Below are 56,324 nucleotides of genomic sequence, written 5' to 3'. Positions count from 1 at the left end.
GCAAATGGGATCAAAGCTGAATGCGCATAAGATATGGTTTCCTTGGCCTGTTCCTTGCAATCGCACCATCGGCCTACTCGTTGGAACTTGGACCGCCACCGGTCCTGTCGCCATTGCAGGAGCAGGCGCAAGCCGCTCTTTTGAGCGCGCAGTTCCTGACGCGATATGCTTACAAGCCTGTTCCGCTCAACGACGCCTTGTCGGCTAAAATCCTCGATCGGTTTATCGAGTCTCTGGATTCCGACCGGAGCTTTTTCCTGCAGGCCGACATCGACAAGTTCATGGCCGACAGCACCGAGATCGACGATGCCATCCTGGGTGAAGACCTGAAGGTTCCGTTTTCGATTTTCAACGCCTATTCGCAGCGAGTTGTGGACCGCATGACATATGCCCGCAGCCTGCTCAAACAGGGCTTCGATTTCAGCGTGCGGGAAGACTATTCCCTGTCGCGCGACAAGGAGCCTTGGCCGAAATCCGAAGAGCAAAGCAATGACCTCTGGCGCAAGCGGGTCAAAGGCGACTGGCTGCGGTTGAAACTGGCAGGCCAGGCCGATGCGACGATTCGCGATACCCTCGACAAACGTTACAGAAATATCCTGGAGCGCGTTTATACCTACAAGAGCGACGACGCGTTCCAGTCATTCATGGGCGCCTACACCACGTCCGTCGATCCGCACACGGACTATTTTGGTGCCGCCGCTTCGGCCAATTTCGACATTTCGATGAAGCTCTCACTGGTGGGTATCGGCGCCGTTTTGCAGGAGCGGGATGGTTACACGACGGTCCGTGAGCTGGTGCCGGGTGGGCCAGCACAATTGTCCGGAATGCTGGCCGTCGGCGACCGCATTGTCGGTGTCGGTCAAGGCGATGATGGCGCCGTGAAGGAAGTCGTGGGCACACGCCTTGATGAAGTCGTGCAAATGATCCGCGGGGCGAAAAATTCCGTTGTGCGCTTGGATGTCTTGCCGGCGGATGCCGGAGAGAATGGAAGCCGCCGCATCATCAGCCTTGTGCGAGACAAGATCAGCCTCGAAAAACAGGCTGCAAAAAAGACCATCCTGCCCTTGGAGGATCGCGGTGTCGTGCGCAGAATTGGCGTAATCACCCTGCCGGCGTTCTATGAGGACTTCGAAGCGCGACGAAAGGGCGAGAAAGACTACAGAAGCGCAAGCCGAGACGTTGCCAAGCTTCTTGGCGAACTGAAACGGGAAAAGGTCGACGGCGTCCTGATCGACTTGCGCAACAACGGTGGCGGCTCGCTGGCCGAAGCGATTGATTTGACAGGCCTGTTCGTGGGCAAGGGCCCGGTGGTTCAGCAACGCGACGCCGAAGGTAAGATCAAGGTCGAAAGCGATGATCTGCCTACGCCTGCGTGGACGGGTTCGCTCGGGGTATTGATCAATCGCGGCTCGGCGTCGGCCTCGGAGATTTTCGCCGCGGCGATACAGGATTACGGTCGCGGCGTGATCGTCGGAGAACCTAGCTTCGGTAAAGGGACCGTGCAAACGGTCGTCGATCTCGATCAGGTTGCCCACAACAGCAAACCAAAATTCGGTCAATTGAAATTGACGATCGCCCAATTTTTCCGGGTCGATGGCGGAACGACACAACTGCGCGGCGTGACACCCGACATCAGCTTGCCGGGTCTCTCGGACCCCAAGACCCTTGGTGAAGCGAGTTATGACAATGCGCTGCCTTGGGGTCAGATCAAGCCTGCGAATTATGCGGCCGCAGGCAACAGGAGCGGATTGCTGCAGCAACTGCAAAGCCGGCATGATGCTCGGGTAAAAGTCGATCGGGATTTTCAACGTTTCGCAGAAGACGCCGCTGAGCTGAAGGCGCAACGTGAAAAACGTGTCATCTCCCTCAATGAAGTCGAACGTCGAAACGAACTCGCTGCTCTTACGACCCGTCTCAAGGCGCGCGAGCAGACAAACGATGGTTTGGTTCCGGATAAGGACGATGGCCTGCAAGCAAATGAGCGGAGCCTCAATGCGGATATCGCCATTGAAAATGCCCGCGAGAATGCCAAGGACGTCTTGAGAAACGAAGCAGCCTCGATTGTTGCCGATCAGGCCGATTTGCTGGAAAATGTCCGAAAGACCGGCACCCGGTAAATGGGGAATGTCGACGGAAAATAGTCCTGTCGGCGATGGCTATGGCGTTTGATGGGGACCAACCCCCGCGAGCCCTTCAAGAGTGGCTTAGAGGTTACGCGCCAGCCGTCCTCTGGATTCGAAGCGAGATCGGATCGAGGTCCGGGGAATAGGTCGGCAGGAAGAGCGGCCATGCATGGCAAAGGTCAAGCGCGCCAATGATCCGCGTTCGTCGAAGCATTCCGGCACAGATCCCGAGATTGAGAAACGGTGACATGGCTGGCGCGACGACGTGAGAGACGGCTGGTCAGATCCTTTTAGGAACGCAGATCAACGTCAGCTTGACCGATCACCCGACGCATTTGAACAGATGGGGCCAAGTCAGCAATAGACCACAGCGCAAAATTAGGCCAGTTTGCTGCTATCAAGCAGGAGTATAACCGCCCCTCATTGGCCGGAGAAGAAGAGGCTCGAAAAGAGCCCGCCCAGCCATCGATCCGCGGCTATCAGCAAGCGCTGGAGGTTGGAATGGCTGGTCGTCTGGACGGTAAGATCGCGCTCATCAGTGGCGGCGCGGGTGGGTGCGGCCTTGCCGCCACCGAGCTTTTTGCGCGAGAGGGGGCGGCGGTGGGGATCGTCGATCTCCCGCATAGCCAGGGGGCGGCTGTCGCCGCCCGCCTGTGCGAGGAAGGCAGGAAGGTCGCATTTGCACCCGCCGACGTTTCCGACGAACTGCAGGTGAATAGGGCGGTAGAGGCGATTTCCGGTGAACTCGGGCCGATAACGGTGCTGTTCAATCATGCCGGAACGCTCATCGTCCGGCCGTTCCTCGAAACCTCGGTGGCGGACTGGGACCGGTTGATGGCCATCAATGTCCGCAGCATGTTCCTGATGACCCGTGCGGTCCTGCCGCAGATGATCGAAGCAGGCGGCGGGTCCATCGTCTGCACGTCGTCGATCTCGGCGGTCGCCGCGACACCGATGGAAGTTCTCTACGATACGACCAAGGGAGCGTGCCACATGTTTGCCCGGGCGATCGCGGTCGAATTTCGCGACCGCAACATCCGCTGCAACGCGGTTTGCCCCGGCTTCATCCAGACGCCACATGGCCAGAAGGAGGTCGAGGAACTGACCCGCTACGGCGTCGATGTCTCGGACGCAGCGATCGCGGCTCAGCAGGGCAGGATGTGCCGGCCGGATGAGGTCGCCAAGGCGGCGCTCTACCTTGCAAGCGACGACGCCAGCTTCGTCAGCGGTACCCATCTGTTTGTCGACAATTGTTTTACAGCGATGTGAGGGGGAAAAACATGGCTCTGGAAAAAGGCGGCCTGTGGCGCAACTGGGTCGGCAATCAATATTGCGTTTCACAATTCAAGGCCTCGCCGGAAACGGAAGCCGAAGTGTCGGAGCTTGTCCACGAAGCCGACAGGCGTGATCTGACCGTCCGCGTTTCCGGCTCGGGACATTCCTTCACACCCGTCGTCGGCACCAACGGGCTGTTGCTGTCGCTCGCAAACCTGCGCGGCGTGCAGAACATCGACCGGGAGCGGAAACAGATCACGGTGGCAGGCGGAACGCGCATCAACGAAGTCGGCAGGACGCTGAAGGACCATGGTCTTTCACTGATCAACCAGGGCGACATTGACAGCCAGGCCGTCGCCGGCGCGTTTACGACCGGAACCCACGGAACCGGCATCAAGCTCGGAAACCTGGCCTCGTCGATTGCCGGCATGCGTATCGTCACAGCCAACGGGGATGTTCTTGACATCGATGGTCGCGACAGGGACAGGCTGCATGCAGCCCAGGTCTCGGTCGGAACGCTCGGGGTCATCTCCTCGCTGACGCTGAACGTCATGGACGCCTATAATCTGCACGAGCGTCTCTGGCGGGACGATTTCGAGACATGCATGGAGCGTCACGACGAGCTGGCTTCGCGGCACCGCCATTTCGGCTTCTTCTGGTGCCCGACGCCGGAAAGCCGTCATCTGTACTGTCTTCCCGACACGTCCGCGGTATCGAGCACGAACAAGCTGGCCGATGTCTGCGAGATGAAGGTGATGGACATCACCGACGCCACTCCGATGGAGAGCGAATTCGAAAAGATCGCCTACAGTTCCGAGGTCTATCCGATCGATTACGTGCCGAATTTCGTCGAACTGGAATATGCTGTTCCCCTCGAACACGGCAAGGCCGCGATAAGGGCCGTCCGGGATCTGATGCTGAACAAGCACACCAACTGCATCTACCCGATCGAATACCGCTTTACCGCCGGCGATCCGGCATGGATGAGCCCCTTTCACCACCAGGACAGCATCACCCTGTCGGTGTCGGGTGGTCCGGGTATCGATTACTGGCCCTTCCTCAAGGATGTCGATCAAATTCTGGGCGGATACAATTCTCGCCCGCATTGGGGAAAGATGCATTTCCTCGACACGGACGACGTCACAAGGCTTTACCCGCGCGCCAGGGAATTTCGAGCGCTGAGACGGGATTTGGATCCGAAGGGCCGCTTCCTGAACGATCATTTGAAGATGTTGTTTGGATAAGCACGAAGTCAGACCTGCCTCGACTTGGCGCTTCAGCTGACCCGCTATCGTGGTTCGCGGCATCTCCATAAAAAGCGACAGGATCAGAATTTGGTCCGGATATTGCCAGGGGTATGGACCGCCGGAGCGATAGGGGTTATCTGGCAAGGCTTGTTGCGATGCTGAAACCGTCGCCGAAACATCACCGCAGACACCCAAGGCCTTTCAAAGTGAAAAAAGTCCAGCGCAGCTTTGCCGTCGAATACAAATCCGGTCGGCGAAAAATCAACTCCAATCCGAATTCCATCTGGGGCGACATGGATCTCAAGTCCGTTGCACAGGATCTGCAGGACGAGGCAATGCCATTGCTTCCGCAAACTTCTCAGGCTGGCAGCACCGGAATGTCTTTCGCCGGAGAACAACAGGCCGCAGCGTTGTTGACACAGCCGATAGAGCAGGAGACAAATGCATCGGCTTTACAGGAGACCACAATGGCCGACGATATTAATACGATGACTGACACCGACACGCCGGCGGTTGCGGCGCCCGCACCAAAGAAGGAGCGCAAACCTCGCGCCAAAAAGGCGGCCGCTGAAACGGCCTCAGCCGAAGTTTCGGCGCAACCGGCAGGGGCTTCGAATGCCGCAGCGGTCAAGCCGAAAAGAGGACGCAAGGCAAAGTCCGACGAAGGCGTGACAAGCGCCAAACGTGCGCCTGTCAAACGTGCGCCGAAGGCCGTGCAGGCACCGGCTGCACCGTCCGTGGCGGCAGTTGACGAGTTTGCGGATCTTCTGCAACTGGAAGACGAAAACCAAAAGCTGCGCAAGCTGCTGGCCGAGAAGCTGCGTGCTGAAAACGCCGATCTGCGAAAGCGGCTCAACCTGGCTTGATCGACAGCCGCCGGTCAAGCACTGGCCGCATTCTCAAGGCTATAATCGAGACGAACATCTTGGCGGCGGTTAGTCCTGCCGCCAACGCTTTTGCTCGCAGCCTGCATGCGGGATAGAATACGAGGTCGAATAAAATGGCGTCTCCATGGAAACTTCTTGCCCGGCTTGTGTCACCGCGACGTCAACAGCGGCAAGAACTGGACTCGACCGACGACGTGAAGCCGGACGTATTGGCCATCGCCAAACCGATTGAAACGGCCACCGACAGCGGGTCGAACACCGCGGATCCTCCGACCGAGGAAAAGCCCGTCGCTTACGATCGATCGGAGGCGGTTTCAGCGGAGCCGGATCATTCCGAAGAAACGGCAACGGGTCTTCACGCCACGGCGGATACCAACGGCGCCAGACCGGCGGAGGCGGCCGATCTGGCCTTGTCCGGTGACGCCAATTCGACCGTGCGCGACGCACCGATCCCCTCGCGGACTGGCGAAGGTGAAGTGCGAAAGCGCAGCCGGCGGGGTAACACAGCGGCAAGGGGTGACGCCGTTCCGCCACCCTCTTCAGGCGTTCCCACCGTTTCTGACGATGCGATCAGCCTTGATGAAGAGATCAGGCTGCTGCGGGCGCAATTGGCGGGCAAGCTTCAGCAGCAAAATGCACAACTGAAGAGAATGCTGGAGCGGTTCGAGCGCTGAACGTGTCATTCTCCATCGCGCCTAATCCGGCCAGTGCAACCCGGCTCGGCATGGGCGTGATTTGCCCCGATCCTGCCGTCAAAGGCATGGTCTTGTGGCATTTCGCCAAAGGCATCAGACGCGCGAGGCGCGGGGCTTTACAGCTTCTCTGGTGCAAGCCGGCACCCAGTCCTCCGACGGCTCGCAGCGCCCGGCTTTGCAGCGACGATATCTCGGCATGACCGGCGACAACCATGAGCAAAACGAAATGCGCCAAGCTTCATGACTGCCCCAAAAATCCTCATGCTCCCCAAAATTGCACTTGATGGCCCCTGTTGGTCCGCTACAAAACGACGAGGATAGCCTCGAAGCACAGAATTTGGGATGTATGGCAAAAAAAGCATATAACGGGACGTCCAAAGTCGATCGCGCGGATGAACCGCGGGACCGCATTGTTGCGGCCGCGCGTGAAGTATTTATCGAGCAGGGGTTCGATCTGGCGACCGTTCGCGACATCACGAGGCGAGCCGATGTGAATGTTGCTGCCGTCAATTATTATTTCGGTTCCAAGGAAGAGCTCGTCAGCGAGGTGCTTAACCTGATGATGGAACCCTATACCCATGCCCGGATAGAGGCTTTGGAAAAATGCGAGGCCTCGGCGAGACCCGGATTCCCGATTTTGGAGGAGGTCGTCGGGGCTCTTGTCCGACCGATGGTACAGTTCAGCCGCGATGCCTCGGGCGCCCGTCCCTTGACGCGGCTGATCCTGCAGGTCCGTTCGCGGCCGCGTGAATCAACCAACCGTTTTTTCATACGCCGCGTCGATCCTGCCGTGTTCCGTTTTATCGACGCCTTCAGTCGCGCACTACCGGATATGCAGCGCCGCGATATTTTCTGGCGTTACAATTTTTCGATTGGCGCCATCATGCAGGTCCTGATCGATTCAGACCCGGCATCGTATCGCCTCAAGCAGTTATCCGGCGGCCTTTGCGATACCGATGACGACGAAGAGATTATCTCTCAGCTCTCACGATTTATCTGTACTGGATTTCAGGCGCCTGCCATCGGGTGAAGATCCTGGATTTCGAACTTACAGCTAAAGTTGCGCAAGATAAGATACATAGCAGTATCTATCTACAATTGGATCCAGGCTGAGCAATAATCTTTTTTATTGCGTTTTGAGAAAAAACGTTGGGACATATAGTCTAAGATTAGACTGTATTCCCAATTGTCACTTCAACCCCATGCTGGTTTTTGCATATTTGCCGATCGCTGCTTGATTCTTGGGCGGTTTGACCGATTAAAGTCATTGACTCTTTCCCGCCTCAAATTATGTTTCAAACATCGTTTAACATTCACGGAGCCGTGCAATGACCGCTGCTGCCCCCAGGATCACCGGATCCTTCGTTGCCTTGATCACCCCGTTCGACAAGTCAGGGGCAGTCGATATGGGCGCGTTCCGCGCATTGCTTTCCTTCCACGAAGCGAACGGCACCTCTGCCGTCTTGATCATGGGCTCGACCGGCGAGGTATCCATGCTGTCGGCTGAGGAGAAGAAGAAAATCATCGTCGAGACGTCGAAGATGAAAACGGCCAAGATGCCGATCTTCTTTGGCTGCACCGGCAACAACACGGACGTTACGATTGAAAATGTGAAGTTCGCCAAGGATAACGGCGCAGACGGTGCCATTCTCGCTGCTCCGGCGTATATCTGCGCCCCGGAAGCCGACATCGAAGGTTATTTCCTGGAAGTCGCCGACGCGACCGACCTGCCTCTCGGGCTGTACAACAACCCGCCGCGGGTCAAGAGCGACCTGCACTGGGATCACCTTCTGCGCATATTCAAGCATCCCAACTACGTCATTCACAAGGAATCCACTGCGCGTGTCGGCCAGGTTGCCCAGGTTCTCGCCGCTCGTCCGGATGTTTCGGTAATGTGCTGCGACAGCCCCAACCTCGGTCTCGTCGTTCCAACAATGAGCCTCGGTGGTCATGGTACTGCCAATATGGGCGGCAATATTGCACCGGCCGAAGTGGCGGTGATGTCGCGTCCGTGGACGAGCTATGTCGAAGCCGAGGGGTTCCGCGACAACTATCTGAAACTTCTGCCGCTGCTGCACTACAATTACTCGGCCATCAACCCGGTGGCCGTGAAATCGCTGATGAAGGCTGTCGGACTGCCGGCTGGCGAACTGCGGCGGCCATTGACCGGCCTTGAAGGCGAAGCGCTCGCAAAGGGCATCCGCATCGTCCAGGATCTCGGCCTCGATAAGAAATATGGCTGGAAGCTGCAGTCCGCTTCGGCCTTGGCCGCTTGAGGCCCGGCCGATGGATCTCGGGATTTCCGGTCGCAATGCCATCGTTACCGGCGCAAGCCGAGGCATGGGCAAGGCCGCCGCAATGGCTCTCGCTCGGGAAAATGTGGATCTGACCATCGTCGCCCGGACGCCCGAGACACTGCAGGCGGCAGCCGCAGAAATTCGAGCGGTTACCGGCGCCCGCGTCACCGCTGTCGTCGGCGATATTACCACGCTTGCCGGTCGTGAAGCCGTTCTGTCTGTCTGCCCAAAACCGGACATCCTGGTCAACAACGCCGATGGTGAACTGCCCGGTGATTTCCGCAACTGGACTCGAGAAGACTGGTTGCGGGGCATCGATCGGATGATGCTGACACCGATCGACATGATGCGCCTGACCGTTGACGGAATGATGGAGCGCGAGTTCGGCCGTATCGTCAACATCGTGTCGCGGAGCGTCAAGATCGCCCAGGCCGAGCTTGGCATGTCGAATGCGGCACGCTCCGGCCTTGTCGGTTTCGTCGCGGGCCTGGCTCGGCAGACGATCGCCCACAATGTAACGATTAACAATATGCTCCCGGGCATTGTCGCTTCGGATGGCCAGCGCCAGCATGTCGAGGTACTTGCTCAGGAAAGCGGTCGTTCTTTCGACGAAATATGGGCCGCCCGCGCGGCACAGAATCCGGCTGGCCGCTACGGACGCCCCGAAGAAGTTGGCGCCTACATCGCCTTCCTCTGCTCAGCGAATGCCGGCTTTGTGACTGCTCAGAACCTGCTGATCGATGGCGGGCAATATCCCGGAACGTTCTGACGGCCGGAGCGGATTGCCTCTCGCCGGTGCGAAGGATCCGCGATGAATACAATGACTTTCGACTGCATACATCCTCTTGGAGCCAGAAGGAATCCATCTATGAACCGCTTCGGAACAGCATTGCTTTTTCTTTCGATGACGCTGCCGGCGGCCGGCCTTGCCAAGGCGGACGATTATCCCAGTCGGCCTGTGTCCATTGTCGTGCCTTATCCGCCGGGCGGTGCAGTCGATGGCGTTGCACGCGTTCTTGCCGCCACGCTTTCGGTCAAGACCGGCAAGACGTTCGTTGTCGATAACCGTGCGGGCGGTGCCGGCGGGGTGGTCGGTTCGTCCGATGTGGTCAAGGCTGCTCCCGATGGCTACACCCTGCTGCTGAATGCGTCGATCCACGTGGTCACGCCGCTGATCAACAAGAATGTGCCTTTCGACGTCGTCAATGACTTCACCCATATCAGCGGCATCGCGGCGGGCCCGCTGCTGATCACCACCAATCCGTCGGACAAGGCCAACACGCTGAAGGAATTCTTCGCCGAGGTGAAGGCGGATCCGGATTCCTACAACTTCGCCACCTCCGGTTATGGATCGGCCGGTCATTTGGCTGTGGAGGTCCTGAAGGGTAAAGCCGGCGTCGATACTGAAGTGGTCACCTACAAGGGGGCCGGTCCGGCGCTTACCGACATGATTGGCGGCCAGGTGCAACTGATCGCCGACCCGATCCTGTCGTCCCTGCCGCATGTCAAGGCAGGCCGGCTGAAGCCGCTTGCGGTGACCAGCCTGACCCGCTCGCCCCTGGCGCCGGATGTGCCGACCGTTGCCGAGAGCGGCATGCCTCCCTTGGAAATGCTCTCCTGGTACGGCGTCTGGGCGCCGAAAAATCTTGACCCAAAGGCGGCGGAATATCTCGGCAAGGTCCTGCAGGAGGTTGTCACCTCTACGGAATTCAAGGACAAACTGACGGTCTTCGGCTTCGAGCCGATGTACAAGAACGGCGCCGATCTGAAGACCTTCGTGGTGGACGAGACGAAGCGTTACGGCGAGATCGTCAAGACAGCCGGCATCAAGGTGGAATGAAGATGATGAAGGCTCCGAAAACCACGCAAGATTCGGAGCCTTTGGAGGGCCAGCGCCATGTCGGAACCCATTGGGGGTTCTACACGCATGATGGATTGCATGGCGCCGTTCGTCCGATGGCGGGCGACCCCAACCCCGTTCCATTCGGTGGAGAGCTTCCAGCCGACAGGCTTGCGCCGTGCCGAATCCTGAAGCCTGCAGTCAGGCGATCCTACCTTGAAAAGGGACCGGGTCATCGTTCCGGCCGGCGGGGAGCCGAGGCATTTGTAGAGGTTTCCTGGGATGACGCAATCGAACTGGTCGCCGGCGAAATCCGCCGCGTCAGGGACGAGCATGGCAGTGGCGCGATTTTTTCCGGCTCCTACGGCTGGTCGAGCGCCGGACGATTTCATCATGCCCAAAGCCAGCTGAAGCGTTTTTTCAACATGAACGGCGGTTCCGTTCGTTCCGTTCAGACCTACAGTTATGCCGCGGGCGAGGTCATCCTGCCGCACGTCATCGGTTCCACCGATGGATTGATTTCCGGCCACAGCCCATGGAGCCAGATCGTCGGCCATGCGGACCTGATCGTGATGTTCGGCGGCACACCGCTTCGCAACGCTCAGGTCAATGCCGGTGGCGTTTGCCGCCATGAAACCCGCAAGTATCTCCTCGACTGCAAGCACGCCGGCGCCCATTTCGTCAACATCGGACCTGTCCGGGATGATGCCGCAAGCGAGCTCGACGCCCAATGGATGGCTCTGAGGCCCGGGACCGACGCCGCCCTGTTGCTCGCCATCGCCCATGTCCTGATCCAGGAGGATCGTCACGACGCGGCTTTCGTCAAGCGCTACACCGTCGGCTTCGAAACATTGCGGGATTATCTGTTCGGTAAGGTGGATGGCGTCGTCAAGGATGTAAGCTGGGCAGCCGGCATTACCGGCCTTGAAGCGCAGGACATCCTCACCCTTGCCCGGACCATGGCCTCGAAAAAAACCTTCATCATGATGGCATGGGCGCTGCAACGCGCCGACCATGGTGAACAGGCCTATTGGGCAGCAATCGCGGTGGCATCGCTGCTGGGGCGCATCGGTCTGCCTGGCGGAGGATTTGGTTTCGGTTATGCATCCATATCGGGCATCGGCCAGCCGGCGCCAGCCGTGAAATGGCCGTCGCTACCGCAGGGACAAAATGCCATTTCCGACTACATTCCGGTTGCGCGGATCGCAGACATGCTGCTTTCACCGGGAGCGGAATACGACTACAACGGCAAGAAACGGATCTATCCGGAAATACGGCTGATCTATTGGGCTGGTGGCAACCCCTTTCACCATCATCAGGACCTTCATCGGCTGGTCGAAGCTTGGCAGAAGCCGGAAACGATCATTGTTCACGAGCACTGGTGGAATGCCAACGCCCGGCATGCCGACATCGTGTTGCCCGCCGCGACATTCCTGGAACGCGACGATCTGGTTGCCAGCGGTCGCGACAGTTTTCTCGGATATTCGACACACACGGCAGCACCACCAGCGGAGGTATTGTCGGATCACGAGATCCTGCGCCGCATCGCGAAGAAGCTGGGCACTGAAGCGGCATTCACCGGCGGATTGAGCGAATCCGAATGGCTGGAGAAGCTTTATGCCGAAGCGCAAGCGAACGCCGCGTCACGCGACATTTCCCTGCCGGATTTTCCCACGTTCCGGAATACGGGACTGATCGAGGTGGAAAGCCAAGACGCGGATCGGCCTTTCCTTTCCGCATTTCGTGCGGACCCGGCTGCTCATCCGCTGCATACGCCGTCCGGTCTGATCGAGCTTTCCTCGGAACTCATTGAGGGCTTCGACTACGTCGATTGCCCCGGCCATCCGGCGTGGATGGAACCGGTCGAATGGTTGGGGGGCAAGCTCGCGGCACTCTATCCACTGCATCTCCTGTCCTGCCAGCCGCATGACAAGCTGCACAGCCAATGGGACCATGCAGCGCCGTCGCGCAAGACCAAAAGCGGCGGTCGTCAGCCGGTGCGCATTCATCCCGACGACGCCTCGGCTCGCGGGCTTGTACAAGGCGAGGTGGTGACCATTTCCAACACCCGCGGTGCTTGCCTTGCGGTGGTTGCCATTACCGATTCCGTCATGCCCGGCGTCGTGCAGCTGGCGACGGGCGCCTGGTTCGATCCGGCGGATCCCACGACGCCGGGTTCGCTGGAGCTGAACGGCAATCCGAACGTCCTGACGCCGGATCACGGGACTTCCCGCCTCGCGCAGGGGCCAAGCCCGAACTCGTGCCTTGTCGAGATTTCCCGCTTCATCGGCACGCCGCCGGAGGTGCGAGCCTACCGCCCGCCGGATCTGGTCCCCGACCCGCGATCAAAAGCGTCCACCGGAAAGGAATGCCCATGACCTCACGTCTCAATCCGCAATTGATTGCAGGGCTCCTGTTCGTATCGATCGGCGTCGCTTTCCTGTTGGGCAGCCTCGATCTCTCCTACGGTACCTGGCGCAAGATCGGTCCCGGTGCATTTCCGGGCCTGGTAGCCTCGGCCTTGATCGCCATGGGCCTTATCGTTGCCCTTACGGCCGAAAAGCATGACACCGGTAAACAGCAGCCGGGCCTTTATTCCTCGAAGGTCACGTTCATCATTGCAGCGATCCTGGTGTTTGGACTGGTCGTTCGCGGCGGCGGATTGCTGCCGGCGGTCTTCGGTTGCTGCTTCATCTCCTCGTTTGCATCACGTCCTTTGCAGCCGGTGAAATCAGCCTTGTACGGGCTCGGACTCGGTGCGGCCTGCAGCCTTGCCTTCATCAAGGGGCTCGGCATGCCGCTTGCCATTATCGGTCCCTGGTTCGGGTATTAAGGAAGATCACATGGAGACGCTCAACGCCCTGCTGCTCGGCTTTGACCAGGCAATCCTGCCGACGAACCTGTTCTGGTGCCTGATCGGCACGCTGCTCGGGACCCTCGTCGGCGTCCTGCCGGGCCTCGGGCCTGCGGCGACCATGGCCATCCTCCTGCCTTTCACCATCGGACTTGAACCGGTGACATCGCTGATCATGATGGCCGGCATCTATTACGGAGCGCAATATGGGGGCTCGACGACGGCCATCCTTCTCAATCTTCCCGGCGAAGCATCGTCTGTGGTGACGGCGATAGACGGCTACAAGATGGCCCGCAACGGACGCGCGGGCGTGGCACTGTCGACGGCGGCGATCGGCTCCTTTTTTGCAGGCACCGTCGCCACGCTGTTGCTGGCATTGTTTGCGCCTTCGCTTGCCGAAATTGGATTGCTGTTCGGTCCCGCGGAGTACTTTTCGCTGATGATCCTGGGGCTTGTCGCCTCGGTCGTGCTTTCGCGCGGATCGCTGCCGAAGGCGCTTGCCATGGTCTTCATCGGCATTCTGGTTGGCCTAGTCGGCCAGGACGTGCAAACGGCCGTGCCCCGTTTCACGCTCGGTTTTGAAGAGATGTCGGGCGGTATCAATTTCGTCGTTGTGGCAATGGGGCTGTTCGGCATCGGCGAGTTGATCAAGGATCTGGAAACCCCGGAAAGCCGCACCGCCATCAACGCACCGTTCTTCTCGATGATACCGTCGCGGGAAGACTGGCGGCGGATGGTTGCGCCTATTCTTCGCGGCACGGGGATCGGTTCCGTGCTGGGACTTCTGCCGGGCGGCGGCGCGCTTCTTGCCGCCTTCGCAGCCTATGCCGTCGAGAAACGCGTCGCCAACCCGCCCGAAGGTTTTGGCGGAGGTGCGATCGAAGGCGTGGCCGCGCCTGAAAGCGCCAACAATGCCGGCGCACAGACATCGTTTGTCCCGCTGCTCACGCTCGGCCTACCGGCCAATGCCGTCATGGCCTTGATGTTCGGCGCCCTGATCATGCAGGGTATCGCACCGGGGCCGACGCTGATTTCCGAACATCCGGATGTGTTCTGGGGCGTCATCGTGTCGATGTGGGTTGGCAATGTCATGCTGCTGGTCTTGAACCTGCCGCTGATCGGCGTCTGGACGCGCTTGTTGACGATGCCCTTCCACTATCTCTTTCCGGCTATCGTGGTGTTCTGCTCGATCGGCGCATTCTCGCTCGGCAACTCGGTCTTCGATATCTGGCTGCTCGGTGCCTTCGGCGTCGCCGGTTACGTCTTCGCCAAGCTCGATTGCGATCCGGCACCGCTGGTGATGGGTCTCATTCTCGGGCCGATGATGGAGGAGAATTTCCGCAGAGCGATGTTCCTCGCCCGCGGCAATCCCAGCGTTTTTGTCGACCGTCCGATTTCGGCAGGTCTGCTTGTCCTGGCTGTGCTCGCCATCGCTGTGGTCGCCCTGCCGAAGATCAAGGCCGTCCGCGAAGAGGCGTTTCAGGAATGAACCGGCTTATTCCCGTCGCGCAGAGTGAAACGCCATGCATGTAGTGGTCATCGGAGCGGGTATCGTCGGTGCATCGACGGCACTCGAGTTGTTGAAGGACGGGCACGAGGTCACCATCATCGAGCCGGAACAGCCCGGGGGGCGCCACGCGGCAAGCTATGGTAACAGCGGCTGGCTGAGCCCTGCCTCGATCATCCCGATGTCGATGCCCGGTCTCTGGAAGAAGGTACCAGGTTATCTTGCCGATCCTTCCGGGCCGCTGACCATCCGCTGGCGGCATCTGGCACGCCTCGCGCCGTGGTTGCTGCGGTTCATGCTGGCCGGTTCGACTGGATCCAAGGTCGAACGGACCGCAAGAATTCTGGCGAGCCTCCTGCACGATGCTCCATCCCGGCATGCGGCACTGGCGGAAAAAATCGGGCGGCCGGATCTAATCCGGCGCAAGGGCCTGCTCTACGTTTACCAGGACCGCAAGGCTTTCGAGGCTGAGGCTTTTGCGTGGCGCCTGCGACGCGACAACGGCGTTTCCTATCGAGAGCTATCCTCGGCCGAACTGCACGAACTCGAGCCGAACCTTTCATCTCGTTATTCCTTTGCTGCCTTCGTCGAGGATGGAGTTCATTGCGTGGATCCGGGAGGCTATGTCGCAGCGATGGTGGATCATGCGGTGGATCTCGGCGCCCGGCGCATCAGCGCGAGGGCGACCGGTTTCAACCTTACCGGCAACCGGCTTTCGAGCGTCCGGACAGAAGCGGGCATCGTGGCGTGCGACAAGGCCGTCATCGCTGCCGGAATACATTCGAAAAAGCTTGCGGCGCTCGCCGGTGACACAATCCCGATGCAGAGCGAGCGCGGTTACCACGTCGTCATTCCCTATCATCTGGCCAAAGGGGAGATGCCGATCATGCCGAGCGACGGCAGAATGGGCAACAATCCGACGCTTGCCGGGCTTCGCATTGCCGGACAGGTCGAACTGGCAAGTGTCGAGGAAAGACCGCACTGGACCCGCGCCGACATTTTGCTGAAACACGCGAAGGGAACCTATCCGGCACTGTCGAATATATCCGAGAGCAAGAGCATCGACCGGTGGATGGGGCATCGCCCCTCAACTGCGGACGGCCTTCCGGTGATCGGATTTTCGAGGTGTTCCGACGATGTCGTTCATGCGTTCGGCCACGGTCATGTCGGCCTTGCGACCGGGCCGGTTAGCGGTGCGCTTGTTGCAGACCTGATCGCTGGGCGCGAATGCGCCATCGATCTATCAGCGCTGTCCGCCACCCGTTTCCGCTGATCTGCAATCTGGATGATCTGTTCGGCAGGCGTCCGCTACCCAGCGGCGGCCGTTGGGGCCTGATCGTCCCGGACGGATTCCGGAACCGAGCCGGTCCATCAAAAGTTCGTCTGACCCCATCGGCAGCCCGATCGTGTTACGCAATGGTACCGTATCACGCGACTTGATCTGCAAAAGCGCGCGACGGCATTCGAAATACCGAGCGCGAATATGGACCTCTCGAAGATCAAGACCCTGATCGACTTTGTCGGTCGATCGAGCATTACCGAACTCGCCGTGACCGAGAAGGACGTGACGGTTCGGATCTTCCGGTCGCAGCCAACGGCGGACAAGGCCTCCGCGAATTTGGCGCGGGGACAACATCCGGTTGCGGGTGCGTCGATCGCCTTGGGACCTGATGAACTGCCGACTATCGGCCAGGCGTCGGCCATTCCCGTAACAGCGCCGGTCTCCGGCGCGCTGCATCGCAGTTCGGCACCGGGCGAGGGGGCGTTCGTCAAGCTTGGAGATGAGGTGACGGATGGGCAGACTCTCTTCATTATCGAAGCGATGAAGGTCTTCAACAAGATCGCCGCGCCGCGGTCTGGGCGCATTGTCAGCCTGACCGAAATCGACGGCGGCGAAGTCGAGACGGGCGATCTGCTCGCGGAGATCGCGTGATGACTCAGACATTCGACAGTCGTCCGCGTTTCGATACGGTTCTTATTGCCAATCGCGGGGAGATCGCGGCCAGGATCCAGAAAGCCTGCCGGCAACTAGGCCTCAAGACCGTTGTTGTCTATTCCGAAGCGGATCGGCAGGCGCCCTATGGCAAGACCGCCGACAGCGCCCTTTGCATCGGCCCTTCGAGCGCGGCAAAAAGCTACCTCAACAAGGATGCTCTTCTTCTGGCGGCGCGCTTGACTGGCGCCGGCGCCATCCATCCCGGTTATGGTTTTCTCTCAGAAAATGCCGCATTCGCCGATGCGGTCGAAAAAGCTGGCCTGGCATTCATCGGTCCGAGCGCGTCCTCGATCGAAACCATGGGCGACAAGATTTCGGCAAAGAGGGCAATGATAGCAGCCGGCGTGCCTTGTGTTCCCGGACCGGATACGGCGCTTGCCGACGATCCGGCGGTCATTGAGCGCGTGGCCGAGGAGATCGGTTATCCCGTTATCATCAAGGCCGCCGGCGGAGGAGGCGGACGGGGCATGCGTCTCGTGCCGGAGGCAGGCCAGCTCCAGGAGGCGGTCGCGCTCACCCGCGAAGAGGCGCGGCAGGCCTTTGGGTCGCCGTCGCTCTACATGGAAAAATTCCTCCAGCATCCGCGTCATATCGAGATCCAGGTGCTTTGCGACACCCATGGCAATGCAGTCTGGCTCGGCCACCGGGATTGTTCCATGCAGCGCCGCCATCAGAAAGTGGTGGAAGAGGCGCCGGCACCTGGGATCGCGCCGGAGGTGATCGGGCCCGTCGGGCAGGCCTGTGTCGAAGCCTGCCGCCAGATCGGCTACCGCGGCGTCGGAACCTTCGAATTCCTCTACGAGGATGGTGCGTTCTATTTCATCGAGATGAACACCCGGCTTCAGGTCGAACATCCGGTCACCGAAATGACAAGCGGGATCGACATCGTCCAGGCGCAGATCAAAGTGGCTCAGGGCGATCTGCTCGAACTGGCCCAGGCTGACGTCAAATGCGCGGGGCACGCTTTCGAGTGCCGCATCAATGCCGAGGATCCCGATACTTTTCTGCCGTCAGCCGGCATCATCACCAGTCTCGCCTTTCCCGAGGGGACCGGTATCCGGGTCGATACCCATATCCATGCGGGGTACAAGGTGCCACCCTATTACGACTCGCTGATCGCCAAACTGATCGTTCATGCGCCGACGCGCGCGGAGGCGATGGCAAGGATGCGCGAGGCGCTTGCCGCGACGCGAGTGGACGGAATTTCCACGAATATTCCGTTCCTGCGTGCGCTCTTCGAGGACAGCGCGTTTGCGCGTGGCGAGACGGATATCCACTATCTCGAGCAATGGCTGAAACAACGGAGAGCGTCATGAGTGGGATCGATTTCAGCGATCCCGCGACGATCGCGTTCCTCACCGATGCTCTGACGGCAGCCGGGGTGAGCGGGCTCGAAATATCCAGGCCCGGCGGACAGTTGCGCATCGTTATTGCGACGGGAAATGAAGCCAGGATCGATGTGTCCGCAACCTCTCAGCCGGCCCCGGCGGCTCAACCGTTGATGACCGTCAAGGCGCCGATGGCCGGTCATTTCTGCCCGGGCAGCCCATTGCGCTCGCCAGCCGCCGGTCGTCTGCCGCGAACCGTTTCCGCCGCAGACATCCTTGGCTTCCTTCGCGTCGGCCCCGTCCTGCTTCCACTTTGTGCCGGCCGCGCGGGCATATTGACCAAGCAGCTTGCCGAACCCGATGCGCTGGTCGGTTTCGGCGATCCGCTGTTCGAGATCGAGCCTCAATCATGATTGCCACATTGAACAACCACATGCCGCTGCGCGAAATCGTACCCGCTGCCCAAGGCCGTGCTCGGATTTCCTCGATCGGAGCCCGGTCCTTCCTGCTCGAAGCGCCGGGAGAATTCGATCTGGCCGCACAACGCCGGATCTGGGCGCTGTCGCAGACGGTCAGGGGTTGGCCGGATATCGCGGAAATCGTTCCGGGAATGACCAACCTGCTGGCGATATTCACGGAGGCGCCGGAGGATCCCGATACTGTCGTGGCACGGTTGCTGGAGGCATGGGACAATGCCCGCGGCATCGATCTGGCGGGCAAGACGATCGAAGTCCCTGTTCACTACGGCGGCGAGCATGCGGTGGACCTGCCCGCGCTTTGCGACCTTGCCCGGCTCAGCGACCGTGAGGTCGTCCGTATTCATCACGAAGCGACCTACCGTGTTTTTGCCTTGGGCAGCGCTCCGGGCTTCGGCTACCTGCACGGCCTCGATCAGCGTATCTACATGCCGCGAAAGACCGTACCGTCGCTGAAGATGGCGAGGGGCTGCGTGACCATCGGCGGCATGCAGACCGGCGTTGCAATGCTCACGGGCCCGAATGGCTGGAATTCCATAGGTTTCGCAGAATTGCAGATGTTCGACCCAACGTCGCCCACGCCGGCGATGATGGCGCCGGGCGATACGGTGCGGTTCGTGCCGGCAAGGATCGAGCTATGATCGAGATTGTAGAAACCGGCCCGTTCAATACGGTTCAGGATCTCGGGCGACCGGGCTATCGCGATATCGGCGTTTCGGCCAGCGGCGCGATGGATCCGCTTGCCGTGAGGATCGGCAATATTCTTGTCGGGAATGAAGAGGGCGCGGCCGCGATAGAGGTGCAGACCTTTCCGTTCAGCCTGCGTTTCGACCGCCGGACCGTCTTCGCAGTTACGGGCGCCGACGGCGATCCCCTACTGGATGCGTTGGAATTGCTTTCCTGGTGCGCCTATACGGCGGAGGCCGGACAGGTGCTTGCGCTGAAGCATCCTCCGACACTTGCGCGCGCCTATGTTTCCATCGGCGGGGGGCTGGATGTCCCATCGGTGATGGGGTCGCGCAGCACATCCCTGCGCGGCAGCTTTGGCGGCAATGCCGGCCGGCCACTGGAAAAGGGCGATCGGATCGCGGTCGGTAACAGCACCGACCTTGCCCCCGTGCCGGCGAACGGCTTGGCCGTCATCGAGCCCGCCGTGGCGCTCCGGGAGGTCTTTCCGGATCTCGTTGACGGCGCCCTGCCGGTCCGTGCCCTGCCTGGTGGTGAACATGCCCTGTTTCCCGATGATGGCGACGCCTTCTGGAGCCAGACCTGGAAGATTTCTTCCCGCAGCGACCGCACCGGCTATCGTCTGTCGGGCGAGCCCATCAAGCCGACGGCGTCGATTGAGATGCGTTCCCATGGGATCATGCCCGGTGTGATCCAGGTCCCGCCCGGTGGGGAGCCTATCGTCCAGATGAGCGATGCGAACACGGCGGGTGGCTATCCGAAGATCGCCGGCGTGATCGAATGCGATCTGTGGCGGCTTGGCCAGGCCCGCATAGGCAGCCGCTTGCGGTTCGTGCGGTCCACCCATGCGGAGGCGCGCGCGGTGGAGCAGGCGGTTGCCCGCTATGTTAAAGACGTCCGGACCACATCAGAGATGGTCAAACGCGCCTTGAGGGCGATGGCCTGAAATACGATCGGTCAAAGGGAGTTGCTGGTGAAAATCGATCTGAATTCCGACATGGGCGAAGGATTCGGTCCCTATAGGCTATGCGACGACGAGGCGATGATGAAGGTCGTGTCGTCGGCCAACATCGCCTGCGGTTTCCACGGCGGCGATCCGGATACGATGGCGCGCATGGTGCGGCTCGCCAAAGCAAACGGTGTGGGCGTCGGCGCACATCCGGGCCTGCCTGACCGACTTGGCTTCGGGCGGCGTGAAATGTCCTTCCAGGCGGATGAGCTGCGCCAGCAGATGCTCTACCAGCTCGGCGCGCTGATGGCGATTGCCGCCAGCGAGCGCGTCGCCGTCGGGCATATCAGCTTTCACGCCGCCATGGGCAATATGGTCAACCGTGATCCGGTGCTCGCCGATCTGATGATGGATGCCATCGCGACGGTAGAGCCGGGGCTTGTCGTGTTCGTGACGCCCGACAGTGAAATAGAACGGGCTGCCAAACGAGCGCGGTTGAAGACACTGGCGCTTTTCCTGGCCGACCGGGCCTACGATGCTGAAGGCAGGCTTGTTGTCCGCGGCCTACCCGGCTCCGTGATCAAGGATGAGGCGTCGGTACGGGCAAGGGTGCGCCGCTTTCTTCTCGACGGAACTGTCGAGACCATCGATGGCGACACCATCGCCATGCCGGCCCGGTCCATCCTCGTGCACAGCGATACCCCAGGCTCCCTTGAACTTGCGCGTATCGTCAGAAGCGAGATCGAAGCCTCGGGCGCAATGCTCGCGCCGGCCGCCGAACTCGCACTTTGACATATCCCGACCGCCAGCCGGCGGTCGTCCGTTTCAATCCGTATCGAAAGATCATGTCGATGTCTTCTACAGCCGACCGCCTGAAAAACGTCTCCATATCCGCTTCCGCCGCCATGACCCAGCGCGCCCGGGAACTGGCCGCAAAAGGTATCAAGGTCGTCAGCCTCTCCTCCGGAGAACCCGATTTCCCGACGCCGCCGCATGCGATCGAGGCGGCGCATGCCGCGGCACTCGGCGGAGATACGAAATACCCGCCGATGGACGGCACGCCGGCGCTCAAGGCGGCGATCGGCAGGAAGTTCAAGCGGGACAATAATCTGGACTATGATGCCAGCCAGATCGTCGTTTCAGCGGGCGGCAAGCAGGTGATCTTCAACACGATGCTCGCGACCTGCAATCCCGGCGACGAGGTCGTCATTCCGACGCCTTCCTGGGTCAGTTATGCCGATATCGTCAAGTTCGCCGGCGGCGTTCCGGTGGCGGTACCCTGCTTCGAGCAGGCCGGCTTCAAGCTGCGCCCGGAGGATCTGGAAGCCGCGATCACGCCGCGCACCAAATGGCTGATCCTGAATTTTCCCAACAATCCGACCGGTGCGGCCTGCTCGCGTGCCGAAATGAAGGCGATCGCCGAGGTCATGCTGCGCTATCCGGATGTCTGGATCCTGACCGACGACATCTACGAACATCTGGTCTATGATGGGTTCGAATTCTGCACCATCGTGGATGCGGAGCCCAGGCTCTATGATCGCGTCCTGACCATGAACGGGGTCTCTAAGGCCTATGCAATGACCGGCTGGCGGCTCGGCTTCTGCGCCAGCGGTTCGAAGGAGCTGATCGCGGCGATCAGCAACGTCAACGGCCAGAACGGCGGCGGCATCACCACGGTCACGCAGGCGGCCGCCATCGCGGCGCTGAATGGGCCTCAGGATCTCCTGAAGGAGCGGGCCGCGATCTACAGGCAGAGGCGCGATTTCGTGCTGGACCGGCTGTCGGAAGTGGAAGGATTGCGTTGCCACAAGCCCGAGGGCGCGTTCTACCTCTATCCCAATATGTCCGGTTTGATCGGCAAGACCAGCAAGGGCGGGCGAAAGATCGAGACCGACGTCGATTTCGTCATGGCCCTGGTGGACGAACATCATGTGGCGACGGTGCAGGGCGCAGCGTACGGCATGAGCCCCTATTTCCGGATTTCATACGCGACCAGCATGGAAATGCTGGATGAGGGATGCGCGCGGATCGCCCAGTTCTGCCGGGATATGCGCTGACGCGTGATCCGATGACCTGTCCGGCGCGATTGCGATCGTGCCGGAGCCCGCCTTACACCCTCAGCCGCGCGGTCAGCTCGAGAAGGATATCCTTGACCGCCAGGGCCGGTTCCGACAGCGAATTCTGGTCGGAAATGCAGAGCGACAGCGTTTCCTCGATCCGCGGGGAGACGAGGCGGCAGATCAGCGGCTCGCTCGATTCTGTCACGATACGATCGGCGATTGCTTTGGGCATGATGGTCGCTCCGAGACCACCGCCCACGGCGCGCGCCAATGTCCTGACGATTTCAACTTCAGCCACGACCTTCAGGTTGATCCGGCTGCGCGTGAACGCCATATCGACCGCACGGCGGACGAAGTTATAGGCCGGCGGCATCAGAAGCGGCAAACCGTCGAGAGCCCCGACCGGAATGGGCTTGCTGTCCGCTTCGATCGCAAAATCGCGGTGCGCGACGAGATAGAATTCCTCGCTGAGGATCGGCTCGAACCGCACGCCCTTGATCGGCCCGGCCCCGTGGATCAGCGCCATTTCCAGACGACCGTTCATGATCATCTGACTGTAGGTCTGGCCGACGCTTTCCGTGAGATGGAGCAGGATGCCGGGATGGCGCCTGCGCGTTTCGGCCAGCAGGTCGACGGATAGGGTGGCGGCGCTGCTGAACGGCACGAGCCCCACGGAAACGCGCCCGGCCAGTGAGTTGCCGGCAGCGGAAGCGTCCGCCTGCGCCTGTTCCATCTGGCGAAGAATGATCTGCGCATGGCGGTACACCGCATGCCCCGCATCGGTCATGCTGACCCCCTGCTGGCTGCGGATCAGAAGCTTCTGACCGAAATGCTCCTCCAGCCCCGCCAGCTGCTGGCTGAGCGCGGGCTGCGCGATATGCAGCAGGTCGGCGGCGCGCGTGATGCTGCCGCTGTCGACAATCACGATGAAGGATTTGAGGCGTCTGATGTCCATTCGGATTTTTGTCTTTTGTCCTGAGCAGACGTATGTTTGCAGACGCGATCTTCTTTTGCAACGCCGCTGACTGCGATCTCGCCCGGTGACCGTCACCTGCCGACATTGGGGAGCCAGGCCTCCATAGCCGTTGCTTATTGCTCCACAAATAATCGGTCTTAGGCAAGAGATTAAAGGTTCGCTACTGTTGGCGGCAACAACAAGGGGATCCGAATGCCATTCTCCGATTACAAAACCGCACTGGTTACCGGCGCTTCCTCCGGTATCGGCGCCGCTGTGGTGGAGCGGCTTCGCCGTGAGAATATCGAGGTCCACGCGATCGCCCGCAGCGGCGATGCTCTGCAGGATCTGGCCAAACGCACCGGCTGCATCGCTCATGTCATCGATGTCACCGACCGCCCCGCGCTCGCCGAACTCACCGGTCGAGTCGAGTTCGATATCCTCGTCAACAATGCCGGCGTCGATCGGCCGAAGAAATTCCTGGAAGCAGACGAGGGCGATATCGACCTCCTCGTTGATGTCAATCTCCGTGCGGTCCTGCACCTCTGCCGTCTGATCGTGCCGGGAATGGTCGCTCGCGATCGGGGCCATGTCATCAACATTTCCTCGATCGCCGGCAACTACAATTTCGGCGGCAACTCCACCTATCACGCAGTGAAAGCCGGGGTCGCCATGCTGTCAAACCAGCTGCGCATCGACGCGTTCGGCAAGCGCGTGCGGGTGACGGAAATCTGCCCCGGGCGGGTCGCGACGGACATTTTCAACCATGTGCATGGCGACGATCCCAGCATCCGGGAGCGGTTCATCGACGGTTTCGAGCTGCCGCAGGCGGCCGACATCGCCGAAGCGATAGCGTTTGCGATCGCTGCGCCGGTCGCGGTCAATATCGGGCACATGGAGATCACGCCGACGTTGCAGGTCATGGGTGGCCTGCAGACGGCCCGGCCGCAGCCGGCTCCGGCAGGTCCGGACATTTCCAGGGAGCCGGGGCGGTGAACGGGTTCGATCTCTCGGCTATCCTGAGGAATCCCGAATATACCGCGATGCTTCTGCACGGCATCGAGATGACCTTTGTCATCTATATCGGGTCGTGGCTGCTGGCCATGACGCTCGCGCTCCTGCTTTTGTGCATCCGGTTTTCGCCGCTCCGCTTCGGTGACAGGGCGGTGGCTGCCTATGTCTCCTACCATCGCAACGTGCCGACCCTCGTGCAGCTGATGCTGTGGTATTTCGGCATATTCACGCTCTTCCCGGCAGGCTTGACATCCTGGCTCGCGGCTCACAATGCCGAAACGATCTTCGCCGTCATCGGCCTCGGCCTGTGCCAGGCGGCCTATTTCAGCGAGGACCTGCGGTCCGGCCTTCGCTCCGTAAGCCCGGGCCAGATGGAAGCCGCCAAGGCTCTCGGGCACAGCTATATCTCCGCGATGCGTTTCGTGATCATGCCGCAGGGCGTGCGTAATGCGCTTCCTCCGCTGATCAACCATAGTGTTTCCCTGTTCAAGAACAGCAGCCTCGCCATCGTCATCGGTGCGTCCGAGCTGACGCATGCTGTGAAGGAGGTCGAGAACCTGAGCTTCCGCACCTTCGAAATCTACCTGATCGGCACGGTTCTTTACCTGTTCTTCTCGCTCCTGATCATGGGCGCCGGCGCCTATCTCTCGATGCGCGCCGATCCGGCCCGGAGTGCACGCGCATGATCAACGATGTCATCGCCATCATCCAGGACTACTGGCTTCTGTTGCTGATCGGTCAATATCCGAACGGCCCGCTCGGCGGACTTGCAAATACGCTGATCCTGTCGGCGCTCAGCATCGCGCTCGCTTTTCCCGTCAGCATCCTGCTTGCCTTGGCGCGGCTGTCGAAATGGCGGCTGCTGCGGTGGCCGGTCACGGGGCTTGTCTACGTAACCCGCGGTGTGCCGCTGCTGATGCTCATCCTCTGGAGTTACTTCCTCGTCCCTCTTTGGACCGGGGCAGACGTTCCGAGCTTCGTGACGATGCTGACGACGCTCGTCGTCTACCAGGGCGCATTCCTGAGCGAGGTCGTGCGCGCCGGAATTGTCGCACTCGGCAGCGGCCAGATGGATGCCGCCCGTGCACTCGGACACAGTTCTCTTGGGGCGATGCGCTTCATCATCCTTCCGCAGGCGCTCTACAACATGATCCCGAGCATCATCTCGACCTTCGTCTCGACAATAAAAGATACGACGCTCGGATATGTCATCAATGTCCCGGACCTGACTTTTGCGGCAAGCCAGGTCAACAACCAGCTTCTGACGCAGCCCTTCCAGGTCTTCTTCATCCTTGCGGTCGTCTATTACGCGATCTGCTGGAGCCTGACGCATGTCGCCAACATCGTCGAGCGCCGCATCACGCGTCGCCGCGCGGGCCTTTCCGGCGACGCGGCGCCGGTTGAACTCGTACCGGCCAAAATCATATCGGAGCAGCTATGAGCACCTCAGCAGCGCAGATCCAGCAGGTTCAGACGATCCGCCTTTCGGACGTTTGCAAAAGCTATGGCGACTATCCGGTCCTCAAGAATATCGAGGCCGAAGTCGCCCGGGGCGAGGTCGTGGTGATCTGCGGGCCTTCCGGTTCGGGGAAGTCCACCCTGATCCGTACGATCAACCGTCTCGAGGAGATCAACAGCGGATCGATCACCCTCGACGGTCAGAACATTCATGCGGCAATGCGCACGAGGGAACTCAATCTGCTGCGCAGCCGGATCGGTTTCGTGTTCCAGAACTTCAACCTGTTTCCGCATCTCTCCGTCGTCGAAAATGTGTCGATGTCGCCGATCCGCGTGAAGGGCGTGGCCGCGGCTGTCGCCCATGACAAGGCGCTCAAGCTTCTCGATCGCGTTGGGCTCGCCGACAAGGCGCGGGCCTATCCCGGCCAGCTGTCCGGCGGCCAGCAGCAGCGGGTGGCGATAGCCCGCGCGCTCGCCATGGAACCGCCGGTCATGCTGTTCGACGAGCCGACCAGCGCGCTCGATCCGGAAATGGTGGGCGAGGTGCTGGCGGTCATGAAGAGCCTGGCATCCGAAGGCATGACCATGATCTGCGTGACCCATGAAATGGGCTTCGCCCGCGATGTCGCAGACCGCATCTGGTTCATCGATGCAGGGCAGATCCTCGAGACGGCCCCGCCCGAGGAGTTTTTCAAGACCCCCCGCCATCCCCGGGCTCAGCGGTTCCTCGCCGATCTGCGCCATTGATACTCACGACCAACGACTAACAACAAAGGAGAACAGCAATGAACTGGAAATTCGTAACTCTTACCGCCGTCTTGGCAGGTGCCGCGACGGCCTTGCCGGCAAAGGCGGATCAACTCGACACGATCATGTCGGCCAAGACGCTTCGCTGCGCGACGTTTGCCGACGTGGTGCCTTTCGCGGCACCCGATCCGAAGACCCGCGAAATGGCCGGCTTCGACGTCGATCTCTGCAATGCGATCGCCAAGGAACTGGGCGTCAAGGCCGAAATCAAGCCGGTCTCGGTCGAAGCGCGCGTGCCGGAAGTCAAGCTCGGCCGCGTGGACATCACGGTCGCCAATCTTGCCTATACGCTGAGCCGCGCGGAGCAGATCCAGTTCAGCGATCCCTACTATCTTGCCAAGGAAATGCTGATCGTCCCGGCCGATGACCCCGGCAAGAAGAAGGCCGATTATGAAGGCCAGCGCATCGCCTCGACCAAGGGCTCGACCTCGGAAATGTCGATCAAGCTCAACAAGTCCGATCCGCTGACCTTCCAGGATACCGCATCGGCCTATCTCGCCGTCCAGCAGGGCAAGGCGCGCGGCATGGTGGCGAACACCATGACGACGACCAAGTTCGTCAACGAATCCAAGACCAAGGGCAAGGAAATGCGGATGATCGAGGATCCGATGCTGTTCCAGCCGATCGGCATCGGCATGGCCAAGGACAATCCGGCCCTGACCGCCAAGATCAACGAGGTGCTCCGCAAGCTCGATACGTCCGGCGAACTCAACAAGATCTGGGACAAGTGGCTTGGTCCGAATACCGAATACAAGATGACGCGTAACGACAAGGTCGTACCGCTTTCCGAACTGAAGTTCGACCCGATCCCCTGAGGTTTCTGGCCCCAGGTACTCCATCCAATTGCAAATCATCGAAGACTGCAGGCGGCGGGACGTGCCCGCCGTCCGCCTAACCGTGGGAGGTTTCCATGATCCACATAAAAGACATCGCCGAACGGCCAAGCAAGGCCGACATCGAGGCACTTTCCAGATTTTCGCCGGCAACCATCCACGAAGCGCAGGGACGCCGCGGAGCACTCTCCTCCCGCCTCAAGCCCGTGGATTACCGCATGAAGCTGTGCGGCCCGGCGTTCACGGTCAAATGCGCGCCACGTGACAACATCATGCTTCAGCTCGCGATCAACTATGCAAAGCCGGGTGACATCATCGTCGTGTCTGCCGGCGAATACGAAGAGGCCGGCTCGTTCGGTGACGTTCTCGCCAATGCCTGCCTGGCAAAGGGCATCGGCGGCCTGGTCACCGATACGGGCGTGCGCGACACGCTGCAGCTGAGGGACCTCGGCTTTCCGGTCTTCTCGCTCAGCGTCTGCATCAAGGGTACCGTCAAGGAAACCATTGCGGCGGTGAACGACACGATCATCGTCGGCGGCGAAACGATCAATCCGGGCGACATCATCGTCGGCGATGCCGATGGGCTGGTCGTTGTCCGCCGCGCGGAAGCACAGGAGGCCGCAAGGCTTTCCCAGGCACGCGAGGATGCCGAAGCCGGCTATATCGCAGCCTACAAGCAGGGCAAGTCGGTAATCGAGGTCAGCAATCTGGAGCCGGTGCTGAAAGCCAAGGGCCTGGTCGTCGATATCTGAGCCCGCCCGCAATCGTCGCACCAAGCGACGGTCTTTCTTTTCGGAAAGAGGATTACATGACCTACCCCTTATTTGACCTTTCGGGTTTGCGTGCGCTGGTGACGGGATCGTCGCAGGGTATCGGCTTTGCGCTTGCGCGAGGCTTGGCGGAACACGGAGCTTCGGTCGTGCTGAACGGGCGCGACCCTGCGAAACTTCGGGCGGCTGCCGATGGCCTTGAGAATGAAGGTTACGAGGCAAGGGTATCCGAGTTCGACGTCACCGATCCGGATGCGGTCAAACGTGGCGTCGATGCGATCGAGGCCGAGGTCGGTCCGATCGATATCCTGGTCAACAATGCCGGAATGCAGTTCCGCACGCCGCTCGAGGATTTCCCCATCGATCGCTGGGAGCAGCTCATGAAGACCAACGTCTCCAGTGTCTTCTACGTTGGGCAGGCGGTGGCGCGTCACATGATCGGCCGCGGGCAGGGGAAGATCATCAACGTCGCTTCGGTGCAGAGCGAACTCGCGCGCCCCGGCATCGCGCCCTATACGGCGACGAAAGGGGCTGTGAAGAACCTGACGCGCGGCATGTGCGCCGACTGGGCAAAACACGGCCTGCAGATCAACGCGATCGCGCCTGGCTACTTCAAGACCCCGTTGAACCAGGCACTGGTCGATAGCCAGGAATTCTCATCCTGGCTTGAGAAACGCACGCCGGCAGCCCGCTGGGGCAATGTCGAGGAACTGGTCGGGGCGGCCGTCTTCCTGTCAAGCAAGGCCTCCTCCTTCGTCAACGGACACACGCTCTATGTCGATGGCGGCATCACGACCTCTCTCTAGGGGAGCCCGCGTTGCGTCCATGGCGGTCCGCCATGGCGCCGGACCGTCATGAGACCGTCGGAAACAACATGAACATCCCAATGGAGGAAACAATGGCGGAGGAAACAATGGCCAAGCCCGACATTCTTCTGATCGGCCCTTATCCCGAATGGGACCTCGTCGAGCTGGAGGCGCAGTACAATGTGCGCAAGCTCTACGAGGCTGAAGACCGCGATGCATTCGTTCAGGATCATGCGGACGGCATTCGCGCCATCGCCACGCGGGGAGAACTCGGCGCCTCTGCCGAACTGATCGCCAGGCTGCCGAAGCTGGAGATCGTCTCGGTCTATGGTGTCGGTTACGACGCCGTCAATCTCGACGCCTGCCGGGCGCGGGGCGTCCGCGTCACCAACACGCCCGACGTGCTGACCAATGACGTTGCCGACCTGGGCGTCGCGATGATGCTCGTCCAGTCCCGCGGCATGATCGGCGCGGAAACCTGGGTGAAGGACGGCAGCTGGGGGACAAAGGGTCTTTATCCGCTGAAGCGCCGCGTCTGGGGGAGAAGAGCGGGCGTGCTCGGCCTCGGCCGCATCGGCTTCGAAGTCGCCAAGCGCCTCAAGGGCTTCGACATGGATATCGCCTATAGCGACGTGTCGGAAAAACCCTATGCCCAAGGCATGACCTTCATCGCCGATCCGGTCGAACTTGCCCGGCACGCGGACTTCCTGTTCGTGACGCTGGCGGCTTCGACGGTGACCCGCCATATCGTCTCGAAGAACGTCATCGAAGCGCTCGGGCCGGACGGCATGCTGATCAACATCTCGCGCGCCTCCAATATCGATGAGGAGGCGCTGCTCGATGCGCTGGAAAGCGGCGCGCTGGGTTCGGCGGCACTCGATGTCTTCGAAGCCGAGCCGAAGCTCAACCCGCGTTTCCTGAAACTCGACAATGTTCTCGTCCAGCCGCACCATGCGTCCGGCACGATCGAGACTCGCAAGGCGATGGGCAAGCTGGTGCGCGACAATCTCGCCGCCCATTTTGCCGGCGCCGCCCTGCCCACTCCCGTCATCTGAGGACAAGCCCATGAAAGCCGTCGTCATCCATGCCGCCAAGGACCTGCGCATCGAGGAACGGGAGGTCGAGGCGCTCGGCCCCGGGCAGGTGGAGGTGGCCATCGAGGTCGGCGGCATCTGCGGCTCCGACCTGCATTATTACAATCACGGCGGCTTCGGCACGGTGCGCATTCGCGAGCCGATGATCCTCGGCCACGAGGTTGCAGGAACGATCAAGGCGCTGGGGGAGGGCGTCTCCAGCCTTGCGATCGGTGACCGGGTGGCGGTGTCGCCGAGCCGGCCCTGCAATGCCTGCGACTACTGCCTGAAGGGGCAGCAGAACCATTGCCTCAACATGCGCTTTTACGGCAGCGCCATGCCGATGCCGCATATCCAGGGCGCCTTCCGTCAGCGGCTGGTCGCCGAACAATGGCAGTGCCACAGGGTAGCGGACGGCGTGTCGATCAACGAAGCGGCGATGGCCGAACCGTTTGCGGTCACGCTGCATGCGGTGGCCCGCGCCGGCTCGCTCACCGACAAGCGCGTTCTCGTCACCGGCTGCGGTCCGATCGGGGCGCTGGCGATCATTGCCGCCCGTGCCCATGGTGCCCGCGAGATCGTCGCCACCGACGTCATGGCCGCGGTCCTCGCCAAGGCGCTGGCGGTCGGCGCCGACCGGGTCATCGACGTCGCCAGCAATCCGGAAGAGCTTTCCGCCTATTCCGCCAACAAGGGCTATTTCGACGTCCAGTTCGAGGCGTCCGGCAACGAGCGCGCCCTGCGCTCCGGCCTGGACGTGCTCCGGCCCCGCTCCACGGTGGTCCAGCTCGGGCTCGGCGGTGATGTCTCCATCCCGCAAAACCTGGTGGTCGCCAAGGAAATCGAGATGAAGGGCACCTTCCGCTTCCACGAGGAATTCAGTCTTGCCGTGGACCTCATCGGCACGCGCCGCGTCGATCTGAAACCGCTGCTCACCGGCATCTTCCCGGTCGAGAATGCCGTGGACGCTTTCGAGGCTGCCGGCGACAGGACAAGGTCCATGAAGGTCCAACTGGCTTTTTAGCAGTCGAACCAGGATCGACAAGATTGGCATCACAGGAATTGAATCCGCGCCTGCGACAGTATTGAACGCGCGGTGGGCAACAAGAACAAGAGGCGGCTCGTGAAGGCCGCCTCTTGCAGTCTCGGGTCCAATACCTGCAGAATTGGCTGCCTGTGACCTGCCGAGGCCCAGGCGAGAGCTCAAACAGTCTTTTTCTTGTAGAGCAGCGTAGCCAGAGCCGGAACGCAACCCGCATTGCGGCCGGCATTCACCACTGAGCGGCAGCCGTGCTGCCGCTCTCGTTGTCGCTCGACGCCGCGTTGATCGTGTCAGACGGCAATCTTGCCGCCACCTACCTTGGTGATCGCAACGACTGCAGGTCGTACTGGCATGTCGGGCTTGAAGTCCGGCCAGCGAGTGGAAAGGTCCTCGTAGTAGGACGGACGGCCATGGCCCGGCCAGTCCTCGCCGCCATCGGCCGGATGCTGGACGGCCACGAAAGCCGTCTGGTCATCCGGGGTGAAGAGCGGGCCGCACATCTCAGCACCGACGGGGACGCGGAAGAAGAGCTTTGACGTGGCGCGGGCTTCACCTTCCGTATCGACGGCCCAGAGGCCGTCCGTTCGGCCGGTCGCCTTGTTGTTGTTGCCGTCGGTCGAGACCCAGAGTCGACCGGCGGAATCAACGGCGCAGTTATCCGGCATGCCGAACCAGCCGTTCTTGGTGGTTTCGGTGGAGAAGGTGGCGCCGACCGCCGCTACGGAAGGATCACCGCACTTCAGAAGCACTTCCCACTTGCCGGAGGTGGCGGTGAAATCGCCGTCGTTTTCGGCAATCTCGATGATGTGGCCAAAGGCGTTTTCTGCACGCGGATTGGCAGCATTTATCTGGTCGGCCTTGCGGCGGGTGTTGTTGGTCAGCATGACGTAGACCTTGCCATTGACGCCGTTCGGCTGGACGTCTTCCGGCCGGTCCATTTTTGTGGCACCGAGCACGTCTCCCGCGCGCCGACATTCGATCAACACGTCCGCCTGGCTGTTAAATCCGTTGGCGGCGGTCAACTGGCCCTGGCCGTGGATCATCGGCAGCCACTGCATGGTGCCGTCCTCGTTGAACTTGGCGACGTATAGCGTTCCCTTGTCGAGCAGGTTCATGTTGGCCGCGCGGTCGTTCGGATTGAACGTGCCTTCAGTCACGAACTTGTAGACATAGTCGAACCGTTCGTCGTCACCGAGATAGAAGACGACCTTGCCGTTCTTGGCGACGATCGATTCGGCGCCCTCGTGTTTCGTGCGGCCGAGCGCGGTGCGCTTTTTCGGCGTGGAGGCCGGGTCCATAACGTCAACCTCGACGATCCAGCCGAAGCGGTTCGGCTCGTTGGGTTCCTTGGCGAGATCATAGCGGTCGTAGAAATTGGCCCACTCGTAGCCACCTTCCGGAACGCCGTATCGCTTGTAGTTGGCGGCCTCCCTATGGCCTTCCGGCAGCTTGCCGGAGAAATAGCCATGGAAATTCTCTTCCGCCATGATGTAAGTGCCCCAGGGCGTGACGCCCCCGGCGCAGTTGTTGATCGTGCCGATGGCGCGCATGCCAGTCGGATCGACATTGGTCTTCAGGCGATCGTTGCCGGCCGCCGGGCCGGTAATTTCCATCGGTGTGTTGGCAGTGATACGGCGATTGTATTTGCCGTCGGTGACGACCTGCCACTTGCCGCCGGCCTTGCGGATTTCGACGATGGTGCCGCCATGGGCCGCCATTTCGACATCCACCTGCTCCTTGCTGAGCGCGCCTTGCTGGATCTTGCCATCCACGACCTTGACGAGGCCCGGGAACATCAGGTGCGGATTGGTGTATTCGTGATTGACGACGAGCAGGCCGTGCTCGCTCGAACCTTCGAGCGGAATGTAGCCGACATAGTCGTTGTTATAGCCGAACTGCTTGCTCTGCGCATCAGCCGTCTGCTTGGTGGGATCGAATTTCGGCGCGCCGGGCAGGACGGCATCGCCCCAGCGCAGAAGGATATCGGCGTTATAACCGTCGGCCACGTGGTGGTCGGCATCAACGCCGGCTTCCACTTCGGTGAACCTAAAGGCGGACCCGCTCCGGTTCTGGGCACGCGCCTCGTCGGCGCTCATCAGGGCGACGGGGCTGACCGTGGCCGCAATAGCCGAGACGGCGAGCGAGCCCTGCAGAAAATTCCGGCGCGAGAAACGCTTGCCGATGATTTCACCCATGGTCGGGTTGACGCTCGTGTTGTGGCCATCGCCATCCGCGTCTTCAAGCTGGGTTGTCGGGAATATCTTCCGGGAAGTGTGCTCGTTCATTGGCTCGCCTCTAAGTTAGGATTTGCCCCAAGCCTGGAGCCATTCTAACCTAAGGTTACACTATTACAGGTATGCGACAGCACCACCGCGCCGTCCATCTCCTGTCTCGGGACTCCAGATCTCTCTGGTTGGCAGTCGGAATGGTTGCTGGGCGATCCCGAAGGCCATATCGAGCCTGGCGAGACCACGAGTGTTACCGCAGCGCGCGGCCTTCCAGGAAGCGACTTTCAGGAGAGGGCGGAGCCTGCCGTGAGGCAAGCTAGTTCCTTGATACAGAAGCCTATGCCGAAAGCGCTCCAGCCCCGGCAGTCCGATATTCCGGCAGCCTGGCTGGCGCTTTCAGCAACAGACGCTTGACCTGCAAACCCTCAGCCACACCATCCTCCAAATCCTGTCCATTTCGATCAAGGCCCGAGATCGACCGGCATAGATCACAGCGCTACCGCCTCCCGGCAAATCGACGGGCCGTCCCGGGCGTTGACGCGCCTTTTGCTTTCGCATCTCGTGCAGAACGCGTCGCGGATCGGTCCGACTGGCGTCGCCTCGGCCCGGGCAGTCGGCAAAGCTGAAGCCAGGCTGCGGCGGTCTTCACCCGAAGGGCTTCCATCCCTGACGCAGCATTGCCGGATCTTGGCCAAACGGGAAGCGTCGCCGGTCTAAGAGACTGTGGGACATGGTGGGAAGGCGGTAGAGGAAAAGGAGGGACGGGAAAGCTGTGACGGATTGAGAGGGTTGGAGAGAGGCTTCGCCCGGTCCGTCATGGAGAAACCGACATGGCCCAGGCCATTCAGAAAATCACCCTTAGTACAGCCCGCGACATCCCCTTCAGCAAGCTGGTCCTCAGCCAGGAGAACGTCCGCAAGATCAAGGCGGGCGTGTCGATCGAGGATCTCGCCGAAGACATCGCCCACCGTGGTCTGCTGACCAGCCTCAGTGTCCGCCCCGAGCTCGACGCTGATGGGAACGAGACTGGCATCTACCGCATCCCCGCCGGCGGCCGTCGCTATCGTGCCCTCGAACGGCTTGTTTCGCAGAAACGGCTTTCCAAGACCGCCGGGGTCCCGTGCATCGTCAGCCTTGGTGAGACGCCGGAAGTCGAGGATTCGCTGGCTGAAAACGTTCAGCGCGTCGGCCTGCATCCGCTCGATCAGTTCCGCGCCTTTCAGATCCTGCGCGAACGGGGGCTCGGCGAGGAAGAGATCGCAGCCCGGTTTTTTGTCACGGTCGTGACGGTGAAGCAGCGCCTGCGCCTGGCGTCCGTATCCCCGCGCCTTCTCGACGTCTATGCCGAAGACGCGATGACGCTCGAGCAGGTCATGGCGTTCTCGATCACCAATGACCACGTCCGCCAGGAACAGGTCTGGGACACGATCTCGCGCTCGCATAGCCGTGAGCCCTACTACATCCGGCGCCTGCTGACGGAGACCGCAATCCGGGCCAGCGACCGGCGAGCCGTCTATGTCGGCGTCGAGTTCTACGAATCCGCCGGCGGTGTCGTGATGCGCGATCTGTTCGAGCAGGATAGTGGCGGGTGGCTGCAGGATCCGGCCCTGCTGGAGCAACTCGTCCTTGAAAAGCTGAAAGGCGACGCCGCGGCAATCCAGTCGGCCGAGGGCTGGAAATGGGTCGAGACGGCGTTCGACTTTCCCTATGGCCATACATCGGGCTTCCGCCGGTTCTACGGCAAACAGGAGGAGATGACCGAAGAGGAACTGGTGCGTTACGATGATCTTCGCGCCGCGTACGACAAGCTTGATGCTGACTATGCCGAGGCGAACGAGTATTCCGAAGACACCGAACAGAAGCTCGAACAGCTTGGTGTCGAACTCGATCGGCTCAATGACAGGCCGTTCGTCTTCGATCCCGAGGACGTTGCCCGCGGGGGCGTTTTCGTTTCGCTCGGCGCCGGCGGCGAGCTCAAGATCGAGCGCGGGTTCGTAAGGCCGGAAGACGAACCACAGGCCGAAGCCGGCCCGTCAGATGATGCAGGGGACGACACCGCCGATCATGGCGGTGAACTGTCCTCGCCTACCGTCGCCGACGGCGAGGCCGCCCAATCGGAGGAGGACGATGACACGGTCAAGCCGCTTCCAGACCGCCTGGCTCTCGACCTGACAGCCACAAGAACGGTTGCGATGCGCAATGCGTTGGCGAACAATCCCGTGATGGCGTTCATCGCGGTGTTGCACGTCTTCGTGCTCAAGACCTTTTACCTCTACGCTTCCGACTCATGCCTGGAGGTGACGCTGCAGAGCGCCCGCTTCCGCCAGACGCCCGGTCTCGGCGACACGGTCTGGGCGAAGGAGATCGATCAGCGGCATGACGCCTGGGGCCAGGATCTCCCCAACGACCCGAACGATCTCTGGGATTTCCTGATCAAGCTCGACGATGTCAGCCGGCAGGCGCTGTTTGCCTATTGCGCCGCGTCGTCGGTCAATGCCGTGATCGAACCCTGGAACAAACGGACCCGGGCGATCGCCCATGCCGGGCAGCTGGCCCGCTCGATCGGTTTCGATATGGTTGAAGCCGGGTGGACGCCGACGGCCGACAACTATCTCGGCCGTGTCACCAAGGCACACATCCTGCAGGCAGTTCGAGAAGCCAAGGGTGACCAAGCCGCGGAACGCATCGGCCATCTCAAGAAAGCCGACATGGCCCGCGAGGCCGAGCGGCTCATGGCGGACAGCGGCTGGTTGCCGGAACCGCTTCGCATGGCGGATGCTGTCAATTTCGTCGAAAGCTCAGATGTCGGTGACGGATCGGCTGCCGCTGAAGGCGGCTTCGGCGCCGAGACGCCGGAACTGCCGGAGTTCCTGACCGAAGATTCGGCGTCGTCACGCGAGACCCACGGCGACATTGACGACGTCATCGACGACGAGGATCTGGCCGCTGCCGAATAGGTCCTCTCATCCTCCTTTTCATGGCCCGACCGCCTTTGTGGTCGGGTCTCATTTCCAAACAGCCCGGCCATCGCGCCGGGCTTTCCTGTTCGAGGAGGCACCTATGCCCGACTTCACCATCGAGACCACTTATCACTTGCCGGTCTTCCGACATCGCACCTACGCAGCTGACACGCTGGACGAGGCGTGCCGAACTGCCGTTGCGGATGACAATTGGGATGTCGCCGAGAAGGATTTCGCATCCTCGGGCGCAATCCATGTCACCGGCATCTGGGAGGGCGCGCACGCGGCCAATGCCGGTCCGCCGGTGCAGATTCCACCCCAGTTCGACGAACCTGTCCAGCGCCGGGCGCGTCATTTCGAGATCCTGCTCGGCCTGTTGAAGATCTTCTTCGACGACGTGCGTGCAGCTCGGCCGCCCTCCCTCGACTGGCTGGCGCGGTCCGCCTGGGGGATTGCCCGAGGAGAAGCCATTCTCGCCGGAGACCCGGATCCCGAAAAGCCTGTCGATCCACCCAGGACTGGTCACGTGCTCGCCCAACTGCAGGAGGGACAGGTCCGCAATGCGGTCGCGGCCGTGCTGGATATCGACCGCAGTTTCGAGCCGCTCCCCCTGGAAGCGGTAACCGACGACGACATCCACACGGCATGCATCGCCACCGTGACGGAAATCGATGCATCGGACCTCATTGGCAGCGCCGAATTCCAGGCGGCGCTTACAGCGATCCGGGCAGCACATCAGCGCCTGCATCCAGCTTGATCAGCCACCATTCACCACAGTCCCAAACCAGCCCGGCCACCGCGCGGGGCGATTTCATTTCAGGAGACATTGCAATGAAAATTCCAAACACAAAGGACCGTCCGGCATCCTCCGGTTTCAAGGTCGATATTTCCCGCGGCGAACGCATCGGCCGGGTCTCGTCCGAATGGTTCTCACGTCCCGACGACGAGCGGTTCCTGTCGCTGACCGAACTCCACGATACCGTCCGTTCCCGGGCCGACCGCGCACACGCGCGAACCATCGAAAGCGCTGCGATCCGCGTCGAGGCGACACGCGACAATGCCGAACGGCTCGAACTCCTCGTCCCCGGTCAGCGGCAGCCGATTGCACCGACCCATTGGAGTTACGGTCAGCTCTGCAGCCTCGTTGGCGCACCCGCCACCTATATGCGCCAGCTACCGGCGCCACTCGCTGCCATCAACCTGCAGCATGGCCTGCTCAATCACCGCGCCGAACTGGTGAAGACGTTGGAAATGGACGATGGCCGGCTTGAACTGCGGGCCGTCACCGGCCCGGAATACGGCCGTATCTGGGACCACGAACTGGTCTCGGCGGTGATGAAGATCGCCGGAAACGGGACCGGCGACACGATCTGGAAAGTCCCGGGGGTACTCGATTGGGCGACGATGACCCACAACCCCTTCGTCGACATTACCAAGGATACGACGACGCTTTACGCCAGTGACCGCGACGTGTTCCTGTTCCTGGTCGATGACACCCATCCGATCGAAGCAGGGCGACTGCCGAACGGCGAGCCTGATCTCTACTTCCGTGGCTTTTACGCCTGGAATTCCGAGGTCGGGTCGAAGACGCTGGGCATCGCTTCGTTCTATCTCCGCGCCGTCTGCGCCAATCGCAACCTGTGGGGCACGGAGAATTTCGAGGAGATCACCATCCGGCATTCGAAGTTTGCCGCCCAGCGGTTCGCGCACGAGGCAGCACCCGCGCTGACCAGCTTCGCCAATTCGTCGCCAGCGCCCTTCATTGCCGGCATCAAGGCGGCACGAGAGCGGGTCGTCGCGCGCAAGGATGACGACCGCGCGGCTTTCCTGCGGCGGCGCGGCTTCTCAAAAGTCGAAACCGGCAAAATCATCGAGATAGTGCTGTCGGAAGAGGGACGGCCACCGGAATCGATCTTCGATTTCGTGCAGGGCATCACCGCGCTGGCGCGCACCAAGACCAATCAGGACACGCGTCTTGAGCTTGAAGGCAAAGCGAAGAGGCTCCTCGAAAGCGCTGCCTGACATGTTCAATCACGCCTGGCTCAGACCCGGCCGCGTCTGCGAACCCAATCGTCGTCATCCCAGAACCCGGTCAAGTGCCGGGCCTCTTTTTGTCTGGAGCACCCCAATGGCTATCCCTGATTATGCTTGCACAAATTTCGACACATTGCTGCGGGTCTCGTCCGACGGCAATCTGCGCTCCGCCGGGTGCGTGTGATGAACGAATACCGCGTCGAGCTCATCGGCTTCACCGACGGCATGCGCGACTGGTTGCAGTCGGTCGGCCTGTTCTCCGAGATGATCATTTGGAAGCTGCGGTTCTTCGTGCCGGTGACAGATGAGGGACCTAACATGCTGTCGAAGCTGATGCAGCGCCACAGCCTCATCGACATCGCGCGCCGGTCGTGACGGAGGCCTACCATGCTTTCCGCCTCGGAACTGGCGGGCCGTCTCGCGCAAGATGCCGAGGCGGTTTGCCGCCATTACCTCTCCGCCGGCCGCCGGGCCGGGCTGGCTCGTCGGCGACGTAGCCAACAGCAAGGGCCGGTCCCTCTACGTGCATCTGATCGGGCCGCGGGCCGGCCGATGGACGGATGCGGCGACCGGCCAGTTCGGTGATCTGCTCGATCTCGTGCGCGAGACCTGTGGCCTCGTGGACTTCCCCGACGTTGCCGAGGAAGCGCGTCATTTTCTCAGCCTGCCCCAGCCTGAACCGGTGTCGGCCCGCAGAGGCGACGTCGGTGATGCCTCAGCGGTCGAGCGGCCGGCAGCTGAGCGGGCACGACGCCTGTTTCGGATGACGCAGCCGTTGGCTGGCACGCTCGCCGACATCTATCTGCGCGAGCGTGGTATTCTGCGGGCATCCGCCCACGCGGCGCTCGGTTTCCATCCCTCCTGCTACTATCGCGATCTCCTGACGGGCCAGACGAGCAGCCATCCGGCCCTGATCGCGGCCGTTACTGATGCCTTCGGAGCGATTACCGGCGTCCACCGCACCTATTTATCCTCGGGGCTCGAGCCGGACGGAGTGGGCAAGGCGAAGTTGGACGATCCCCGCCGCGCGCTCGGCGGGCTGCTCGGCAATGGCGTCCGCTTCCGCTTTCCGGTGGATGTGCCTGTGCCGGTCCTGGCGGCAGGCGAGGGCCTCGAAACCATGCTGTCGCTGTCGCATGTGTTACCCGGCATGCCGATGGTGGCGGCGCTCACGGCCAATCACCTTGCCGCCTTCCGCTTCCCGCCCGGATGCATGCGCATTTATATCGCCGCGGACGCGGATGCGGCGGGTCGGCATGGGATCGAGGGATTGAGCAGACGGGCTCAGGAGTGCGGGGTCCTGCCGCTGGTGCTGTCGCCCGAGCTCGGCGACTTCAACGAGGATCTGCGCTGGCTGGGTCACTCCCGGCTGACTGCCAGCCTGCGGGCTCAGCTGGTCCTCGACGACGCGATGGCCTACCTGCCCGCATGAGGCCGGCCGGGAGGGCAGGCGGGCGGGGCCGGTGACTTTGGTGAAGCACGGTCCGAGCCCGCCTTCTGGATGGGCGCGCCCGCGGGCCTGCCGGGAGGCGACCCTTACCACGCGGGCCTCCGGCCTTCAGCGGGTCAGTCGGGTTTCTTCCCCTGCCGGGCCATTTCCGCGCATCGGCTCCTCCGAAAACCGGTTCCCACTTTTCGGGCCGATGCGATGGCCCGTCATTCCTCGCGAACCAAGAAGCCCTCCCTCAGCCGCCCGGCGCTTCGCTGGGCCGCTGCGCTTCGCTTGCGGTTCCGGCCTCGGCCCTCGTGACCGGGTTCGCCGTCAGGCCGCGAGAGGCGCGGCCCACCCAACGGAGACCAGCATGAACCTTATCCTTCCGCCCGACGACGGCCGCGAGCCCCATCACCCTTCCTCTCCGACCGACCGCTTCATCTACGAGATGCAGGTCTTCGGCTATCGCCCCTTCCAGGATGAGCCCGACCCGCGGCCATTGCCGGAGGAACCGCAGGTCCAGTCATCGATCACCGCGATCTTCGACGCCCTCGCCGAGATGCTCGGCGACACCCGGCTGGAGCCCGATCTCGACGACCTGTTCTGGTCGGTCCCCAATCTCTTCCATCGCGCCGGCGAGCGCATCCAGCGCGAACTCGACCGCAACGAGGAAGCGCAGCGCACCGGCCAGCGCGAGCAGGACGGCTCGGAGGTGAAAAGTGTCGAACTCGAACGGCTCGTGGCCGAAGGCATCACGCTCCTGGAGCGCAGAAATAGCTTCGAGTTCATGCGCGATTATGCAGCCGATCTCTTCGAGGCGCAGACCGGTTCGTCCTGGCGACCGCGCACCGGCTCGAAAGTCAACCACGCCAACATGACGGCGGCGATGATCGACAGCCGCGACTTCCTCTCCGCGCGGCGGCGCGCCGAGACCGAGGTGTTGATCCCCGCCGGCACCAAGATCGCCTTCTCCGGCGGCATGGACTATAACGACCACGAACTGATCTGGGCGAAGCTCGATCAGGCCCATGCCAAACATCCCGACATGGTGCTGCTGCACGGCGGTTCTCCGAAGGGCGCCGAGCGCATCGCCGCCTGCTGGGCAGAAGCGCGTCAGGTGACGCAGATCACCTTCAAGCCGAATTGGACGAAACACGCCAAGGCCGCACCGTTTCGGCGCAATGACGATATGCTGTCGGTCATGCCCGCCGGATTGATCGTCTTCCCCGGAAACGGCATCACCGGCAATCTCGCCGACAAGGCGCGTCGGCTCGGCATCCCGGTCTGGCAGGCTTCAGGAGATGGCGCGTGAGCGCCGTTTTTCCTGGAAACATGGAAAGGATGGAAAACATGGAGAAAGTGGTTTATATAGAAACGGTACTTTGGAGACTATGGCCATGAAGCAGTTCACGACGGGCGACCTCAACAAGCAGATCGGCGACGTGACCGATGCGGCAAGCCGCGAGCCGGTTGTTCTGACTCGCCACAAGAAGCCTCGCTTCGTGCTGATGAGCTACGATCACTATGAGCGCATGCGCACCGGTGGCGACCCCCGCCGCGCCTTTCGTATCTCGGAAATGCCCGCCGAGCATGCGGAACTGTTCGACGAGGCGCTTGATCGGCTGGCGCGCGGCGAAGGCTACGACGATGAGCCGTGAATTCCGACCCGGCGAGGTCATCTCCTATCCCTACCTCTGGGCCTGGCAGCAGCAGCGTGGTGAGACCGAAGGCCGAAAGCAGCGTCCCGTCTGCGTCGTCATCGCCATCCGCAATGCCGCCGATGGAAATACCCATCTGGCGCTTCTCGCCATCACCACGCAACCGCCGCAAACGGGTCGCGCCTCATTGGAGATCCCGGACATCGAGCGCAAGCGCGCGGGCTTAAGCGATCTGAAGCAGTGCTGGATCATGGCCGACGAATACAATTACGATGTTGTCGAACGCTCCTGGTACATCGAGCCCGGTCAGGACATCCTCGGCCGCTTCAGCAAATTCTTCATGGTGAAGATCGCCAGACTGTTTGCCGAGGCCCGCGGCGGAACCGGCCGGGTCAACCGCCTCGACTGAGACTTCCCGCATCCCCGCCGCCCTCCGAAGCGACATCCCTTGAAATCACGTCTGTCACTCGATTGCGCTCCGCAGAACTGCAGCCGCGTCAGGGACCGAGGATTCGGGCCTCCCGCCACCGAAGCCATCTTTGACGATGAGGATGGGATCAGAACTGTGCCGATCTCTCGCGATGGGTCCGACTGGTTGACGGCCAGCGTCCGTTGACCCGAACACCACCGACGCATGCCACGAGCGCGGACTCCGCGCGGCAGCAAACGGCCGCCTCGGCGAGGTCTCCTGCCGACGTCGCAATCAAAGACCATTCCCGTTCTTCATGTCGCCTTTCTAAGGGACCGGCCGCGATCAGCGTCAACCCGCAAGGGGTTTCCCTTCGCTACGCTGCGGTGACGCCTGCGGCGCGGCCCCTTCTTCGGGCGCCATCGGGAATGGTCCCGATGCAACGAAGGAGACCCTACCATGGCTACCACGATCGCAACCCTCACCGAAAAGACCGACGGCACTCTCGAAGGCGTCTTCGCCACCATCCGCGTCAATGCCCCCATCGCCCTCGTCCCGAACGCCAACAAGGCGAGCGAAGAAGCCCCGGACTACCGCATCATCCACCGCAAGACAGGCTTCGAGATCGGCGCAGGCTGGAACCGCATCTCCCGGCAGACCGGCGAGGAATACATCTCCACGAAGCTCGAGGCACCCGAGATCGGCGTGATCTTCGGCAACGTCGCCCCGGCCCCCGGTGGCGAGCCCGGCAAGAAAGTAATCCTCTGGAACAGCCCGGCCTGAACCGGACCGCCGGCCCCGCAAGCGGGGCCGGCACAACCATTCGAGCCGAGGAATTGCCATGATCACCATCGATCGTATCCATGCTGTCTGCGATGACAAAACGGCCGTTGGTGAGCGGAGCTTTGTCGATAGCCTGCTGCTGCTCCCGCTGACCGATAGGGAGTGCCACGATCGTTTTGCGCCGAACCACCTCGTCCGCAGCCGTGCCGGCGACGCCGTCGTCCACGGCTGGAGCCATGCACCGCCGACGCGACGACGGACATCGCCCTGCTGATCGACGGCCCCGCCGGTCGTCGCACCCATGCCTATGACGGCCGTTTCGTGTCGACGAGTCCGGAGTGGCTGCTCGTGGTCGGTCGTATGGCGGCGGTCAGCACCGCCGCTTGACGTGTGAGCGGCAGGCGCGGCCTGCCGCTTTCGGGTGCCCTACGGAGAGGAAATGTCTGCTCAGTCCGTCCGAGGATGTCATGGCGCCATGCCGGCCTCAAGGACGAGCGGTGCCCCCAATTTTGCCTCCGCTCCGGTTCCCTCCGCTCTGACAATCGGCTCCCCCACTCGCCGGCTCCGCCGGTCGCTGGCGCGATCCTTGACCCCATCATGCCCCCATGACCGCCCGCGTCGTCTTTCACATCAACAAGGAGATGATGACGATGCTGCTGGAACAACACATCGAAGAGCTTCGGCTGGAACTGCGCGAAGCAATCGACCCGGTCGAGCGCCGGGAGATCGAAATCGAACTGGAACTGGCACGTGCCGAGCTTGCTGTGATCATCGCCGAGCAGGATGGCTGGTTCACCAGCGAGCCTCCTTTCTGAAGAGGCTCTTGCCATGTCGCCGAGCCTGGGGCGCCGGATCGACCGGCGCCCCAGGCTCGAATGATCGCCTCACTCCCGATGATATTCCACATCTTGGGCATGCTCGCCGGCAGGACCAGCATTACCCAGTCGATAGCATCGACATCCCCGATAGTGCCGCCTGGCGTCGCGCTGCCGCCCAGCACTGGCTGGACAAAGCTGTAGGGTGCTTACTTGTTTAGCGCATCCTTCAGCGCCTTGGCGGGCGTGAAAGCCAGCTTCTTTGCAGCGGCGACCTTGATGGTCGCGCCGGTCGCCGGATTGCGCGCTTCACGCTCCGGTGTTTCTTTCACCTTGAACTTGCCGAAGCCGGGCAGGGAGGTTTCGTTGCCGGCAACGGCCGCTTGCGTGATCGAGGCGATAACCGCCTCGACAACCGCTTTTCCCTGAGCCTTGGTCAGCCCATGTTCTCCGGCGATCTTGTCGGCAATTTCGTTGGTGGTGGTCATGTTGGTCTCCGCATCATCATTGATCCGGAATCTCTGCCAGTCGATCCGCGCGTTGTCATGGATGCAATGCAGAAAAGGTCGGCGATCCGGGCGGATTTCCACAGTTTCCAACCGGTCTGCAGCCCTTTGCGCGCCGTCGACGGGCCAGTTCAAGGACATGCAGCGCTGCGTCCATTTCCGAAGCGAAGACCTCTGACTTCTCGCCGCCGCGCTTTCCATTCCGTCCCCGGCAGCGCAGGGCGACAGCTTTGCCGAATAAGGTCGGTTGGATGGAAAGCGTGCAATAGCGTGCCATGTTTCGAGTGCGGTCGATCGGCTGGCAGTAAATCCGAAAACTGTACTGCACTCGATCACTCGCGCATTCAAATCAAATCTTCTTGCATCCCGGGCGGCAACTACAGAAGACATTTGAATCGGTCGTCGTGGATCGATTCACCACAATGATATCAACCGAATGTCAGATCATCCGAGAGGAAGGGAAGGCATCTCGCCTTCGGCTACGCGCCAGATCCAAGGTTCGACATCCGCTCGCGCCGCGATCATCTCCAAAAGTGCTGTCTCAAATTCCTCGTCGGCATCCGGCGGCACGATATAAAGCGCTGCCGGCGACGGCCGGCGATGCGGAAGGGTAGCCGCTGCAATCGGCTGCGTCGACGACAGGTTGAACCGCAGGCCCTTGACGCTTTTCAGACTGAGCCGCGACAGAGCTTCGACAAGCCGCTGCTCGTAGGCATTTTCGATCGGCAGCCATTGCTCGCTTGCCGACATCAGGGCGATCTCGTCGATCATGGCGAGGCCGGACTGCGTCATGCCGAAGGTCGCGATGACGACGAGATGGAACCTGTCGTTGGCCCGCCAGAGTTCAAGCTCGGCAGCATAGCGCGACTGCAGCCGGCGCCAGGCGTCGTCTTCGATCATCAACCGGAAACCCGGCATATGCTTGACGACGATCTTCTGGCCGCTGCGGGCTGACGCAAATTCCTTCACCTCCCCGATCAGCACCATCAGTTTTCTCGGCCCGCACGACGGGGCGCGTATATCCGCAACAGCCACAGCCCTACGCTGTTCGATGGCAGCCTTGTCTTCCAGTCGAAAGTTTTCCGGAATGAGGAGCCGCTCCGATAACGCTGAGCCTTTCACCGTGGTCGTCGCTGCGGCTTCCATAAGATGACTACGCACCTGAAACCAATGGCGCTTGCCCGCCCAATGCGCCGTCCATTCGGTCAATCCACCTTGGTGCCAGAGGTAATGGAGAAGTGCGCGCAGCGACAGTTTCCTGATCTCATTCTTGACCGATCCTTCATTTTGCACCGCTGCACTCGCGCTTTTCTGCGCACCGCGCTTCGACAGGGAAAAGTCTTTGATGGCCAGTCAAGACGACGACTTCCTTCCACTGTGTGACCAACACGGAAGGGGGAGGCGTCTGTGAACGCCATCCCCTTTAAAAGGTAATAGGACGACCGAAAACGGTCAGTCGTCCTTCTCTCGACCACTCGCCGATAACAGCCAAGCTACCGCCGCCCCAAGCACCATGACGCCGACGATGGCTGCAGTTGCTGCCGAAGGGTTCCCGCGAGCTGCCCTGCCAAGGCCGTACCCTTCCTTTTGGAATTGCCGTGCGAACTGCCGAGCCCTCGGAACGATGTAGGTCGCAGCACTTCCCGTTGCGTCGCCCGCTTGCCCAGAGAGCGTGGCGCGGAGATCGGCCAGCTGTCTGCCAAGGCGGTCGATGTCGGAATTGTAGTCACGCTTCATAACTATCTCCGATCCACCCGGTCACGATCATATCCTCGGTCGCTACCACGATCGCGGTTAAAGCCGCGTGCCGATGCGCCGTCGGTCGAAGATGACGCTTGGAGTGTGTCGAGGATCTGTACCAATGCGTCGGCGCACTCTCTTGTAGAATCTGAATCAGCGCAGCGCAGGTCGACCCCCGGGTCCGACCGTTCTCGACTTGGATGCGCGCTCCACGTTCTAACGGCGGTAGGTGGTGGCCCATATCCGGCCCTGGTCCACGTGGACCAGGAGTTCGCGGTGGCGGATTGTCTGCTGTTACTTTCGGAGATGCCTTAGGCAGCGGCGAAGTGTCGGCCGGCGGAGACTGAGCGAAGGCGGCAGTAGCGGATAGTCCGACGAGCAGCGTCGTAAGGCGGATATAAGTTCGCATGGGATTGCCTCTGATTTCTAGCGCAGAGAGAACGTCGGATGGACGCCATCGTTCCGCCCTGAGAGGTTGAGGTGGACCATCGTCAATCGCCCGGTGGGTCATCTATTTGTCACTCAACGATCCTGACCACCACGAACGTCTTGGGATCGACGATCAGGCGCTTCTGATTGACGATCGCGAAGGCGAAGTTCGGCGTATCCGGAATAGGTGACAGCACGAGGTTGTTTGGTATCGGCTGGCCAACCGCGATCTTCTCGCTGACCTGGACAGGATTGGCAGGCATGGGTTGCTTGCTGACAAAATCCACCACTTTGTCGGGTGGAGCCGCCGACGGTTGCTGAGCAAAAGCGCCGCCGGCTCCCGCAACAAGGGCGGCAGCGAGGATAAAGTTTTTCATAAGAGTGCCTCTCCTCTGAGGGGTGCTCGGCGCCGAGTGTTCAAACCTTCGATGCGGACGTCAGGGCTAGACAGGAACGGAACTGCGTCGGCTTCGTTCCGCGTCAGTTCAATTGAGCCGACTTAAGGGCCGCCTCAAATTTCTCGCGTGCTTCGTCAGGGGATTTCCGGCCATCGAGGGCGGCAAGGGCGCTGTTCTCAGCCGCTGACCATTCCCCATTTTTCCGATGCGGCCATCCGTGCATCAAGAATTGGTGCGCCTCGAGCGGCCCGGCTATCAGTTGTCCTGCAGCTCGAACCGGTTTCTCCCACTTTAGCGTAAGCATATTAGATCCTCCTAAAGAAGAAATAGCGCAGCCCGAGGGTAAGGCAAATGGTCGGCTACGGCCGAACGACGTTTTGATTCGTCGGAAGCTCTCATCCAGGAACCAATCGGGTCGCTCGGTGCAGTTTTTGGGCATCATCCATGCGTCGCCCGAGTAAATATTACCGCAGTCCGAAGAAGCCGAGAATAAAGAGGACGATAACGACGGCTCCCACGAGCCATACGATGCTATTCATGGTGTCACCTACTGGTGGGTCTGATTTCAGATCCGGTTGGATCGCCAACGGAATGCCGTTGCGCGCTACTATGTTCCGAAAATCGTGGATCTAGATCCAAATCGTTAGCCGGCGCTCAGTTCTTCTGCAATTTCAATCGGCTTGGCCGCGATGTGATCAAGGAGTATGTCACCAAGCAGAAGGTGAGGTCCGTGGACGTGCCGAATGTCACCGTCAGCGTCGGTGCATCGCTTCCCGAAACGGTCGAACTCCACACGGTCGACGTCCCGGACGTGAAATACCGCTATGCCGTTGTGGGCGGCAAAACCGTGCTGGTTGAGCCCAGCACCCGCAAGGTCGTGCACGTCATCAACTGATCAAGAAGCTTACCGCCGGATTGAGCTTGTCTCCTCGGCATTTGGCGAACGAACCATCTCCAGGATGAGATCATCGCCTACCTTCACGGCTCGGACCTGGTTAAAGGATCGAACGCGGATGTTGATTTCAGCGTGGCTCTCAATGCCTGTTCCCTGTCAGCATCTGCGTTTCCAGCGATCCACTGCATCAAGCCTCTACTTCACTGGGCCCCGAGAACGCCGATCCGGTGACGGCTCGGGTCTGGGTTGACTTGGGCGCGCCGAGCGATCGCGTTAACTGTTACTTAAGCATCTGCTTGCGGACAACGAACGGTGTGCGATGCTCCCCTGACATGGGGAAGTAGATCATGGACATGCGAACTCAGACACCCGATGAACAATACGACCCTCCACCTGCGCACCGCTTCAGGGTCGAAGCTGCGATGCTGGAGATGATAGAGCACCTGCGGCAGGAAGGGCTCAGCCGGCAAGAAATCGCACTGATCCTCGCCGACGCCGCGGATGAGTACGTCATGATCTTGGCTAACATGACGGCTGAGACACAGTCTGATCAACAGTCGCGCCAGCGGCACCAGTAGGGCTGCCGAGACAAAGAAGCTCCGAGAGAGGCAATTTGAATGGACTCAAGGATGAGTTCAATACATTGCCCTACAGCCGCAGCATGCCAGCCATCGGGGAAGTTCTGGATCGATGCCCAGATTCCTCCAGACAGGAAGAGCTCGAACTTCCAATCCTCCAAACCCCTCATACGACGTCCTTGCTGAGCCGTAGCCGGCCTTCGACTAGAAGGCCTATCCGGCCGCGGCCAAGGCGGGTCAGCCGGATCGGCAGCCGCTTTTCGTCCAGCCGCCGACGGAGCAGCAGCAGCCGCGTTTCCAGATTGTCCTTGAAGTCTGGCAATTTCAGCGCAGCGTCGAGCCGAATTTCGCGGTTGGAGAATTCCAGACGGCCGCCTTGCTGGTGCTGTTCCAGCATCGAAGCAAGCAGCCTGCCGGCCACTCCCTTGATGACGTAATCGCCATCGATGAAAACGCTGTCATCAAAGCGATGGTGGACAACTTGAACTGTCTTTTCGGATGCCGGAGGTTGGGCCGAGACCGACCGTTGCGGTTCGGTTTCGAGAGAAAGCTTTTCGCTCAGGGCCAGTGCCATGGCCGCTTGCCTGGCAATCACCGAAAGAGCCGCCTCGTCGTCACTGGTGAAGGCGATGCGGTCGCGGCTTTCGAGGAAGAGGACGCCGCGCACCGAGCCAGCGGCGACGAGCGGCACGGCAATCTGGCTCATCGCGTCCGGCATCCCGGGAAGCGGGATCACCCGCGTGCGGTTTTCGTCGGCGGACGAGTCGCGCACTGCCGCGCCGAAACGGCGGATGCGGCTCATGTCGCTCAGCTTGACGAGACGCCCACCGGCGGCAGCCGCGCCGATCACACCTTCATCGACCGGAATTTCGGAGCCGATGCCGGACGGGACATAGCCCATGCTGCCAATGGTGATGAGCTGGTTGCGCTCTTCATAGAGCTGCAGCAACAAGGCGTGCTCGAAACCGAACTCCGCGCGCAGGCCCTCCAGCATGGCATCGATGATGCCGTCCGCGTCGGTTTCTGCGGCGATCGCTTCGGCAATCCTGGCAGCGCCAGTCAACCGGTTCCTTTTCGGTCGTGCGGGTTCGGCGGTCTGGACCTGGGAGGGGATCGGCTCGATGCTCACGATGCGGAAGACATCGAGATTGCGAAGCTTCATGACGCCAGCCATGCCGACCTGGGCGCTACTGGCGTCGATCTGAAGCGCGATGTGATCGAACAGCGGTCCCGCCTCCAGGGTGTGGGCGAAGACCAGTTCCAGCCGGAATTGTGCAGAATTGCGTGCATCCACCAGAAGCAGCATCGCGTGCGGGTTCAGACGGATGTTGGCGGCGGTCTTGGCGAAGAACTGGTTGGAGAGCGCCACATGCCGATCATCGACCACAGCGACATGCGAGAGATAGGAGATGTTCGGCAGACCGTCAGCATCCGCCGTCGCGATGATTGAAGGGATCACGCCTTCAAAACAGGCTTCGAGATCAGCCAGGGTCAGCCTGATCGGCGTCATGGGCTCGTGCTCCAGACACGTTCGCCGGCGCGCGAGCCGGGCGTCTGAACGAAGACCGACGCGACGCGCATCGTGATCAGCATCGGGTTGCGGTTGGAAAGCACCGGCATGATCAGCTCCGGTAGCATGCCAAGTCTCATCTGGGTTGAAACAATCGCGACGATGTACTGGGATGAACGCTCCACCTCGTCCGGCTCCGCGGGCCGTATGGTCGCCTGTCCCTTCAGTTGATAGGAGACATAGTCCGATGGCCGGGCAAAAGTGACGGCAATTTTTCCGTTTTCCCGCAGATTGGCGATGGTCTCGGGCCATTGCCAGGCTGAGGCCACGAGGTCGATCGTATCGCCGCCGGAGGACATCCAAGCGCCCACCGCCCGCCCAATCTCCGGCTGGCGGGCAGAGTTTGAACTGCCGATGATCTGCATCACCGGGCTTTCTATGAAGCCTGCGATTTCGTCCCCGAACATCGAGCGTTTCCCCCTTGGACAGGTTCATAGCGCAGTTAGGCAGGTTTTAGGATTCCCCCCGTGCCACTTAATGAGCTTTTAGGAAACGACATTCGCGAAGTTGGCTAAAGCGTTCCCATCGAACAAGGAGCAAGCCGATGCCCACCCAGAACCATGTCAAAATGCCTGAAAACGCGGTCGCCGTGATCGGCGCCGGTCCAGCCGGTCTCGTCGCCGCGCGCTTCCTCATCGCCCGTGGGTTGGTACCCGTCATTTTCGAGGCCTCGTCCCGCCTCGGTGGCCAATGGAATTCCGCCTCGGCCGCCAGCGCCATTTGGCCCGGCATGCGCACCAATACTAGCCACGTGATGACTGCCTTTTCCGATCTAGACCACGCCTCCGGAAGCGCCGCCTATCTGCGGCAGGAGGATATGCTCGATTACCTCGAACGATATGCCTTCACCTTTGGCCTGCTGCCGCATCTGAGACTGAAGGCGCGGGTCGAACGGCTGGAGCGGGCTGGCAATGGCTGGCTGATCCGTTCGACCGAAGACGGGCAGGAGCGTTCCGAAGTCTTCCAGCGGGTGATCATCGCAACTGGACGCCAGAACGTGCCCGACCTGCCGGAAGTACCAGGACTCGATGGTTTTGCCGGAGCTCTCGGCGCCGCCCACACCGCCCAGTATAACGGCCCGGAGCGTTATCGCGGGCGCAAGGTGCTTGTAGCCGGCTGCTCGATCAGTGCGCTGGAGATTGCCTCCGACATCGCGCTCGGCGGTGCGACGCAGGTGATCTCCGCCAACCGCCGGCAGCGCTACATCCTGCCGAAAATCATCGCCGGCGTGCCGACGGATTACGTGATGTTCAATCGGGCCGCCGTGCTGATGGAAAGCGTGTTGCCGCCGGATATGCTGGCCGAAGGGCTGACCATGAAGGTTCTGAAGGTGGCCGGTTCCCCGGACCAGTTCGGTGCGCGAAAGCCGGAAGGCAACGCCTTTGCAGCGGGCATCTCCCAGTCGCAGGGTTTTCTGCCGGCGGTGGCGGAGGGGCGCATCGCCGTGAAGCCCTGGATCGAGCGGATCGACGGTTACACCATCTGGTTCCGCGACGGGACGAGCGCCAATGTGGACGCCATTCTGTTCGGCACGGGCTACCGACTGTCGATGCCCTGGCTTTCGGAGGATATCGTCCGGACGATCCGGCTCGACGGCTATGGTGCCGATCTTCACGATCACACTTTCCACCCGGACCTGCCGGGGCTTGCCTTTCTCGGCCTGTTCGATCTGGTTGGACCTGTCTTTCCGGTTCTAGAATTGCAGGCGCGCTGGGTTGCCCAGTGCTTAGGGAGCAAGCAGCCGTTTCCGGCGCGGGCGGCGATGCTTGCCGGGGTCGAACGTTGCCGCGCCACCCGCTCGGGACCGCTCAGCCTGCCGATGCATGTCGCAGCACTCGCCTTCGCCCGCAATGCCGGTGTGGAGCCGGACCTGACGATCTGGCCGGATCTCGAACGGGCGCTGCTGTTCGGACCGCTCTCGCCGATCTCCTTCCGCCTGCAAGGGCCAGACGCCCTGCCGCATGCGCCGGCGAAGACGGAGGCTACCGCGGCCGCTTTCGGGGCGATCACGACCGGCGATTTCACCGCCGAGGAGGAGGGTATCCGCCAGCTCCTCAAACTCCTCCCGGTTCAGACGGCGGCTTGAATACTTCAACCATTGATGCACCTGATTCAGCAAGAAGGACCATGCTCATGAAATACCTGCATCTTCTCGCGCTGTCGGCGCTGTTCGCCGCGCCTGCCTTCCCCCAGAGCAAGCTGTCACCGGCGCCTTCCGGGACCTACGTGTCCGACCCCGCCCATTCGAGCGTCACCTGGAAAGTCAGTCATTTCGGGCTGTCGAACTATACGGCGCGTTTTACCAAGATGAGCGTCGAGCTCCTCTGGGATTCGGAGGACCCGGCGGCTTCAAAGGTGTCGGCGAGTATCGATCCGACCTCGGTACGCACCGACTTCCCATTTCCCGATGTGGAGGATTTCGACAAGAAGATAGCCGGCGACGTGAACTTTCTGGCGGCGCAGCCGATCAGCTTTGTATCCACCGATGTCAAAGTGACGACCGAGAACCAAGGCAGGTGACCGGCAACCTCACCTTTCGCGGCCAGACCCGTCCGGCGACGCTCGACGTGACGTTCAATGGCTCAATGGCAGACCACCCGATGGATAAGGTGCCAAAGCTCGGCTTCTCCGCTATTGCCAGGATCAAACGCAGCGAATGGGGCCTCAGCCTTCATGTGCCGGTGGTCAGCGACGAGGTGATGATCCTGATCGAGACTGAATTCGCACCGCGAAAGAAGGCGACGATTGAGTGAAGCAAGCGCGGCCGGCCCAACCTTGAGCTTGACCATCAGAAGACACGAATGGCTGATTGCTCGATGTCGGTCCGAAGCATCGGGCAGGCTGCTGCGTGTCGTTCCTCCGGGAACTGCTTGATCCCGACGAGATCAAGGAGCGAGAGCCGTTTGGCAGGGTCATAATCGATGAACAGGTCGAGGTCGCTCGACGCGTGGGCTTCGTCGCGGACGGTCGGTCCGAAAAGGTCCAAGGCCGTTGCGCCCATACCTCTCACGGCATCGGCGTGCTTGGAGTCTGAATGACGCCGGCTCCATTCATATCACTAGCTTATTTCATCCCGCTATCGTGCACATTCTAGAGATTCTGGCCGTCGGCGCTACGCACATAAGAGTTTCATGGACGGGGCTGGTAGCTGCAGCAATTCGATCCCGGAAACTCTGGTGGCGTTATAATCTTCGAACTCCCGAGCCTTGCAGTGCAAATTTGCCCGGTCGTTGCATCTCATAGAAGCGAAAGGCTGTCCCAAGATGTTCGGTCATGCCGATGAAAAAAAATCCCAGCCGCAGCATGGCCTTCTGAGACCGGATGTTCGTCGGCCTGATGACGCAGACCAGCCGGCGCAGAGGAAGGCGTCGAAAGCCGAACTCGATCGCGGCTTCAAGACTCTCTCCGGCGATGCCCTTGCCGGAGGAAAACCCAAACAGGCAGACACCGACCTCGACATCGTTTTCGTCATATCGGCGCAGTCCGGCGCGTCCAACGAAGGTCAGGTCACCGTTCGGTTCACGGAGATAGAGCATCCAGAAGCCATAGCCATAGCGATCCCACTCGTTGAGATAGAGATCGAGACGAGCGTCAGATTCGGCCCGCGTCAGCGGTTTGCCCTGCATGATAAGTTCGACGACAAGCGGATCGGTATGAAGGCGGTGTAGCGCGTCGCCGTCGCGGTTGGTCACCGGCCGCATGAATAGCCGTTCGGTCTCAAGATTCATCGGCTGCGCCCTCTGTTCTCGCATGGGCTCTCACGACCACCGCGCGCAGGGCGTCTTCGAAGACTGCAGCAAGCATGCCGAGGTCCGTCGGCGTCATCGGAGTCGAAATCGCTCCAAGGCCGACTTGCGAAATCAGAACACCGCGATCGCGCATGTACCTGACGACGTCGCCAAGCGTGGCTGAATGCCGCGAGGCGAGATAGGCCTCGGCATAACTTGAGATTTTACCGGCACCGATGAAGATGCGAAACAGCGATCCGACGCCAGTGACCGCGCCGGTCACGCCCGCGCTTCGAAACGCATCGGCGAGCAGGCGTCGCGCATCGTCACCGAGTTGATTGATGCGCTGAAACTCGTCCTCCGTCATCGCGGCCATCGCAGCCAGACCCGCAACCATGGTCATCGGATTGGCTGTGAACGTGCCTGAATGCGCGACATACGGTCGTTTGCCCAATGGCGCAAAGACCTTCATCACATCGCTGCCGCCCGCGACCGCACCTATAGGAAGACCACCGCCGATGATTTTGCCGAAGGCGGTTATGTCGGGCTTGATCGAGCTTTCGCCGAAGGCCCCGGTGTACCCGAGCCTGAAGCTCAGCACCTCGTCGGAGATCAGAAGAGCGGATCGGGCTGACGTCCATCGTCTCAGATAGGCAAGATATTCCGGCGCGATGGGAATGAGTCCAACGCGGGAGGGCAGGGGGTCAATCAAAACTGCAGCCAGCTCCCCGCTGTTCGCGGAGAGGATACGCTCGGTGTGTTCGAAGTCGTTGAAGGGGATTGCGACAGTCTGTTGCTCTACCGAAGCGGCTAATCCGTCGTGCTCAAGGGTGGAGTTCCCCCCGCCGTCGGTCCAGCCAATTGGCGGCGCGGAGACGTTGATCTCGACCGCGTCGTAGTTCCCGTGATACGCGCCCTCGCATTTTGCCACCAGCGTCCGGCCGGTCAAAGCCCTTGCAGCCTTGATGGCCATCATCACCGCTTCGGAACCGGTGTTGGTGAAGCGTACTTGCTCGAAATGCGCTACCCGGTCGCAGAGAAGCTCCGCGAGTTCGATCTCGGGAAATGTTGGGTTCGCAAAGCTCAAGCCCTTCATCAATTGCGCCAGCAATGCGCTTGTGACGTCGGCATGACCATAACCGTGGATAAGCGCGGTGAAGTTGTTCTGGAAGTCGAGATAGCGATTGCCATCCACATCCGTGACATAGGCTGCCTCACCTGATGCAAGATAGATAGGATATGGCGTGGCAAATGCTGAGCTTCTTGTGTTTCCCATGGGCATGACGCGTCGCGCCCTTTGGTTTGCTGCCGCGGAGACGTCGGTGATCAGCATGGACGCGGCCCCGATCCGTCGGCCGCAGGTCCTTCGATAATGGACCTCAGCTCGCGGCCTAACCAATCGACTTCTTCGACCAGATGGCTGGCCGTCGGGCAAACACGCAAACCCGCTCTTCCCTCGGCCACCGTCGGAAAAAAGATCGCGGACGTATAGAGGCCGCGGTCGAGCAACTGACGCGCCGCTGAAATAGCTGCACGCTCGTCTCCGAGCATGATGGTGCGGATGGGAAAGGGCAGGGAGGTCTGCTCAGTTTCGATCATGGCATCGAACTGTTTGATCCGCTCTGCCAATGCGATCTGGCGATCGAGGAGTTCCTGGGTGCGGTGAAGATTGGCCGATGCGATCGCGCCGCCAACGCCGGCAAGATTGACAGGAACCGAAAAGGCGAATGCCAGCGCGAACCGCCGGAAGAGGTCTTCCTGGCTTTGTGACCCGAGCATGAGCAGCGCGCCTGAGGCGCCAAAACCCTTACCAAGCGACGCGGCAATGATGGTGCGATCGCCAAACTCTTCGGCAAGGGATGATCGGGCATAGCCTTCCCCTCGGAAACCGAAAAGCGATATGCCGTGGGCGTCATCGATATAGAGGAATAATCCGTATTGCCGTTGCAGCCTGAGCAGTTCATCGATCGGTGCTGCACCGCCCATTGAATAGAGACCATCGCAGACAAAGGCCACGATCGGGTTTGCCCGACAGATCTGCTCGAGCATATCGACATCATTGTGATCGATGGTGAGCACTGTGGTCTCGGCAGCGACGAGCGGCTTGTGGACCGCCAGCGTCGCGTGGACCAGCCGGTCGAAAACGACAAGCGGCTTTTCGCCCCCGGTCAGGTAACCGGAAGCCAGGATGGGCATGGCACTCAGATTGGCGGCAAGCACGGTCGAGAACGTAATGACATGCGCCCGAAACAGATCGGAAAGGTTTTCCTCAAGGTCCGAGAGCAGCCCGAAATTGAGGCGCGTTCGTGCGCAGGACCAGTGCAGGGAGCCATAATCCGCGATCGCTTCGATGGCCCCCGCGATGATGGCTGGGTGATTGTCGAGACCGAGGTAGGAACAGCGTACGAAGTCGACGACTTCGCGGGTGCCGTTCTGGCGGTCGCAAACATGAACGAGGCGTCGTTCAACCGACTTAGCACTCAGTCCCATCACACCTGCATCAAACGCAAGAGAGAAGATGGGGTCGGCGGTTTTTATCATACGTTGGGTATTCCGCGTCGATCGCGGTTTGGCTGCAGAGGCCTGACTGTCTTTCGTCATGGTGCCCTCCCAATATCAGGGTAGGATGGTCGCGTGACGGTAATATTGCAAACGATATCAAAGATGTATAGGCGATATATCGACTGGACGAGAGCGCGGTTGGGAGTCGGCGTGCGCCCAACTCAGATCGGATGCGGACCTGCGCAAATCCGCACAAGATCGGCCAGGATCGTCCGAAGCTCCGGCCACGGCGCTTCCTCTAGGGCAGAGCGTGGATCCTCCATTTCCAGGAGGGAATGCAGCTTCACCGCGACGCCGGCGACAGATTGAGGCGCCGCGCTCCACAATTCCTTTGCCAACGCCTCCTCGACACGTGCGATTTCCTCCTCGGCTTTTTTTGCTCTCGTATATCCGACCCGCTTGTCCGCCGTCCTCCATTCGCTCCGGCTTGCGACCAATGCTGCCCTTGCTTGCCTCCGCATTTCATCCTGATTCGCGTTCTGCAAAAGACGGTCTATCTCCCGACCGGAATAGGCCCAGATGAAACCACCATCTTCGGAGAGCAGGACTCTTGTGCGGGGGAAACTACCGAACTGCCGGAGCAACTCCGTCTCGAGCTTTTGCTGCCGGCGGCAGGCTTC

Annotated in this window: 58 protein-coding genes and 2 pseudogenes; 46 read left to right on the top strand and 14 right to left on the bottom strand. The window is 61.1% G+C overall.

The features are described 5' to 3' along the window. Positions 1-20 precede the first annotated feature (20 nt). The 20 genes from GQ59_RS17950 (at position 21) to GQ59_RS17855 (ending at position 22,218) form a co-directional block, all read left to right on the top strand. Positions 21-2,117 carry a carboxy terminal-processing peptidase gene (locus GQ59_RS17950; protein ID WP_037083721.1) on the top strand — a complete coding sequence of 699 codons (2,097 nt, stop codon included), beginning with the start codon at positions 21-23 and terminating at the stop codon, positions 2,115-2,117. 507 nt (positions 2,118-2,624) lie between these two features. Continuing rightward, positions 2,625-3,392 carry an SDR family NAD(P)-dependent oxidoreductase gene (locus GQ59_RS17945; protein ID WP_037083720.1) on the top strand — a complete coding sequence of 256 codons (768 nt, stop codon included), beginning with the start codon at positions 2,625-2,627 and terminating at the stop codon, positions 3,390-3,392. A gap of 11 nt (positions 3,393-3,403) precedes the next feature. Further along, on the top strand, positions 3,404-4,642 hold the full coding sequence (locus GQ59_RS17940) for a D-arabinono-1,4-lactone oxidase (protein ID WP_037083719.1): 1,239 nt from the start codon (positions 3,404-3,406) through the stop codon (positions 4,640-4,642). A gap of 209 nt (positions 4,643-4,851) precedes the next feature. Further along, positions 4,852-5,511 carry a prolipoprotein diacylglyceryl transferase gene (locus GQ59_RS17935; RefSeq protein ID WP_037083953.1) on the top strand — a complete coding sequence of 220 codons (660 nt, stop codon included), beginning with the start codon at positions 4,852-4,854 and terminating at the stop codon, positions 5,509-5,511. A 134-nt stretch (positions 5,512-5,645) separates the two neighbouring features. Beyond that, positions 5,646-6,206 (top strand): hypothetical protein, encoded by a 561-nt coding sequence (locus GQ59_RS17930; protein WP_037083718.1) that lies wholly within the window; start codon positions 5,646-5,648, stop codon positions 6,204-6,206. Positions 6,207-6,573: 367 nt separating this feature from the next. Further along, positions 6,574-7,257 carry a TetR/AcrR family transcriptional regulator gene (locus GQ59_RS17925; RefSeq protein ID WP_037083717.1) on the top strand — a complete coding sequence of 228 codons (684 nt, stop codon included), beginning with the start codon at positions 6,574-6,576 and terminating at the stop codon, positions 7,255-7,257. Between the two features lie 298 nt (positions 7,258-7,555). After that, positions 7,556-8,503, top strand: coding sequence for a 4-hydroxy-tetrahydrodipicolinate synthase family protein (locus GQ59_RS17920; protein WP_037083716.1), 948 nt, complete (start codon positions 7,556-7,558; stop codon positions 8,501-8,503). A gap of 10 nt (positions 8,504-8,513) precedes the next feature. Further along, the gene (locus GQ59_RS17915) at positions 8,514-9,293 is read left to right on the top strand and encodes an SDR family NAD(P)-dependent oxidoreductase (RefSeq protein ID WP_037083715.1); all 780 of its coding nucleotides are present in this window, start codon (positions 8,514-8,516) and stop codon (positions 9,291-9,293) included. A gap of 99 nt (positions 9,294-9,392) precedes the next feature. Next, complete coding sequence (locus tag GQ59_RS17910) at positions 9,393-10,364, top strand: Bug family tripartite tricarboxylate transporter substrate binding protein (RefSeq protein WP_037083714.1); 972 nt, start codon at positions 9,393-9,395, stop codon at positions 10,362-10,364. Positions 10,365-10,369: 5 nt separating this feature from the next. Beyond that, positions 10,370-12,742, top strand: coding sequence for a molybdopterin-dependent oxidoreductase (locus GQ59_RS17905; protein WP_244447997.1), 2,373 nt, complete (start codon positions 10,370-10,372; stop codon positions 12,740-12,742). Beyond that, positions 12,739-13,197 carry a tripartite tricarboxylate transporter TctB family protein gene (locus GQ59_RS17900; protein ID WP_037083712.1) on the top strand — a complete coding sequence of 153 codons (459 nt, stop codon included), beginning with the start codon at positions 12,739-12,741 and terminating at the stop codon, positions 13,195-13,197. Before GQ59_RS17905 ends, GQ59_RS17900 begins: the two co-directional genes overlap by 4 nt. 10 nt (positions 13,198-13,207) lie before the next feature. Further along, on the top strand, positions 13,208-14,707 hold the full coding sequence (locus GQ59_RS17895; RefSeq protein ID WP_037083711.1) for a tripartite tricarboxylate transporter permease: 1,500 nt from the start codon (positions 13,208-13,210) through the stop codon (positions 14,705-14,707). Positions 14,708-14,741: 34 nt separating this feature from the next. Beyond that, positions 14,742-15,998: an NAD(P)/FAD-dependent oxidoreductase gene (locus GQ59_RS17890; RefSeq protein WP_037083710.1), complete on the top strand. Its 1,257-nt coding sequence runs from the start codon at positions 14,742-14,744 to the stop codon at positions 15,996-15,998. Between the two features lie 210 nt (positions 15,999-16,208). Next, positions 16,209-16,658 carry an acetyl-CoA carboxylase biotin carboxyl carrier protein gene (locus GQ59_RS17885; protein ID WP_037083708.1) on the top strand — a complete coding sequence of 150 codons (450 nt, stop codon included), beginning with the start codon at positions 16,209-16,211 and terminating at the stop codon, positions 16,656-16,658. Further along, positions 16,658-18,037 (top strand): acetyl-CoA carboxylase biotin carboxylase subunit, encoded by a 1,380-nt coding sequence (gene accC / locus GQ59_RS17880; RefSeq protein WP_037083706.1) that lies wholly within the window; start codon positions 16,658-16,660, stop codon positions 18,035-18,037. Before GQ59_RS17885 ends, accC begins: the two co-directional genes overlap by 1 nt. Further along, positions 18,034-18,462: an acetyl-CoA carboxylase biotin carboxyl carrier protein gene (locus GQ59_RS17875; protein ID WP_037083704.1), complete on the top strand. Its 429-nt coding sequence runs from the start codon at positions 18,034-18,036 to the stop codon at positions 18,460-18,462. The genes accC and GQ59_RS17875 overlap by 4 nt, the downstream gene beginning before the upstream one ends. After that, positions 18,459-19,166, top strand: a complete 708-nt coding sequence (gene pxpB, locus GQ59_RS17870; protein ID WP_037083702.1) for a 5-oxoprolinase subunit PxpB — start codon at positions 18,459-18,461, stop codon at positions 19,164-19,166. Before GQ59_RS17875 ends, pxpB begins: the two co-directional genes overlap by 4 nt. Beyond that, complete coding sequence (locus GQ59_RS17865; protein WP_037083700.1) at positions 19,163-20,158, top strand: 5-oxoprolinase subunit C family protein; 996 nt, start codon at positions 19,163-19,165, stop codon at positions 20,156-20,158. The genes pxpB and GQ59_RS17865 overlap by 4 nt, the downstream gene beginning before the upstream one ends. Before the next feature lie 27 nt (positions 20,159-20,185). Beyond that, the gene (locus GQ59_RS17860; protein ID WP_037083699.1) at positions 20,186-20,953 is read left to right on the top strand and encodes a 5-oxoprolinase subunit PxpA; all 768 of its coding nucleotides are present in this window, start codon (positions 20,186-20,188) and stop codon (positions 20,951-20,953) included. A 53-nt stretch (positions 20,954-21,006) separates the two neighbouring features. After that, complete coding sequence (locus tag GQ59_RS17855) at positions 21,007-22,218, top strand: pyridoxal phosphate-dependent aminotransferase (RefSeq protein ID WP_037083952.1); 1,212 nt, start codon at positions 21,007-21,009, stop codon at positions 22,216-22,218. Between the two features lie 52 nt (positions 22,219-22,270). On the opposite strand, the gene nac is transcribed toward GQ59_RS17855, so the two are convergent. Further along, a complete protein-coding gene (gene nac, locus GQ59_RS17850; RefSeq protein ID WP_037083697.1) occupies positions 22,271-23,176 on the bottom strand; it encodes a nitrogen assimilation transcriptional regulator NAC in 906 nt (301 codons plus the stop codon). A 213-nt stretch (positions 23,177-23,389) separates the two neighbouring features. On the opposite strand from nac, the gene GQ59_RS17845 reads away from it, so the two are divergent. The 9 genes from GQ59_RS17845 to GQ59_RS17805 all read left to right on the top strand — a co-directional run bounded on the left by GQ59_RS17845 (position 23,390) and on the right by GQ59_RS17805 (position 30,961). Beyond that, positions 23,390-24,172 carry an SDR family oxidoreductase gene (locus GQ59_RS17845; protein ID WP_037083695.1) on the top strand — a complete coding sequence of 261 codons (783 nt, stop codon included), beginning with the start codon at positions 23,390-23,392 and terminating at the stop codon, positions 24,170-24,172. Then, a complete protein-coding gene (locus GQ59_RS17840; protein WP_037083693.1) occupies positions 24,169-24,876 on the top strand; it encodes an amino acid ABC transporter permease in 708 nt (235 codons plus the stop codon). The genes GQ59_RS17845 and GQ59_RS17840 overlap by 4 nt, the downstream gene beginning before the upstream one ends. Continuing rightward, a complete protein-coding gene (locus GQ59_RS17835; protein ID WP_037083691.1) occupies positions 24,873-25,631 on the top strand; it encodes an amino acid ABC transporter permease in 759 nt (252 codons plus the stop codon). Before GQ59_RS17840 ends, GQ59_RS17835 begins: the two co-directional genes overlap by 4 nt. Next, complete coding sequence (locus GQ59_RS17830; protein WP_037083689.1) at positions 25,628-26,395, top strand: amino acid ABC transporter ATP-binding protein; 768 nt, start codon at positions 25,628-25,630, stop codon at positions 26,393-26,395. The genes GQ59_RS17835 and GQ59_RS17830 overlap by 4 nt, the downstream gene beginning before the upstream one ends. A 38-nt stretch (positions 26,396-26,433) precedes the next feature. Beyond that, positions 26,434-27,270 (top strand): ABC transporter substrate-binding protein, encoded by an 837-nt coding sequence (locus GQ59_RS17825; RefSeq protein ID WP_037083688.1) that lies wholly within the window; start codon positions 26,434-26,436, stop codon positions 27,268-27,270. 95 nt (positions 27,271-27,365) lie between these two features. After that, positions 27,366-28,040 carry a 4-carboxy-4-hydroxy-2-oxoadipate aldolase/oxaloacetate decarboxylase gene (locus tag GQ59_RS17820; protein ID WP_037083686.1) on the top strand — a complete coding sequence of 225 codons (675 nt, stop codon included), beginning with the start codon at positions 27,366-27,368 and terminating at the stop codon, positions 28,038-28,040. Positions 28,041-28,096: 56 nt separating this feature from the next. Then, positions 28,097-28,864 carry an SDR family oxidoreductase gene (locus tag GQ59_RS17815; RefSeq protein WP_037083684.1) on the top strand — a complete coding sequence of 256 codons (768 nt, stop codon included), beginning with the start codon at positions 28,097-28,099 and terminating at the stop codon, positions 28,862-28,864. A gap of 107 nt (positions 28,865-28,971) precedes the next feature. Continuing rightward, a complete protein-coding gene (locus GQ59_RS17810; RefSeq protein ID WP_037083951.1) occupies positions 28,972-29,919 on the top strand; it encodes a 2-hydroxyacid dehydrogenase in 948 nt (315 codons plus the stop codon). 10 nt (positions 29,920-29,929) lie between these two features. After that, on the top strand, positions 29,930-30,961 hold the full coding sequence (locus GQ59_RS17805) for an L-idonate 5-dehydrogenase (protein ID WP_037083683.1): 1,032 nt from the start codon (positions 29,930-29,932) through the stop codon (positions 30,959-30,961). Between the two features lie 308 nt (positions 30,962-31,269). Here GQ59_RS17805 and GQ59_RS17800 read toward each other — a convergent pair whose 3' ends face one another. Then, complete coding sequence (locus GQ59_RS17800) at positions 31,270-33,264, bottom strand: PhoX family protein (protein ID WP_037083681.1); 1,995 nt, start codon at positions 33,262-33,264, stop codon at positions 31,270-31,272. Between the two features lie 773 nt (positions 33,265-34,037). On the opposite strand from GQ59_RS17800, the gene GQ59_RS17795 reads away from it, so the two are divergent. From GQ59_RS17795 to GQ59_RS17745, 12 genes and pseudogenes are all read left to right on the top strand, one after another. Beyond that, positions 34,038-36,164 carry a ParB/RepB/Spo0J family partition protein gene (locus GQ59_RS17795; protein ID WP_037083680.1) on the top strand — a complete coding sequence of 709 codons (2,127 nt, stop codon included), beginning with the start codon at positions 34,038-34,040 and terminating at the stop codon, positions 36,162-36,164. Positions 36,165-36,267: 103 nt separating this feature from the next. Next, complete coding sequence (locus tag GQ59_RS17790; RefSeq protein WP_037083679.1) at positions 36,268-36,924, top strand: hypothetical protein; 657 nt, start codon at positions 36,268-36,270, stop codon at positions 36,922-36,924. Positions 36,925-36,998: 74 nt separating this feature from the next. Further along, on the top strand, positions 36,999-38,189 hold the full coding sequence (locus GQ59_RS17785; RefSeq protein ID WP_037083677.1) for a hypothetical protein: 1,191 nt from the start codon (positions 36,999-37,001) through the stop codon (positions 38,187-38,189). 1 nt (position 38,190) lies between these two features. Beyond that, positions 38,191-38,385: a DUF6117 family protein gene (locus GQ59_RS33615; RefSeq protein WP_432762592.1), complete on the top strand. Its 195-nt coding sequence runs from the start codon at positions 38,191-38,193 to the stop codon at positions 38,383-38,385. After that, a pseudogene (locus tag GQ59_RS17780) lies at positions 38,367-38,576 on the top strand (strawberry notch C-terminal domain-containing protein); the annotation flags it as partial. The gene GQ59_RS33615 and the pseudogene GQ59_RS17780, both read left to right, overlap by 19 nt. A gap of 12 nt (positions 38,577-38,588) precedes the next feature. Beyond that, positions 38,589-39,633: pseudogene (locus GQ59_RS17775) on the top strand (DUF7146 domain-containing protein). Between the two features lie 370 nt (positions 39,634-40,003). Further along, positions 40,004-40,945 carry a DUF2493 domain-containing protein gene (locus tag GQ59_RS17770; protein ID WP_037083675.1) on the top strand — a complete coding sequence of 314 codons (942 nt, stop codon included), beginning with the start codon at positions 40,004-40,006 and terminating at the stop codon, positions 40,943-40,945. A gap of 85 nt (positions 40,946-41,030) precedes the next feature. After that, on the top strand, positions 41,031-41,291 hold the full coding sequence (locus GQ59_RS17765; RefSeq protein ID WP_037083950.1) for a type II toxin-antitoxin system Phd/YefM family antitoxin: 261 nt from the start codon (positions 41,031-41,033) through the stop codon (positions 41,289-41,291). Beyond that, positions 41,281-41,700, top strand: a complete 420-nt coding sequence (locus GQ59_RS17760; protein WP_037083673.1) for a hypothetical protein — start codon at positions 41,281-41,283, stop codon at positions 41,698-41,700. The genes GQ59_RS17765 and GQ59_RS17760 overlap by 11 nt, the downstream gene beginning before the upstream one ends. Positions 41,701-42,159: 459 nt before the next feature. Further along, positions 42,160-42,483, top strand: coding sequence for a DUF736 domain-containing protein (locus GQ59_RS17755; RefSeq protein WP_037083672.1), 324 nt, complete (start codon positions 42,160-42,162; stop codon positions 42,481-42,483). Between the two features lie 58 nt (positions 42,484-42,541). Continuing rightward, positions 42,542-42,757, top strand: coding sequence for a hypothetical protein (locus GQ59_RS17750; RefSeq protein ID WP_037083671.1), 216 nt, complete (start codon positions 42,542-42,544; stop codon positions 42,755-42,757). A 331-nt stretch (positions 42,758-43,088) separates the two neighbouring features. Beyond that, positions 43,089-43,298, top strand: a complete 210-nt coding sequence (locus GQ59_RS17745; RefSeq protein ID WP_037083670.1) for a hypothetical protein — start codon at positions 43,089-43,091, stop codon at positions 43,296-43,298. A 209-nt stretch (positions 43,299-43,507) separates the two neighbouring features. On the opposite strand, the gene GQ59_RS17740 is transcribed toward GQ59_RS17745, so the two are convergent. The 5 genes from GQ59_RS17740 to GQ59_RS33610 all read right to left on the bottom strand — a co-directional run bounded on the left by GQ59_RS17740 (position 43,508) and on the right by GQ59_RS33610 (position 46,675). Then, positions 43,508-43,786: an HU family DNA-binding protein gene (locus GQ59_RS17740; RefSeq protein WP_037083948.1), complete on the bottom strand. Its 279-nt coding sequence runs from the start codon at positions 43,784-43,786 to the stop codon at positions 43,508-43,510. A gap of 462 nt (positions 43,787-44,248) precedes the next feature. Next, positions 44,249-45,136, bottom strand: a complete 888-nt coding sequence (locus tag GQ59_RS31255; protein ID WP_280114051.1) for a DUF1173 family protein — start codon at positions 45,134-45,136, stop codon at positions 44,249-44,251. A 120-nt stretch (positions 45,137-45,256) separates the two neighbouring features. Then, a complete protein-coding gene (locus tag GQ59_RS17730) occupies positions 45,257-45,541 on the bottom strand; it encodes a hypothetical protein (protein WP_037083669.1) in 285 nt (94 codons plus the stop codon). A gap of 521 nt (positions 45,542-46,062) precedes the next feature. Next, positions 46,063-46,350 (bottom strand): DUF1236 domain-containing protein, encoded by a 288-nt coding sequence (locus GQ59_RS17725; protein WP_051904042.1) that lies wholly within the window; start codon positions 46,348-46,350, stop codon positions 46,063-46,065. A 103-nt stretch (positions 46,351-46,453) separates the two neighbouring features. Next, on the bottom strand, positions 46,454-46,675 hold the full coding sequence (locus GQ59_RS33610; protein WP_037083668.1) for a DUF982 domain-containing protein: 222 nt from the start codon (positions 46,673-46,675) through the stop codon (positions 46,454-46,456). 387 nt (positions 46,676-47,062) lie between these two features. Between GQ59_RS33610 and GQ59_RS17715 the strand changes: the two genes are divergently transcribed. Then, positions 47,063-47,266: a DUF1236 domain-containing protein gene (locus tag GQ59_RS17715; protein WP_084683207.1), complete on the top strand. Its 204-nt coding sequence runs from the start codon at positions 47,063-47,065 to the stop codon at positions 47,264-47,266. Positions 47,267-47,613: 347 nt separating this feature from the next. Then, positions 47,614-47,844: a hypothetical protein gene (locus GQ59_RS17710; protein WP_037083666.1), complete on the top strand. Its 231-nt coding sequence runs from the start codon at positions 47,614-47,616 to the stop codon at positions 47,842-47,844. Between the two features lie 166 nt (positions 47,845-48,010). Here the strand turns inward: GQ59_RS17710 and GQ59_RS17705 are convergent, their stop codons facing one another. Together GQ59_RS17705 and GQ59_RS17700 are read right to left on the bottom strand one after the other, a co-directional pair. After that, the gene (locus GQ59_RS17705) at positions 48,011-49,354 is read right to left on the bottom strand and encodes a GAF domain-containing protein (protein ID WP_341872395.1); all 1,344 of its coding nucleotides are present in this window, start codon (positions 49,352-49,354) and stop codon (positions 48,011-48,013) included. Next, positions 49,351-49,779 (bottom strand): hypothetical protein, encoded by a 429-nt coding sequence (locus GQ59_RS17700; RefSeq protein WP_244447995.1) that lies wholly within the window; start codon positions 49,777-49,779, stop codon positions 49,351-49,353. Before GQ59_RS17700 ends, GQ59_RS17705 begins: the two co-directional genes overlap by 4 nt. Before the next feature lie 179 nt (positions 49,780-49,958). Here GQ59_RS17700 and GQ59_RS17695 point away from each other — a divergent pair, with 179 nt between their 5' ends. The 3 genes from GQ59_RS17695 to GQ59_RS31930 are packed head-to-tail and all read left to right on the top strand — an operon-like array spanning position 49,959 to position 52,167. Beyond that, on the top strand, positions 49,959-51,500 hold the full coding sequence (locus GQ59_RS17695) for a flavin-containing monooxygenase (protein WP_037083664.1): 1,542 nt from the start codon (positions 49,959-49,961) through the stop codon (positions 51,498-51,500). Next, the gene (locus tag GQ59_RS30645; RefSeq protein ID WP_152564373.1) at positions 51,497-51,934 is read left to right on the top strand and encodes a YceI family protein; all 438 of its coding nucleotides are present in this window, start codon (positions 51,497-51,499) and stop codon (positions 51,932-51,934) included. The genes GQ59_RS17695 and GQ59_RS30645 overlap by 4 nt, the downstream gene beginning before the upstream one ends. Then, positions 51,931-52,167, top strand: a complete 237-nt coding sequence (locus GQ59_RS31930) for a YceI family protein (RefSeq protein ID WP_051904040.1) — start codon at positions 51,931-51,933, stop codon at positions 52,165-52,167. The genes GQ59_RS30645 and GQ59_RS31930 overlap by 4 nt, the downstream gene beginning before the upstream one ends. Positions 52,168-52,202: 35 nt before the next feature. Here GQ59_RS31930 and GQ59_RS17685 read toward each other — a convergent pair whose 3' ends face one another. The 5 genes from GQ59_RS17685 to GQ59_RS32545 form a co-directional block, all read right to left on the bottom strand. Next, positions 52,203-52,415, bottom strand: coding sequence for a nucleotidyltransferase domain-containing protein (locus GQ59_RS17685; protein ID WP_051904039.1), 213 nt, complete (start codon positions 52,413-52,415; stop codon positions 52,203-52,205). Positions 52,416-52,596: 181 nt separating this feature from the next. Next, on the bottom strand, positions 52,597-53,142 hold the full coding sequence (locus tag GQ59_RS17680) for a GNAT family N-acetyltransferase (protein WP_051904038.1): 546 nt from the start codon (positions 53,140-53,142) through the stop codon (positions 52,597-52,599). Further along, positions 53,132-54,475: an aspartate aminotransferase family protein gene (locus GQ59_RS17675; RefSeq protein ID WP_037083662.1), complete on the bottom strand. Its 1,344-nt coding sequence runs from the start codon at positions 54,473-54,475 to the stop codon at positions 53,132-53,134. The genes GQ59_RS17680 and GQ59_RS17675 overlap by 11 nt, the downstream gene beginning before the upstream one ends. Continuing rightward, positions 54,469-55,743 carry an aminotransferase class I/II-fold pyridoxal phosphate-dependent enzyme gene (locus tag GQ59_RS17670; RefSeq protein WP_051904037.1) on the bottom strand — a complete coding sequence of 425 codons (1,275 nt, stop codon included), beginning with the start codon at positions 55,741-55,743 and terminating at the stop codon, positions 54,469-54,471. The genes GQ59_RS17675 and GQ59_RS17670 overlap by 7 nt, the downstream gene beginning before the upstream one ends. 122 nt (positions 55,744-55,865) lie before the next feature. Beyond that, on the bottom strand, positions 55,866-56,324 hold a 459-nt coding region (locus GQ59_RS32545; protein ID WP_051904036.1), incomplete at its 5' end, for a hypothetical protein.

Origin of the sequence: Neorhizobium vignae, assembly GCF_000732195.1 — a bacterium.
Taxonomy (GTDB): Bacteria; Pseudomonadota; Alphaproteobacteria; order Rhizobiales; family Rhizobiaceae; genus Neorhizobium; species Neorhizobium vignae.
Note: the sequence above shows the minus strand (reverse complement) of the source record. Positions and strands in the feature narration are given on the sequence as shown.

Coding starts and splice junctions, on each gene's coding strand:
- GQ59_RS17950 (WP_037083721.1), top strand. CDS start 21: ATGCGCATAAGATATGGTTTCCTTGGCCTGTTCCTTGCAATCGCACCA.
- GQ59_RS17945 (WP_037083720.1), top strand. CDS start 2,625: ATGGCTGGTCGTCTGGACGGTAAGATCGCGCTCATCAGTGGCGGCGCG.
- GQ59_RS17940 (WP_037083719.1), top strand. CDS start 3,404: ATGGCTCTGGAAAAAGGCGGCCTGTGGCGCAACTGGGTCGGCAATCAA.
- GQ59_RS17930 (WP_037083718.1), top strand. CDS start 5,646: ATGGCGTCTCCATGGAAACTTCTTGCCCGGCTTGTGTCACCGCGACGT.
- GQ59_RS17925 (WP_037083717.1), top strand. CDS start 6,574: ATGGCAAAAAAAGCATATAACGGGACGTCCAAAGTCGATCGCGCGGAT.
- GQ59_RS17920 (WP_037083716.1), top strand. CDS start 7,556: ATGACCGCTGCTGCCCCCAGGATCACCGGATCCTTCGTTGCCTTGATC.
- GQ59_RS17915 (WP_037083715.1), top strand. CDS start 8,514: ATGGATCTCGGGATTTCCGGTCGCAATGCCATCGTTACCGGCGCAAGC.
- GQ59_RS17910 (WP_037083714.1), top strand. CDS start 9,393: ATGAACCGCTTCGGAACAGCATTGCTTTTTCTTTCGATGACGCTGCCG.
- GQ59_RS17905 (WP_244447997.1), top strand. CDS start 10,370: ATGAAGGCTCCGAAAACCACGCAAGATTCGGAGCCTTTGGAGGGCCAG.
- GQ59_RS17900 (WP_037083712.1), top strand. CDS start 12,739: ATGACCTCACGTCTCAATCCGCAATTGATTGCAGGGCTCCTGTTCGTA.
- GQ59_RS17895 (WP_037083711.1), top strand. CDS start 13,208: ATGGAGACGCTCAACGCCCTGCTGCTCGGCTTTGACCAGGCAATCCTG.
- GQ59_RS17890 (WP_037083710.1), top strand. CDS start 14,742: ATGCATGTAGTGGTCATCGGAGCGGGTATCGTCGGTGCATCGACGGCA.
- GQ59_RS17885 (WP_037083708.1), top strand. CDS start 16,209: ATGGACCTCTCGAAGATCAAGACCCTGATCGACTTTGTCGGTCGATCG.
- accC (WP_037083706.1), top strand. CDS start 16,658: ATGACTCAGACATTCGACAGTCGTCCGCGTTTCGATACGGTTCTTATT.
- GQ59_RS17875 (WP_037083704.1), top strand. CDS start 18,034: ATGAGTGGGATCGATTTCAGCGATCCCGCGACGATCGCGTTCCTCACC.
- pxpB (WP_037083702.1), top strand. CDS start 18,459: ATGATTGCCACATTGAACAACCACATGCCGCTGCGCGAAATCGTACCC.
- GQ59_RS17865 (WP_037083700.1), top strand. CDS start 19,163: ATGATCGAGATTGTAGAAACCGGCCCGTTCAATACGGTTCAGGATCTC.
- GQ59_RS17855 (WP_037083952.1), top strand. CDS start 21,007: ATGTCGATGTCTTCTACAGCCGACCGCCTGAAAAACGTCTCCATATCC.
- nac (WP_037083697.1), bottom strand. CDS start 23,176: ATGGACATCAGACGCCTCAAATCCTTCATCGTGATTGTCGACAGCGGC.
- GQ59_RS17845 (WP_037083695.1), top strand. CDS start 23,390: ATGCCATTCTCCGATTACAAAACCGCACTGGTTACCGGCGCTTCCTCC.
- GQ59_RS17835 (WP_037083691.1), top strand. CDS start 24,873: ATGATCAACGATGTCATCGCCATCATCCAGGACTACTGGCTTCTGTTG.
- GQ59_RS17830 (WP_037083689.1), top strand. CDS start 25,628: ATGAGCACCTCAGCAGCGCAGATCCAGCAGGTTCAGACGATCCGCCTT.
- GQ59_RS17825 (WP_037083688.1), top strand. CDS start 26,434: ATGAACTGGAAATTCGTAACTCTTACCGCCGTCTTGGCAGGTGCCGCG.
- GQ59_RS17820 (WP_037083686.1), top strand. CDS start 27,366: ATGATCCACATAAAAGACATCGCCGAACGGCCAAGCAAGGCCGACATC.
- GQ59_RS17815 (WP_037083684.1), top strand. CDS start 28,097: ATGACCTACCCCTTATTTGACCTTTCGGGTTTGCGTGCGCTGGTGACG.
- GQ59_RS17810 (WP_037083951.1), top strand. CDS start 28,972: ATGGCCAAGCCCGACATTCTTCTGATCGGCCCTTATCCCGAATGGGAC.
- GQ59_RS17805 (WP_037083683.1), top strand. CDS start 29,930: ATGAAAGCCGTCGTCATCCATGCCGCCAAGGACCTGCGCATCGAGGAA.
- GQ59_RS17800 (WP_037083681.1), bottom strand. CDS start 33,264: ATGAACGAGCACACTTCCCGGAAGATATTCCCGACAACCCAGCTTGAA.
- GQ59_RS17795 (WP_037083680.1), top strand. CDS start 34,038: ATGGCCCAGGCCATTCAGAAAATCACCCTTAGTACAGCCCGCGACATC.
- GQ59_RS17790 (WP_037083679.1), top strand. CDS start 36,268: ATGCCCGACTTCACCATCGAGACCACTTATCACTTGCCGGTCTTCCGA.
- GQ59_RS17785 (WP_037083677.1), top strand. CDS start 36,999: ATGAAAATTCCAAACACAAAGGACCGTCCGGCATCCTCCGGTTTCAAG.
- GQ59_RS33615 (WP_432762592.1), top strand. CDS start 38,191: ATGTTCAATCACGCCTGGCTCAGACCCGGCCGCGTCTGCGAACCCAAT.
- GQ59_RS17770 (WP_037083675.1), top strand. CDS start 40,004: ATGAACCTTATCCTTCCGCCCGACGACGGCCGCGAGCCCCATCACCCT.
- GQ59_RS17765 (WP_037083950.1), top strand. CDS start 41,031: ATGAAGCAGTTCACGACGGGCGACCTCAACAAGCAGATCGGCGACGTG.
- GQ59_RS17760 (WP_037083673.1), top strand. CDS start 41,281: ATGAGCCGTGAATTCCGACCCGGCGAGGTCATCTCCTATCCCTACCTC.
- GQ59_RS17755 (WP_037083672.1), top strand. CDS start 42,160: ATGGCTACCACGATCGCAACCCTCACCGAAAAGACCGACGGCACTCTC.
- GQ59_RS17750 (WP_037083671.1), top strand. CDS start 42,542: ATGATCACCATCGATCGTATCCATGCTGTCTGCGATGACAAAACGGCC.
- GQ59_RS17745 (WP_037083670.1), top strand. CDS start 43,089: ATGACCGCCCGCGTCGTCTTTCACATCAACAAGGAGATGATGACGATG.
- GQ59_RS17740 (WP_037083948.1), bottom strand. CDS start 43,786: ATGACCACCACCAACGAAATTGCCGACAAGATCGCCGGAGAACATGGG.
- GQ59_RS17730 (WP_037083669.1), bottom strand. CDS start 45,541: ATGAAGCGTGACTACAATTCCGACATCGACCGCCTTGGCAGACAGCTG.
- GQ59_RS17725 (WP_051904042.1), bottom strand. CDS start 46,350: ATGAAAAACTTTATCCTCGCTGCCGCCCTTGTTGCGGGAGCCGGCGGC.
- GQ59_RS33610 (WP_037083668.1), bottom strand. CDS start 46,675: ATGCTTACGCTAAAGTGGGAGAAACCGGTTCGAGCTGCAGGACAACTG.
- GQ59_RS17710 (WP_037083666.1), top strand. CDS start 47,614: ATGGACATGCGAACTCAGACACCCGATGAACAATACGACCCTCCACCT.
- GQ59_RS17705 (WP_341872395.1), bottom strand. CDS start 49,354: ATGACGCCGATCAGGCTGACCCTGGCTGATCTCGAAGCCTGTTTTGAA.
- GQ59_RS17700 (WP_244447995.1), bottom strand. CDS start 49,779: ATGCAGATCATCGGCAGTTCAAACTCTGCCCGCCAGCCGGAGATTGGG.
- GQ59_RS17695 (WP_037083664.1), top strand. CDS start 49,959: ATGCCCACCCAGAACCATGTCAAAATGCCTGAAAACGCGGTCGCCGTG.
- GQ59_RS17685 (WP_051904039.1), bottom strand. CDS start 52,415: ATGGGCGCAACGGCCTTGGACCTTTTCGGACCGACCGTCCGCGACGAA.
- GQ59_RS17680 (WP_051904038.1), bottom strand. CDS start 53,142: ATGAATCTTGAGACCGAACGGCTATTCATGCGGCCGGTGACCAACCGC.
- GQ59_RS17675 (WP_037083662.1), bottom strand. CDS start 54,475: ATGCTGATCACCGACGTCTCCGCGGCAGCAAACCAAAGGGCGCGACGC.
- GQ59_RS17670 (WP_051904037.1), bottom strand. CDS start 55,743: ATGACGAAAGACAGTCAGGCCTCTGCAGCCAAACCGCGATCGACGCGG.